This window comes from Paenibacillus sp. oral taxon 786 str. D14, assembly GCF_000159955.1.
GTDB classification, from domain to species: Bacteria; Bacillota; Bacilli; order Paenibacillales; family Paenibacillaceae; genus Fontibacillus; species Fontibacillus phoenicis.
This window is the reverse complement of sequence record NZ_GG695986.1, coordinates 25613-83283: the sequence shown is the minus strand read 5'-3', so window position 1 is coordinate 83283 and position 57671 is coordinate 25613. Positions and strand designations below refer to the sequence as shown.

The following is a 57671-nucleotide window of genomic DNA, read 5'->3' as shown; positions in this document are numbered from 1 at the left end:
GGATCGCTTCGAATGGTCAGCTATTGTAACCTACATCAAAGAACGGTTGCATGAACTTAGCCGTACGAGCGGATTGGATTGGGGATTAAGCGAGGAAGCATGGAACCGTAAAGCGAAAGCGCGTGCGGAGCTTCGTCAAGCGCTTCGTGGCTGCGCGTATGGGGATCCGAAGGACAAGCAATATATTAAGTCGTTTATCCGCGACATGTTGGCAGGAGATTACGGAATCAACGAACACAATATCGACCGGATCTTGCCTTTTCATCGCCAGGAGCTGTTAACAGCCCAAGACCGCTTCGATATCTTGTTGTACCTTTACAAGCAGCAGTATGGTGCCGACGGTCTAGCGCAAATGATCGAAGACTATGCGCTGGATGAAGCGAAACCGCCAAAAACGTCTGAGGGTTCCCCCGTATACGAAATTACCGGTGAGGACATTGACCGTATCTTTTTCTTAGAGTATCGCCCCCTGACGTTTCAGGAGAAGCTGGATCTCGTCGTCCAGCGGGTTTACCAAATGTATAAGGGCTTCTCGGTGGTGGACGAGCTGCGGGAGATGCGGATCGACGGACTGAGCGGCGGTGTAAGCGGGATTCCAAGCGGATATGGGGCGGTTGAGCCTTCCTCTGGCATTGGCCATAGGTACGAGGGGAACGACAGGTTTTTGTTTGCTGTGGATGAGGATGGGGAGCAACTGACCCGTTCTTGGGAGAGCGTCTGGATTTTCTATCGAGGTAAGAGTATCCGCCTGTCATTTCTCTCCTTTGGCAGCGAAGCGGAGTTAAAACGCGTTTGTCAGAACATCTATAAATTTAATCTGCCAGGCCAACTATCAGAGGTTAACGGATATAAGGTGAACGAGATGCAGGACGGTTCGCGGATTGTGGTCGTCCGGCCGCCATTTGCAGAGACGTGGGCTTTTTTCGTGCGGAAATTCGATATGATTGGCACCTCGTTGGAGCACTTGATCCAGGGGGAGAACGCCGAGCTGCCGATCGGGCTGCTGAAATATTTCATGAAGGGCAGCCGGATTACTTCCATTACGGGTTCGCAGGGATCAGGCAAAACAACGCTGTTGATGGCGATGGTCAAGTATATCTATGCCGCATATACGTTGCGTGTGCAGGAAATGTCCTTTGAGCTGCATTTGCGCCGCTTGTACAGCGGACGCAACATTTTAAGCTTTCGGGAGACCGATTACGTGAGCGGGCAAGCAGCATTGGATCTGCAGAAAAAGACAGACGGTACCGTCCACATCCTAGGGGAGGTCGCCACGGACGAGGTTGCCGCCTGGATGGTGCAGATGGCGCAGGTAGCCAGCTTGTTCACTATTTTTACGCACCATGCCAAGACGTTTCGCGATCTAATCGAGTCGCTGCGCAATTCGCTGCTGAAAACCGGTGTGTTTCGCGACGAACGAGTCGCTGAGCTGCAGGTTGCTACCGTTATTGACTTTGACGTGCACCTGCGCCGCGATATGACGGGACGGCGATATATCGAGCGGATCACTGAATGCTGCCGCCGGGAGCCAGAGAACAGGGCGGGGCAGGAAGGGCAGGGTTTCCAACCAGCGGCGGGAGGTCAATTGACTTCAGTTCATCATGCCAATTATGAGGAACGGGTGATCATGGAATACCGAAATGGCCGTTATGTTGCTGTGCAACCGATATCTCGCCAGACCCGAGAGGCTATGGCCCGGGAGATGCTGCCGGAAGACGCCGCGGAATTTGAACGGTTTGTTGGCTCGTATTGGGGGGAGAAGGTTGGAGCTTAAGTCGATCCTGCTGATCGTGTTGGGAGCATCAGTCCTTGGCGGCATCGGATTGTATGCTGTCGGTCAATGGCTCGGAAGAAAGGGAAATCCGTTATGGGTAGATGCTGGGAGTACGGTTGGTGCCTCTCCTAAGCAAACGCTGGGCGGGATTCGGCAATGGTTTACAGCGTTCCTGCTTAAGTCGTATGCCGCTTGGATGAAGGTGCCTCCGTTAAGGTATTATGCTGGAAAAATCCGTATGCGGCTCGCGCTTAGTTATCCCCAGGACGAGCTGAAGCTAAGGCGACAAACGATGAAGCTCGCTTATGGGATCACAGGGTCATTCGCTGGATCGATCGCCATCTTAACTGCGATGCATCCCGACGTGTTGTTTGTTCTGTCGCTGCTGATCACCGCTGTCGTCCTGCAAGACCTGCTGATCGATGGTTACGTCAATCGATTAGAAGTCAAGCTGCTGGAGCAGCTGCTTGATTTCTTCGCTGCCGTTCGGCATGCGTTTCACCGGCATGGCATGGTACCTGATGCGATTGAGGAAGCCGGCGAAGCGACGGGCCGTGAAATCGGGGTTCATGCCCATTGGATTAGCGAGGCGCTGGTTGATGCTGACCCGGACACCGCTTTGGAAAAATATTATGAGAAGGCTCCCAGCCGGTATTTGAAGGCCTTTGCCGGCATTTCCCGGCTGGTATCGGAGTACGGCGACCGGAAACGCGCGGAAGGTTCCATGTACCTGCGCGGCATCAGCCGCCTGACCGGAGAAGTTCAATTGGAGCTCATCCGCAGAAGACGGTTGGATTATTTGCTGAAAGGACTGCATGTCATCGCTTTAGTGCCGGTCTTTTTTACGAAGCCGGTTGAGATGTGGGCCAGGGGACATTTCCCGTTAATGGATGCGTTCTATTTAAGCAAAGCAGGGATGTTAATCAAAGCGGTCCTATTTCTGACCATTCTGCTCAGTTATGTTCTGCTGCAGAAGCTGAAGAATGAAGAAGAAACAGCTTATCGAGCCAAGCCTACAAACCTATCATGGGAAGCCAGGGTCTATGCGCACCGAATCCTTGGCCGTTTTTGCCGCCAGTTCGTTCCGTCGCCCGAATCCGTAGCCTATCATCGAATTTCTCAGCTGCTAAAGGAGACGAATCATCGGCTTCGGATCGAAGCGTTTCAGGTCAGACGAATCAGCATTTTGGGATTAAGCTTCGTCCTTGCACTCGGGGGATTCCTTGTGCTTCATCAGCTTACGAAGCAGCGGATTTTGACGGAGCCTCCAGCCGTATCCACCTTTTTTGGCGCTTTGCCGAAGGACACCGTTGATGCCGGACGACAGGAGGCTGCACGAGATGCTGCGGTCATGCGTCAATTGGGCATGTCAGCAAAGGCTAGCTACGATGAAGTCTTCCGCTCCGTCTCCAAAATGCTGGAGGATGCAGAAGAGGGGAAGGCCCATGAAGAGTTATCAGAAGCTACCCACAGAATCCTAGACAAATTGCAGCGCTGGAATCAGGAATATCTCAAATGGTGGGAGTTTGGTTTGGCCTTACTAGCCGGATTGGCCGGATACTACCTGCCGCTATGGATGCTTTACTTCCAGCGTTGGATGCGATTGATAGACATGCGGCATGAGGTGTATCAGTTTTTGGCGATGATTGCGATCCTGCGGGAACTGGAGCGGATCTCCGTGGAAGAAATCCTAGAATGGCTGGCCTCTTACGCGGTGATCTTTCGGGAGCCATTGCATAAATGCCTCTTGAACTACAGCTTTAGCCCTGAGGAAGCGCTGCTGGAGCTGAAGCGGGAGGTCGTTCTGGAAGAATTCCAACGGCTGGCGGACAAGCTGCTGCTGGCGTCGGAGAAGCTGTTGGTTGCCGATGCCTTTGACGATCTTGACAGCGATCTGTCCTATCAATTTGAGCGGAGACGGTTGGATTACGAGAAATCGCTGGATATCAAAGCGAATTGGGGGCGTATGATTGGCTTTACTCCCATGTATGCTCTGGTCTTCGCTTATTTGGTGATTCCTCTAATTTGGATGAGCTTTGAACAAATGAACTTATATTTTGAACAGCTTCAAAAATTATAAAAAAATTTAAGGAGGCATTTATCCATGAACAACGCTTCATCCGCACTAAAGGTTGCAGCCGGGATCTTTTTGACAATAGCTTTGATTACGATTGTAGTTATCTTGTTTGTTTCTGCTCAGGAAGCGACCAAAACGGCGCAAAACAGCTTCTCCGATATCCAGACGGAGCTGTCCCAAGCCTCGTTTACCGTCTATGACGATACGACCGTCAGCGGTTCGCAGGTTACCAATGCATTACGGAAATTCAAGGATCGCGATCAATTTGGCATCTTGGTGAAAACCGGGAAGAACAGAGGCGGGGAATGGTATGGAGATATCCTGAACGTTAATGAATCTGAGTCTTCGGAATATTACGGTGCGGTGATCAATCATAGCAATGCGCCGATTAGTAATGCCTGGGACGAGCGGCTAAATGAATATGTCAATCCGAGCGGCAAGTTCAAGGCGAAGGTGGTCAAGGACAGCTCGAATGTGGTTCGAGGATTGATATTTACACAGACAACGCTACTTCCGTAATGGGAAAGGCTGGAGGCATCATTTAAGGTGATCAATCATGTAAAAAGTCTGGTATGGCTGCTTTTCTCCGTCAGCTCTTTTTTGGCCGTTGCCATCTATATGCTGGACATCGGAGCGAATCAGAACGCGTCCTATGACGCGCTCGCGGTGCAGCTACACGGCGTTGGACGCAGCGTCTACGCGCTTGAAGGAAGTGTGCTCACAAGCGAAACAGGGGAGAGATCCCGCGATGATGATCCTCTGGGGGACACAAGCGGCGGATTAAGCGGGAATGATCTCCTTCATCGGATTCCGGATTGGATTGAGCTCGGCGTAGAGATCGAGGTGAATGGGGAAGTTTTGAATACCGTCCCATTTGGTCTATTGGAGGATGTGTTGGAGCAAAGCCGTAAACGCGCTCTGGAAGTATTGGATTTACGGGCGAATTACAGCATTGAACATAGGTTTGATTCATCAGGGAAAGAAGTTCGGGTGATTATTCAAAGAAAGTAGGTTGCAGTGAATGGTAAACGCCTTGTCGAAAATAACGGCTGCGCTGCTTGCCGTGCTGCTCCTGTTTCTGTTTCCAGCGTTGCAGGCTGCGCAGCGCCAGGAGGATCTCCGATATTTGGCGGCGTACCATACGTTGGTACAGTTTGCGGATGCCGTGCGGAACAAAGGGTTCGTCACGCCGGACATGTACGAGGATTTTGTCCATGAACTGGAGTTATCCGGAGGATGGTATGAGGTTGAGCTGGAGCATCGTCATAAGATCTATCACCCGGAATACGGCGATCCGGCTGACCCGGGAACTTTCTTAGGTGATTTCAGCGTCGTATACAATGCTTACTATACCTCAGATATTTTAAAGGTCCTGTTTCCATCCGGAACAGGGCAAGAAGGTGTCCCGTACAAGCTAGAGGAAGGGGACTTCTTCACCGTTACAGCCTACGACCGCTCCCGGAGCCCGCTGGATATTCTTTCGGAGTTTCTATATAACAGTGCAGGGAAGAAGGGACCGTCTTTACTCACCTACGGAGGTATGGTGCTCAATGAAGATTACTGACTGGGCCGTGATCTTTGTCATCATTATTGCTCCAGTTGTTTGGCTGGGCGGGCTGCGAGCGGAAAATTTACGGGAGGTTAACCGGCTTGAGACCCGATATACGGCCGCCTTGCGCACGGCGGTTCAGGATGCAGCGGCTTTGTTAAACCGGAACGAGCTGCAGCAATTCGAGAGCGGGTACGGATCCTCGAAATGGATGCGGGCGGATAAAGAGCAAGCCCTTGCCGCACTGCTTCGGAGCTTGTCCTTGAATTTCGGCGTAGCTGACGATCCGGCGGGACAGCAGTCGCTTCTAGCTTATATCCCGGCGATCGTTGTCATGGACTATGACGGCTATTTTCTGTATGCAGCGGACATGGATCTGAGCAGTGATACGTGGACTTACCGGTGGCAGGACAAAAAGCCCTATACATATTTAGACGCAAGCGGGAACAGTATCGCGTTTACGTTGGATAGGAACGTGACGGCTTACGATGCAGCGGCGAACCACTGGGTCAGCGGGCTGCAAACCGAGATTAAGTCCGAGATCTCCATTCCGCTGCTGCAGAATGAGGAAACCTTTGATGCCGTTCGGCGTGCAACGATCGTCCGCCGGATTGAAGAGGATCTGGCCCGGGCGATTCGCGCTCATAATCGGATTGCGGCAAAGCTGGGAGTGGATTATACGTTTACGCTGCCGGTGATCCCGCAGGAGGAGTGGAATAATACGTTAGATGATGTCGGAATCCTGGTGTTTCTGCAAGGCATTCCGGTAGGTGATCGCTACTATAACAACTATGCATTCGGCGGGGGAAGATTAGACCTGGCACCGGCGATCGTTGGAGCAGTTGATCCGACCACGGGGTTAAAATATTACTATCGAATGACCTGTGCTCGTGCCTCGGAGTTAGGTTATCGCGAAGAGGAGATCTTCCCGAATGAACGTGCTGCGGCCGAAAACGGGTATTTTTCGCTGGATTGTAGAGCATTCGAACCTGAAGAGTGAGGGGAACTCCTTTGAATTCTTGCCCTATCTGTACTATGCTTGAAACAAACCATCGAAGCGGTTGTTTCACCGGATTCGATAAGAAGACAAGCATTGGCGAGGGGAGTGCGGAAATTGGAGAGAACGCATACTGAGCAACAACTGCAGCATGAACGCCAGCAACCGGATCGATATTCCCGGCAGCGATTGTTTGCACCGATAGGTCATGCGGGCCAAGACCAGCTTGAACAAGCGAAGGTGTTAGTCGTTGGAGCTGGGGCGCTTGGCACAGGGATCGCTGAAACGCTCGTTCGCGCAGGTGTCGGACATCTGGTGATCGCCGACCGGGATTACGTGGAATGGAGCAATCTGCAGCGACAGCAGCTATTTTCTGAAGCGGATGCGGCCGGACGAGTACCGAAAGCGATCGCGGCCAAGCAACGGTTAAATGCAATCAATAGTCAGGTGCGCATCGATGCCCATGTGATGGATGTTGATCCGGAGGAATTAGAAGACCTCATTCATGGCGTTGACCTCATCATGGATGCTACGGATAATTTCGATACGAGATTGATGATTAACGACATCTCGCAAAAATATCGCATTCCCTGGATCTACGGCGGATGCGTAGGCAGTTACGGAATAACTTACACGATTTTGCCCGGCGAAACGCCTTGCTTGAACTGCTTACTAGGGACTGTACCGCTCGGCGGAGATACTTGCGACACCGTAGGGGTGATCCCGCCGGCCGTACAAATGGTCGTAGCCCATCAAGCAACGGAAGCATTAAAGCTGCTCACCGGAAATACGGAGGCGTTACGGGGCACATTGCTGACCTTTGACCTGTGGCGAAACGAGCAAACCTCAATTAAAGTGGGCACAGCCAAACGGGACGATTGCCTTTCTTGCGGAAGCGAAGCCACCTACCCGTATCTGTCTGCGGCCGGCAACCGAAAGACGGAGGTGCTTTGTGGCAGGGACACGGTGCAGATTCGTCCGGCAACAAAACGGAAGCTTGAACTGCAGGAGATGGCAATGAGGCTGGAACGATTGCAAGAGGGGAAGGTGGAGGTAAATCCGTTCTTGCTCTCTTTTACAATCGATGAAAAGCGGTTGGTCTTGTTTGCGGACGGGAGAGCGTTAATTCACGGTACGCAAGATCCTTCAGAAGCCAAAACCATCTATGATCGCTATATAGGTTAAGGATCAACATGATCCTTTCCGGGTGACCGAATGATTTCCCGGTGGAATGACCATCTTATTAATGGATTGGCAGATGCAGGTAAGGTGGTCGCGCGATGAAAGGTTACATTATGCTTGTTTTAGAGGATCAGGCTCAAGGGGAGCGAATCAAGGCTGGATTAGAGGAAGCCGGCTATCAGGTCGATTGGAAGCAAAGCGGCTCCGGCGTGCTTCGTATAATAGAAGAAGAGCTTCCGGATTTGCTGCTGCTGGGTATGGATTTGCCGGATGATGCTTCCCAGGTCCTTCTGGAGGAAATTGGGCGGTTCGCTCCGTTTCCGCTGATCCTTCTGCTTAAGGAGTGGAACACCGATGACGTTGTCGCCGGCTTTGCCGGGGGAGCCAACGATGTCGTTCCGATCACGATCCCCATGGCTGAGTTGTATGCTCGGGTTGGTCATTTGATTTCACTGTTCAAACGGCTGGGGGATGGCTCCCTAACCGAGTTGACCTTTGAGGATTTACGAGTCGAGCTGCGCAGCCGCAAGGCTTGGAGAAACGGGGAGTCCATTCGATTGACGCCGAAGGAATTCGATCTGCTGCTCTTTTTGATGAAGCGGGCTGGGAAGGTGTGCGGACGGGACTTGATCCTGCAGCAGGTTTGGGGGTATGATTTTTCAACCGGAACCAACGTGGTGGATGTCTATATTCGGCATTTACGCAAAAAAATCGATAAAGGCCATTCGAGAAAGCTGCTCCATACGATTCGCGGCACCGGATATATGTTTGGTTAAACGTAAGCCAGCCGTTTATCCCATGGCAAAGGAAAAAGTCGTTGCGATCAACTGATCTATGCAACGACTTCTTATATCAAGAGAGGGGCTTGTCCGACTAAAGGACGCGACGAGCCTTCAGATATGTTTTTTTCCAGTTACCAGAGTTCAAATTCGAAATCGTTACCCCTGGCTTCCCATAAGTATGAATAATTTTCCCGTTGCCCATATAGATCGCTACATGAGTTACGTTCTTCCCGTTTGCCCGGCTGCCGCTGGAGAAGAAGACCAGATCGCCCGCTTTCAGATTGGATTTCGATACTGCTGAGCCAACTTTAGCTTGAGCAGCGGAAGTACGCGGCAGAGTAACGCCATATTTCTTCATAACATACTTCGTAAAGGAAGAGCAGTCGAATACCTTAGTCGTCGAAGTCGATGCTCCGAATTTATAAGGAGTGCCTATAAACTTCTTCGCGTAGTTTACAACCTGCGTGCCTTTGGATACAGCAGTGCTTGTTGCCGATTGGGCTTGTACTGGTTCAGCCCCGCCTGCAAGCAGCGTACCGAAACCAAGGGCGGACACCAGTCCGACCGTCAATACTTTTTGGAATAGATTGCGTTTCATCATGTTGTAATACCTCCAAGTTCTGATTTGACCGGTTCGTTAGTTGGAGTATAACAGATTTGTAATCTCCTATATTTTGGTATAATTCCCTAAAAACCTTGGGCCGCAACGGTTTGGAGGCGATTATTAAAATAACATTAAAGTTTACATTTTTTTAAGATATAGCGTTTTTTCATCCTCCTTTATCAATGAAAATCCATGAAAAAAACCCTTGAAAAATCAAGGGTTCTGCTTTTCTTTCATCTTTTCATTCCGGGGTCACATAAAGGTTACAAAAATGATACATATTAAAATCAAATCAAATACCTAGTCACGGCTTTGGATAATAAGCAACCAGCCTTCGTTCACATACACCGTTCCGACGGGAGCCGCTAACTGATTGCTCACCGCCAGAGATTGACCTATGCGGAGCGTTGCATCATCTAATGGGTACATGAATCCTTTTAATGTAATGCCGGTTACGACAGGGGTCAGCGGAAGAAGAGAAACATATGTATATCCGCGATCCTCAACTTGGCAGACCGATCCGCACAATGTAATGTAATTATGTTCATCCCATATAGAGCAGGTAATGCCTTGCTCCGCTGCGCGCAGTAACATATGTATATTGGCCAACGAATGATCCAAGCGAGTTCCGATTACTCCGGTTAATACGATTTCTGCAGGGTTACGCTGAACGGCTAGGTCAAAGGCCAGCTCCGTATCCGTCAGATCTTTATCAATCGGATCGCAAATGACCAGCTCTTTGCTGTGTCTGCGAATCCGATCCAGTTCTTCCTCGTTCACGGAATCGAAATCGCCCACCGCCAGATGAGGGGTTATCCCGTGCTCTACCAGAAATAAGGCCCCGCGGTCAGCGCCGATCAAAAAATCATCCGAACGCACCTCACGAAGCATTCCCGGATCTAAACCTCCGCCTGCAAAAATGAGCACCCGGTTCACAGTCATTTCGATTTTCTTCCTTTCCCGAACAATATCTTCTGCTTTCGTTAGTATAATTCAGATTTTAGGGTTGCACAATTTCCACTTGTGGGCCTACAATGGGGATTGATAAATAAAAAGCTGACAATGAAAGGCAGAGAAGGACGGAAGAGATGCACATCTTTGAGATTTTTAGCATCATCGGGACAGTCGCGTTTGCGATGTCCGGCGCGTTCGTAGCGATGGAAGAGGAGTACGATATCCTCGGTGTGCTGGTGTTGGGCCTAGTTACGGCGTTTGGCGGCGGGATCGTCCGCAATGTCTTGATCGGTGTCCCAGTAACGACGTTATGGGGACAAGGGGATTTGATTATGTTGGCCGTAATGTCCGTGTTGGTCGCCTTCGTGCTGCCGATGCCATGGGTTCGTCGTTGGAAACGGACAGAGGTTCTGTTCGACGCGATTGGTTTGTCGGCTTTTGCAATTCAAGGGGCGTTGTATGCCACGGACATGAAGCATCCGATGAGTGCGGTGCTTGTGGCGGCGGTGCTGACTGGCATCGGGGGCGGAATTATTCGCGATTTGCTGGCCGGGCGTAAACCGCTGGTACTGCGCGACGAGATCTATGCGGTTTGGGCGATGCTGGCTGGACTGGCAGTAGGTATGGGGTGGTTCGTTTCAACATGGGAATTGATTTTGTTGTTTGCGGCAGTTGTCTTTTTCCGGATGTTATCCGTCCATTATAAATGGAAACTGCCCAGACGGTCACTGACAACAGGGGATATCTATATTGGAACGGAAGCGAAGCCGAAGACGAAATCCAGTTCAGAGCGGGCTATCGTGCAGGATCAGACTCCTTAACGCGCGTAGGAGACTATGGTGGAAAGACATCAAGAGAGGCTGTCCGAAGTAGATGAAGGTTCTACCTTGGACAGCCTCCCATTTTACTGGATATGAAAGCGTTATTTTAAGAAGTGGACTAGCGCATCGGGGAGCTCTTGCTGCCAAAATCCCCACAAATGTTTCCCGTCCTTCTCCAAATAGGTGACTCTGGCTCCGCGCTCTTCGAGCAAGGCTTTGGCTTTGCGATTTAACTCAACAAAATTATAGGTGCCTGTATCCGTTGTATAATGATCTTCCTGTAATCCCACGATCATAAAGAGCGACAAATAGGAGAGATCGGTCTCCTGAGCGAGGAGGTTAAGGGACGGTTCATAGTAGGCGCCGGACAAGCTAATGATTTTGGAAAACAGTTTTGGATTTTTCATAGCCAGGTGGAGGGAGACCGTTGCTCCTAAAGAGTCACCAGCCAGCACCCTTTCCTCGGGTTCACGGCGAACCGGATAATTGCGCTCGATGAAGGGAATAATTTCTTCCGTGAAACAGCGGGTATAGGCCTCAAACCGGTTTCCGAATGGGGCATATTCCTCTGTGCGCACGGCGGTATTCACCTCAACGCCAACGATGATAAACGGTTCAATCCCTTCATCTAAAATCAGGCGATTGGCATGTGTCGCAATCCGTCCGAAATTGAAGAACTCCTCGCCGTCCTGACAGTAAACGACAGGATAACTGAGGATTTCGTTATACCCAGGAGGCAGATACACACGCAGATAACGTTTCTCACCTAAGAATTGGCTTTGGATTTCCTCTTTGACGACGGTTCGTTTTAAATATTTCGAATCTGTCATAGTTCTACACACTCCGTTGTATAGATTTTTGCTTTTGTAAGTTGAATCAAGTAACATTTACCATGAAGCAGGACAACGATAGGTTACCACAAAATGGATCTGTGTTATACTATTTTCTCTAAACTGTTACATACACAAAGATAAAAATATAACACAACAATCCTTAATTCCTTTGACTTCTAGAATGAAACAGGAGTATAATAATTCTATAACAGAGGAACAAGTTAATCAAATTTTCAGTCGAGGTGAAAAAAATGAGCAAGATTCCTTATGAAGTATACACGGAAGAAGTAGAAGCTTTGTCCGTGCTCTCGCCAGACGGTGAAATCGTTAACAAAGATAAAGTACCGGCTCTGTCCGACGATGAATTAAAAGAATTGATGTATCGAATGGTATTTACCCGTACTTGGGACGAACGTGCGATCAACTTGGGCCGCCAAGGCCGCCTCGGATTTTATGCTCCAGTTTCCGGGCAAGAAGCGACAATGGTAGGTAGTGAATTTGCGCTGGATAAACAGGACTTCATTTGCCCGGGTTACCGCGATATGCCGCAGCTCGTATGGCATGGACTTCCGCTTTATCAAGCTTTCTTGTATTCCCGCGGCCATCAACATGGCGGACAAATTCCAGAAGGCGTTAACGTACTTATGCCGCAAATCATCATCGGCGCACAAGTATTGCATGCAATGGGGATCGCCATGGGCTACAAGCTCAAAAAACAAAAACAAGTCGTTATCACTTACACCGGTGACGGCGGTTCTTCCGAAGGCGATTTCTACGAAGCATTGAACTACGCTGGCGTATTTAAACTGCCGGTTATTTTCTTCGTGCAAAACAACGGTTATGCCATCACGACACCGTTCTCCAAACAAACTGCAGCTTTGTCGATCGCGCACAAAGCAGTTGCTGCTGGGATCCGCGGCGTGAAAATCGACGGGATGGACGTATTTGCAGTTATCAGCGCCGTGCGTGAAGCTGCTGAACGTGCCCGCAACGGGGAAGGCGCTACTTTGATTGAAGCCGTAACTTATCGTTTCCGTCCACACTCCCTGTCTGACGACACTTCGAAATACCGGACGAAGGAAGAAGAAGGTCAATGGAGCGAGAAAGACCCGATCGCTCGTCTGGCTAAATATTTGGAGAAGAAGGGTCTTTGGACCGAAGAAGATACCGCTCGTGTGAAAGAAGAAGCGAAAGCGAAAGTAAACGAGCATATTAAGAAAGCAGAACAAACGGAAAAAATGACAATTCCTGGCCTGATCGACAGCATGTTTGAAGTAACGCCTAAACACCTGGAAGAGCAAAAGGCCGATTTTCAATAAACGTACGTGTAAATTAGTCTGATCGTTCTATAGAGGAGGATACAAGCAATGGCACAAATGAATATGAAAGAAGCGATTCGCGACGCCTTGCGCGTCGAACTGCAACGCGATCCAAATGTTCTGATTTTCGGCGAAGACGTAGGTAATGTCGGCGGGGTGTTCCGTGTAACAGAAGGTCTGCAAAAAGAATTCGGGGAAGAGCGCGTAATGGATACGCCGCTCGCAGAATCCGCTATTGGCGGTTTGGCGGTAGGCTTGGGGATTCAAGGCTTCCGTCCAATTGCGGAAATTCAGTTTGTTGGCTTTATTTTTGAAGCATTGGACCAAATTCTTGTACAAGCGGCCCGGATGCGTTACCGTTCCGGCGGACGTTATCATTCCCCGATCGTGTTCCGTACTCCGTTTGGCGGCGGCGTTAAAGCGGCTGAGTTGCATACCGACGCTTTGGAAGGCCTGATCGCCCAAACTCCGGGGATCAAGCTGGTCGTTCCTTCGAACCCTTATGACGCGAAAGGTCTGTTGATCTCTGCGATCCGCGATAACGATCCTGTATTCTTCATGGAACACTTGAACCTGTACCATGCGTTCCGCGAAGAAGTGCCGGAAGGTGAATATACCGTTGAACTGGGCAAAGCCAAAGTCGTTCGCGAAGGTTCCGATGTAACGATTCTTGCATACGGTCTTATGGTTCATACCGCAGTTAAAGCTGCTGAAGAATTGGAAAAAACCAAAGGCATTAAAGCTGAAGTGATCGACCTGCGCACCCTCGTACCGCTCGACATCGAAACGATTATTGCCTCTGTGAAGAAAACGAATCGCGCTATCATCGTTCAAGAAGCGCAAAAATCGGCCGGTATCGCTGCGGAAGTCATCGCGCAAATTAACGAGAAAGCGATTCTGCACCTGGAAGCTCCTGTACTGCGTATCGCTCCACCGGATACCGTTTATCCGTTCGCGCAAATCGAAGATCAATGGCTGCCGTCTCCGGCTCGCGTGATCGATGGTGTTAACAAAGTGCTGGAATTCTAAATCGAAGAACAAATAGGAGGTCTTTCCTGTGGCGAAGTTTGAATATCGGTTCCCTGAACTAGGCGAAGGCTTGCATGAAGGTGAAATCATCAAAATGCATATCAAGCCAGGGGACAAAGTAACGGATGAAGATATCATCATGGAGGTACAAAACGACAAAGCGATTGTTGAAGTACCATGTCCTGTGAACGGTGTTGTACAAGAAGTGTTTGGTAAAGACGGTGCTGTGTTCCGTGTAGGCGAAGTTGTTGCCGTCATCGAAGCTGAAGGCGATATTCCTGAACAAGAAGGTGCTCCAGCTCCAGCTGCTGAAGCAAGCGCTTCAGCTGCTCCAGCAGCAGCTCCGGCTCCGCAAGCAGCTTCTTCTTCTAAATTCGAGTACCGCTTCCCTGAGCTTGGCGAAGGTTTGCATGAAGGCGAAATTATCAAAATGCATATTAAACCGGGCGACAAGGTAACGGACGAAGACATCATTATGGAAGTCCAAAACGACAAAGCGGTCGTTGAAGTACCATGTCCAGTTAACGGTACGGTTCTTGAAGTGTTCGGCAAAGACGGTGCGATCTTCCGCGTAGGCGAAGTCGTCGCCATCATCGATGCCGAAGGCGATCTGCCTGAACAAGCCGCAGCACCTGCACAAGGTCATGACGCTCCTGCTGCTGCAGCAAGCGCACCGGCCGCAGCCGCAGCTCCTGCAGCTCCAAACCGTGAGATCCTCGCTACGCCTGGCGTACGCAAATATGCTCGCGAGCAAGGCGTTGACTTGTCGCTGGTACCAGGGACAGGGAAAGCCGGTAAAATCACGAAGGAAGACGTTGACAACTTCAAGAAAGGCGGAGCTGCCGCCGCTGCTCCAGCTCAAGCTGCTGCACCTGCACAAGCCGCTGCTCCAGCCCAAACTGCAAAAGCGCCTGCTGCCGCTGCACCAACAGCGATCGCAACAGAGGGCGAAGAAGAACGCGTTCCGTTCAAGGGTATCCGCAAAGCGATTTCCAACGCGATGGTGAAATCGGCTTACACGGCTCCGCATGTTACCATTATGGATGAAGTGGATGTTACGGAACTGGTTGCTTTCCGTACTCGCATGAAACCAATCGCCGAGAAGAAAGGCATTAAAGTCACTTATCTTCCATTCATCGTTAAAGCGCTGGTGGCCGCTTCCCGTCAATTCCCGGCTCTGAACGCTTCGATCGATGAAGCGAACAATGAGATCGTTTATAAGAAATACTACAACATCGGGATCGCAACCGACACCGATAACGGCTTGATCGTTCCGGTCATTAAAGATGCGGATCGGAAGAGCATATGGATGATCGCCGAAGCGATCAAAGACCTGGCATCCCGCGGCCGCGAAGGCAAACTGGCACCTCACGAAATGAAGGGCAGCACGATTTCGATCACGAACATCGGTTCTGCTGGCGGTATGTTCTTTACGCCGATTATCAACTACCCTGAAGTAGCGATCCTTGGTACCGGCCGCATCACCGAAAAACCGGTGGTTAAGAACGGCGAAATCGTTGCTGCACCGGTTATGGCCTTGTCGCTTAGCTTCGACCACCGTCTGATCGATGGTGCAACAGCACAGAACTTTATGAACTATATCAAACAGCTGCTCGCTAACCCAGAGCTGCTCGTTATGGAGGTGTAATCGTCAATGGTAGTAGGAGATGCTTCTATTGATATTGATACATTAGTTGTTGGGGCAGGTCCCGGCGGATATGTGGCGGCCATTCGTGCCGCCCAACTCGGGCAAAAAGTGCTCATCGTCGACAAAGCCGAGCTTGGCGGTGTTTGCTTGAACCGTGGTTGTATCCCGTCCAAAGCGCTGATCGCGGCAGCTCACCAATACGAATCTGCTCAACATGCAGAGGTGTTTGGGGTAAAAGCGGAGAAGGTGACCGTAGACTTCAAGAAAACCCAGGAATTCAAAAGCAGTGTCGTTAAGAAGATGACCCAAGGCGTTACCGGCCTGCTGAAAGGCAACAAGATCGAAGTTTTCAACGGTGAAGTGATGTTCATCAATGAAAACGAAGCTCGCTGCTTCAACGATCATGAATCGCCGCGTTATCGCTTCAAGCATTGCATTTTGGCAACCGGCTCCCGTCCAATCGAGCTGAAAGCCTTCCCGTTTGGCGGACGCATCCTGTCCTCGACGGAAGCGCTGGAGCTGCAAGAAGTTCCAAGCAGCCTCATCGTTATCGGCGGTGGATATATCGGTGCCGAACTCGGCCAAATGTACTCCAAATTCGGCACGAAAGTGACGATCATTGAAGGTATGGATACGGTACTGCCTGGCTTTGATAAAGACATGACTCGTCTGGTTGCCAAGAACATGGCGAAAACCGGCATTGAAATCGTGACGAATGCTAAAGCCGAAAGTGCAGAACAAACCGATAAGAACGTTACGGTGAAATATTCCGTAAACGGCGAAAGCAAAGAAGTTACCGCCGATTACTTGCTGGTAACGGTTGGACGTCGTCCGAACACCGACGGCGATTTGGGTCTGGATCTGGCCGGCGTTGAGTTGACTGACCGCGGTTTGGTGAAAGTTGACCATCAAGGCCGCACCAGCAACCCGAAAATCTTCGCGATTGGCGATATCGTAGCGGGCCCAGCGCTGGCGCACAAAGCTTCCTATGAAGGGAAAGTTGCGGCAGAAGCAATCGCAGGACTTCCTTCCGTGGTCGATTACAAAGCGATCCCAGCGGTCGTATTTACCGATCCAGAATGCGCCAGCGTAGGTCTGACGGAGTCGGAAGCGAAAGAGAAGGGCTACAAAGTCAAAGCCGGCAAGTTCCCGTTTGCGGGCAACGGTCGCGCAACTTCTCTGAATCAGCCTGACGGCTTCATCAAGATCGTTGCTAACGCGGATAACCATGTTGTACTCGGCGCGCAAGTCGTCGGGATCGAAGCATCCAACCTGATCGCTGAGTTGGGTCTTGCGGTTGAAATGGGTGCAACGCTCGAAGATATCTCGCTGACCATCCATGCTCACCCAACCTTGGGCGAAATCGTAATGGAAACTGCAGAGCTGGTCGAAGGTCATCCAATCCACGTCATCTCTCGCTAAGTTTAGCGTACGTCTTTCCCACTTCTTCTAGAAGTGGTTCATCTCCTAAATATTTTGGGCAAGACCGAGGTTACGGTCTTGCCCCTTTTTTTATTGCTTTATTTCACTCCAAGCCGCATCCGATAGCCAAACAGAATCCGTCGACGTTCTCCGCCAAATCCTTGTTTTACACGCTTGCGAAATTGCTCGGCAGCGGTTAGAATCTCGTCCGCGCCTAATTTCAAGGCAGTTTGCACTCCACCTTGACTAAGGGCCAAGTTCGCATACCGATCAGCATCACAGTCCTCCCAATGGTGAAAGACGATCTCACGGGAATATCGGAACAGGCCGCTCTTGCGGATTTGCTGTAAATGCTGATCTTTGGGCCATTTATAAGCTTCTTTCCCGGTCTCACTTAGTTCGCTGACTCGTTGGTCAGCTAGCTTGGTGAGCTCTACGTAAGCTTGCTCAAGCTCGGGCAAGACAACCGGTGGCCAATCGCAATCGTATGCAGCAAAAATGCCTCCAGGACGCAATACCCGGGCGAATTCCTGCAGTGTTGGTTGCGGGTCCATCCAGTGAAAGGATTGTGAGCACGTAACCAGATCAACGGAGGAGGCTTCCAAAGGCAGTTCATACGACAAGCCTTTCACAAATTCAAGCTGCTGTGGCTTGCCGACTTCCTTCCAACGGTTGATCGCTACGGCACGCATATCATCGTTGGGTTCAATCCCTACGATTTGATTCGCACGCTCCAACCAAATAAAAGAGGAGAGACCGGTACCGCAGCCAACATCTGCAACGACCTCGGGGCGGCGTTCTAAATACATCGTGAGGATGTCAATCAAATCAACTGGAGCTTTGGGACGGTTTTGGTCATACAGATCACTGAACCCGGTGAAACGTTCAATATTGTTTTGGCGGATTTGTTCGCTCATTGGGCAACTCTCCTTTTATTCGCAAGACGAAAGTTATTCCCAAATTATACCGCAAAAAAGGTTCTTGGTCGCGTAGACCAAGAACCCTTTACGTTTAAACAAATAAATTAATGCCCGATTGATCAGCCTTACCTAAATAATAGCCAACGCCGCCGATTTTGACCCCGTCGATCAACTCTTCTTGGCGGATGCCCATCAAATCCATGGACATCTGACAGGCTACGATTTCAACCCCTTGCTCCATGGCGGTAGTCATCAATTCCTCCAAGGACGAGACGTTATTCTGTTTCATCACGCCGCGAATCATCTTCGCCCCGAGTCCAAGCATATTCATTCGGGACAGGGACAATTTGCGGCTGCCGCGCGGCATCATCAAGCCAAACATGCGGCCAATGAAGGTTTTGGCGACGGGAACCTTTTCCGATTTGCGCAGAATGTTCAGGCCCCAGAAGGTAAAGAACAACGTAACCTTCTTGCCGCTGGCCGCTGCACCATTGGCGATAATAAACGAAGCAATCGCCTTATCTAAATCGCCGCTGAACACAATCATCGTCGTGCCTTCCGGAGAGGACGCCAACTGCGTGGTTACCGTAGTGTCAGACTGAGCTGGGCTATCCTTCCGCAAGTAGGCTTCGATGATCCCATCCGCACGCTTGGTGACCTGGAGCATCTGATGTTTGGACATGGCGGCCCATGCCTGCACATCCTCATAGAAACCCGGATCCGATGCGGTTACGTGCAGAATTTGTCCGGCTTCCAAACGGTCCATCGCTTGTTTGACCTGAATCAACGGACCCGGACAGCACAACCCGCAGGCGTCGAGCTCCGCATCGGCATGCTGCTTGGCTTGGGCTTCGCTTGGCGCGGCCGAATGCCGCTCAGTCTGTGGTTCGGCCGGGACTGTCTCCGCAGCGGCGACCTCCATTTTTGCCGTATGATCTGCGGGAAGCTCCTGTGAAATTGCCTGACCAGGCTGGTAATTGGCCATTTGATACAGCTTGTAACCGCCGGTTAGGTTGCGTACTTTATAACCTTTTTGCTGCAGAATCCGAGAAGCGGTATATCCGCGCAGCCCTACTTGGCAGTAGACCCAAATTTCCTTGTTCGGGTCCAGCTCATTCAAGCGATCACGTAACTCATCGACCGGGATCAGCAGGGAGCCGGGAATATGTCCGTTGGCATGCTCCAGCTCTGAACGAACATCAACCAACATAGTGGTTTGTTCATCCCGGGTCGCCAAATCCTGAGGCACAAACACGCGAACTCTTTCGTTCAAGATGTTCTCGGCGGTGTACGCCGCCATGTTGACCGGATCCTTTGCCGAGGAGTAGGGAGGGGCATAAGCCAGCTCCAGCTCGGCCAAATCCGCTACCGTTCCGCGGAATCGTATCACCGTGGCGATGTCGTCAATCCGTTTATCTACTCCGTCATACCCAACGGCTTGCGCGCCCAGTACCGTTCCGTCAGGCTGAAACAACAGCTTGATCGAGAGCGGGGTAGCGCCGGGATAATAGGAGGCATGGGAGTTAGGATGAACCACGGTGACATGGTATGGGATGCCCATCCGTTGGAGTGTTTTCTCATTGTTCCCGGTAGCCGCTCCGGTAAGTCCAAATACTTTGATAATGGACGTTCCTTGCGAGCCTTTATAGGTGGTTCCTAGACCGCAGACGTTGTCCGCAGCGATCCGTCCTTGCTTGTTGGCAGGTCCGGCGAGCGGGATCGCTGTTTTCGAGCCATTGACGAAATCAACGACTTCAACAGCGTCCCCCACGGCATAAATGTCAGGAATGCTCGTTTCCAGCTTATCGTTTACGAGAATATGTCCTCTTGGTCCAAGTTCGATGCCGGTATCCTTCAGAAAAGCGGTATCTGGCTTTACGCCAATCGCCAATACAACGAAATCAGCAGTACTTTCGCGCCCGTCCGAAGTGTGCACCGTAATCCGGTTGCCTTGCTCCGTAAACGAGGTGACGGTCTGCGACAATCGCAGCTTCACGCCGTGATTCTCCAGCTCTTTGGCTAGGACTCCCGCCATTTCGGGATCAAACGGTGCCAGAATTTGCGGACCGCCTTCAATTAACGTCACTTCAAGCCCGATTTCTCTTAAATTCTCGGCCATTTCGACGCCGATAAAACCGCCGCCGATCACAATGGCCGAACCTGCGTGCTCATCCACAACCCTTTGTTTCAGGCGGTCGGTGTCCGGTATATTCCGCAGTGTATGAATACGGCTGCTATTGATGCCGGGAAGATTCGGACGGATGGGTTTCGCGCCGGGCGACAAAATCAAGGCATCGTAGCTTTCGCGGTATTCGCCGCGTTCTTTGCTGCGGACCAGCACGGTTTTGGTCGCCGGATCGATCCCGATCACTTCGCTTTCCGTGCGGACATCGATGTTAAAACGGCGCTGCATCGCTTCCGGTGTTTGCACCAACAGCTTCGAGCGTTCCTTGATCGAATCGCCGATGTAGTAGGGGAGCCCGCAGTTCGCGAACGAAATATAGGGGTCCCGTTCAAACATGATGATATGCGCTTCTTCATCCAGACGGCGAAGTCTTGCGGCCGCAGAGGCTCCGCCGGCAACGCCTCCGACAATAATTACCTTTTTACTCATCGGATTATTGTTCCTCCTCGAACAGATGGCGAACCAGTTTAATGACTCGCTCATTCGCCAAATGATAATTGACTTCCAATCCGTTGCGTTCAGCTTCAACGATACCTAAGCTGCGCAGCTTCTGCAGGTGCTGGGATACGGTCGATTGCGGCAGATCCAAGCACTCCTGCATGTACGTCACATTGCATTGCTTCTTATCCAACAAACCGCGGACGATACATAACCGAACCGGATGCGCCAAGGCCTTCAGCATTTCTGCTGTTTCCTGATAGGCTTTGAAATTGTAATCCATGTAGGTTCACCTCATTAATATCCTATCAATCACTATATCGTAATATTACAATATAACAATGCATTTTGCAACTTATAAGTACAACATGCGTTAGATACAGTAGTTAGAGAGTACGTCAAACCCGGAGGTGCCTTTTGCATGCAGAAAGCTGGTAGGTTCTTATTCATGCTATTGACTTTGATTGTGGCTGGTTGTGATCCAGAAGCACAGGACAATGGGGGTTATACAGGCACAGAGATGAAGAAACCGTCCATGACCAAACAAGATCACAATGGGGAAGGTCAATTATCGTCTACTCCGGTGCTTCCTGCTGAAGTAGATCCGGATCAATTGAAGGGGATCTTCGGATTTGCTGACGAAACTGGAAGCCGGATCATCGTGGCCGGGGAGGAAGAGGGGCAGCAGGAGCAGCTGGCTCAAATCACCCATGCAATTGGCGAGAACGGAGTTGTGCTACCCGTCACCTACGATACATGGCAAAGAGGAGACGGCGCAGGTTCAGGAAGAGACACTTCCTACAATTTCGCGCATTTGTCCGGGGATATCTTCACTGTGACCGAAGGTACGGCACAACCGAATGCGACGTATTATCTCTTCCAACCGCAGGACATCCCGCTGGATTCCTTATTGAACGTCGTTACCGATGGACGCTCGGTAATGGATGAACCTCTACGCGAGAAGCTTGAATCCGAGAAGGACAGAACAATTCGGCAACTCTGGAGTCTAGTGGAGGTTGGTTCGGATGCGAAACTGTATTTGGCGTTATTTCAGCCGGACGGGAAGAACCAGTTGTTTAGTTTCGTCCTCGTGCGGGACCATGGAGTTGTCGTCCTAGACTATCCCGCTGTTGCCGAGGATACGAATAGCGTCTGGCGGGTAGATGACCAGGGGGAAGTGACCCCGGAGATGTTTTCCTTTCTGTTTGCGGCCCAAACTACCGGTAAAGGGATATTAATAGGGTTGGAATGGTATGGGGCTGAAGGGATCAATGTGTTATTCCTGCATGGAGAGAAAGATCGGTTAATCGAACTTGAAACCCGATACGGTAGATATACGGCTCCTTTGTAAGCATCTATGAGATAATTCCAAACAAAGTTCCTCCGTCTTCTCCTGTCGGCAAGCTATTGGCTTTGTTAATCGTCAATAGAACCGACAGGAGAAATGAAGGAAAAGTTTGGAGGATTGCCCATGCTCGCTCGAAGCTCGTCTATCTTTTATCTGATCTACCTGCTGTTCAGCCTGTTGATGGGGAACCGGACGCTAGCCCCACACGAGGAAACAGCCCCAGTGTATCCCGAACGGTTGGCCGGACAAATCGAGGACGAGATCCTGAAAGTCACGGCCAACGCAACCCGATCGGAGGACGGGTCGGAATATCGTTTGGAAGTCACCTTAACGAACAAAACGGGAACGATGGTAAATATTATTGCCGACTGTGGAAGCTCCATCACCATTGTTCGTAAGGAGCCGCCTCCCGAGGACCGCATATGTGCCGCCGTATATTCCATGGGAATTTACAAACATTCATCTACGACGGAGCAATATGACGTTCCGGTTACCGATATAATCAATGAAACCTTAATGATCAAAATCCGATACGAAGACGAAGGAGTCCGCGGAACTCTGGAGCTTAGCTTAACTGCTGAATCGTGACCCGCCTCTATTTAGGCAGCTTCGCAGAAGCGTTGGTGATGGTCCGGGAGATTTGTTTTTCCCAATCGTACACTTTCGTTAAAGAGGTGTGAATGGTTTTCGTTTGATCATACACAATCTTGAGCTCCAATGCTGCAACAATGGCGTCGCCTCGCTTGACGCTGGCCTTATATCGTTTATCAGCCGCCGAAAGGTGTTTTCGCGCGGCGGCGACGGATTTGTTTTCGGCGGTGATCTGCTTTTTTAACGTTTGTACGGGGGCGAGCGCGTCTTTAACGACTTTGACTTTGGCGGCTTTCGCTTTCTTCGCAGCGGCCAGCGCATCCTTCTTCGCTTTGATTTCCGCTGAAGCAGCCGTTGCTGCGGGCTTCAACTTGTTGCGCTTCAATTCCAATAAATCAGCGGTTTTCTTATCCTTGCGTTTCTTGGCTGCTGTCACTTGCTTGCCCAATGATTTGTATTCCTCCAACAAGGAGGCATGCTTCCGCTGCAGTGAATCGGATTCCTGTGTCAGGCGAGTGATGGTAGCTTGATCAATGACTTTGAGCTTCGCATTGATGGCAGCCAAAGCGTCGTTATTCTTCTTGCGCAGTGCTAAAATTTCGAGGCTCTCCTGTTTAACCAACGTTTGTACCGCAGTTAACCCATCATACATCGCGTCTATTCCACTCAAGGCAGCATCCCAAGAGCTTGCAGCATACGTCGGTCGATATCCGCCTAACATTAGTGAAATCGTGATGACCGTCAGCAACAGCAGTTTGATCGAACTTCTCCACTTCATAACCGTCAACTCCATCCTATATGAATTTGCCATTCTCATAGAAACGCAAAAAAAGCACCTGCAAGAAAGGCGATATCGCCAGACTTACGAGGTGCTTCACTCGCTTGATTCTATATGATTTTGGTATATTTAACTATAAACTACCAGCTCCCAAAAGTCAATCCTATTTACGAACTTACGTTCTGTAGAGTAGGGTCTGAGGTATTGGCACAAGCGGAATTGGCATACTATGGTTAAACTTTAAAGAGGGTGAACAACATGCGATTCAAGTTCTTGTCGAGGTGGCGAACCTGTTTCTGGTTTCTGATCTTTGTCATATGTCTATTGTTGGGTGGTTGCCGTGCAACATCGAATCCCAAAGAAGCGGATCTACTGCATATCCAATCAACAAACAACACTTTCAACGGAAAAAGAAGGTTATTTTTGTCCTGGTTGACTCCCTTATGGAGCAATTGATTCAACGCGGAATTGAGCATAATGAGCTCCCTGTCTTTCAATATCTCATTCAGCATGGCCAATATTATCCCGATATGATCAGCTCTTTTCCGACCATGTCCATCTCGATTGACAGCACGCTGCTTACCGGGCGTTACCCGGATGCTCATCATGTGCCGGGCTTAACCTGGTATCCGCATCAGGGACAGAAAGTGATAGGTTATGGCTCAGCTCCCGTTGAAATTTTGCGCCGCGGGACGAAGTCCGTTTTGACACATGCGTTAAAAGATTTAAACGATCAGCACTTAAACCCCGATGTGCCAACTATATATGAGGATTTGAAGCAGTTGGGCTTCACCTCCGGATCGGTGAACGGATTGGTTTACGGAGGGATGACCTCACACCAAATCGACTTGCCGCAACCGTTACGCGAGCTTGTTCCGCTGATCTTGCCTCTTCAAGTGAAAGGGCCGGATTTTCTGGCTTTCGGGGCATTGTCGAACCCGCTTGACGGGGTGACGAATTTGCCTGACGGGCCTGCGGACCGGATGGGCTTTAATGATCGATATGCGATTGGAGTGGCAAAATACTTGATCCAAACTGGTCAATTGCCCGATTTTTTGCTGATTTATTTGCCGGACCTGGATGAAAAGTTGCACAAACGCGGCCTTACCGATCGTGAAGGCATCAAGGAGACGGATCGTCGACTAAAAGAGCTGCTGGATGCTTATGAATCTCGAGCACAAGCGTTACACGATACGATTCTGATCGTTGCGGGAGATAGTGGAATGAGCCAAGTATTGCCCAAAGAACAACAGCCTGTAATTGATTTACCCAAGCTGTTACAGCGGTATCACGTATTACCGACTGGCCAAACCATGAACTCATCCACCGAAATTGCCCTCGCTGTTAACGACACGATGGCCTACGTCTACAGTTTGAAACCGGAGAATTCGCTGAAAGAGATCGCCGATGTATTGAGGAACGACCCACGAATCGACCTCATTACCTGGCAAGAAGATGGCTGGATTCATTGTGTAAAAGCGGGGGATCCGGCAGCGATGAGATTCAAAGCAGGTGGGGATTGGATCGATCCTTATAATCAATCCTGGTCCGTTCAAGGGACGGAGCAGATACTTGATTTGAAGCGAGAGAGCATAAGCGAACGCAACCAAACACGCCATATTACGTATGGAAAATATCCTGATCCGCTGCGTCGCCTTCAAGGCGCTTTACAATCCCACGAAGGGCGATTTCTTATCGTCACCGCCAAACCGGGGTATGAGCTCGCGGAAGCTGGAGCCCCCACACATTCCGGTGGCGGAGCACATGGGGGGCTGGATGCGTCTGCATCGCTGGTGCCTCTGATCATCTACGGGACGGAGAAGCGGCCGGATTTTTTACGAATCGTCGATTTGAAGGCTTACTTACTCGATTTGTTAAAGTCGGAAAGTCGCAAATAAATCTGCTATAATAGGATGGATTAGTAGACCAATGTGACGGGGTGTTAGAATCATGAGAAAATATTTGGATTTGCTGGAGGATGTTCTGAAGAACGGAACGCCCAAAGAGGATCGGACCGGTGTCGGGACACGATCGGTCTTCGGCCGGCAGCTGCGGTTTGACTTAAGCGAAGGCTTTCCGCTGGTAACGACCAAACGGATTCATTTGAAATCGGTGATCCACGAGCTGCTGTGGTTTTTGCGCGGCGATACGAATATCGCTTATCTGAAGGAACATGGCGTTCGGATTTGGGACGAGTGGGCGGATGAGAACGGCGACCTCGGCCCGGTGTATGGGTCGCAATGGCGCTCTTGGGAAGCCCCGGACGGCCGGAAAATCGATCAAATCGCAAACGTGGTTGAAGCGATCAAGAAAAATCCGGATTCTCGCCGCCACCTGGTAAGCGCCTGGAACGTAGCTGAGGTAGACCAAATGAAGCTGCCGCCATGCCATTTCGTTTTTCAATTTTATGTTGCAAACGGCAAGCTGTCTTGTATGCTGACGATGCGTTCGGTGGACACTTTCCTTGGCCTGCCGTTTAATATCGCTAGTTACGCGCTGCTCACCCACATGATCGCCCAGCAATGCGACCTTGAGGTTGGCGAGTTCATCTGGTCCGGCGGAGACGTGCATATTTACAACAACCATATCGAGCAGGTAAAAACCCAATTGGAACGCGAGCCTTATCCATTGCCAAAGCTGGTGATTAAACGGAAACCGGACTCGATCTTCGACTATAAATACGAGGATTTCGAATTTATCGATTACCAGTATCACCCGACGATCAAAGCAACGGTTGCTGTATAAAATTTACGGAGGATGGAGGGATCGATCGGGATGATCACGCTAATTTGGGCGATGTCCAGAAATGGGGTCATTGGCCGGAACAATCAGCTGCCCTGGAGACTGCCGGCGGATCTAAAGTTTTTTAAAGCGAATACGACAGGAAAAACGATCGTGATGGGCCGCAAGACTTGGGAATCCATGGGCAGCAAGCCGCTTCCGAACCGGCACAGTGTCGTGATGACCGCGGATCCGTCCTACAAGGCGGAAGGCGCGGATGTCGTCCATTCCGTGGAGGAAGCGTTAACCTACGCGGAGCGGGGAGAACTGATGATTATCGGCGGTGCGGGCGTGTTCAAGCATTTCCTGCCGCTCGCTGATCGGCTGATCGTGACCCGAATCGAAGAGGATATCGAAGGGGACGTATTTTTCCCTGACTTCTCATGGGAAGATTTTGAATTAGTCCATGAGGAGCAGGGAGTACAGGACGAGAAGAATCCCTATGATTACCGCTTTCTCACTTATGAACGCCGCAAATGATGTGATAATAAGTACAAATTATCATATCATTAATCCATTAATAACATTTCCCCCGAATGCTAACATCAAGATACATTGATGACGGCGTATGAAAAGTTTTCGATCGCCCGTATGGGGTGACTCGCCGACTTTTTATATCATGTGACATGATAACGGATGGGGGAACTTGTGATGTCTACACCAACAGGATTTATGGAGTTCAAGCGCGAACTTCCCGGGGACCGGAGCCCGTCCGAACGGGTGAAGGATTGGGAAGAATTTCATAAACATATGTCTGAGGAGGATCTGCGCATCCAAGGCGCACGCTGCATGGACTGCGGCACGCCTTATTGCCACACGGGCATTGATATGGCCGGCGGGACAGCGGGATGCCCAGTACACAACTTGATTCCGGAGTGGAATAACCTGGTTTACCGTAATCTCTGGAAAGAAGCGCTGGACCGTTTGCACAAAACCAACAACTTCCCGGAATTTACGGGACGGGTTTGCCCTGCGCCTTGTGAAGGCTCCTGTACCGTAGGTCTGATCGGTGAGCCAGTCACGATCAAGACGATTGAACAGGCGATTATTGATAAAGGGTTCGAAGAAGGCTGGGTTGTTCCTGAACCTCCGGAGAAGCGGACAGGCCGTAGAGTAGCCATTGTCGGCTCCGGACCAGCCGGTCTTGCTTGCGCCGCCCAATTAAACAAAGCGGGCCATGAAGTGACGGTCTATGAGCGCGCAGACCGAATCGGCGGTCTCCTGGTGTACGGGATTCCGACGATGAAGCTGGATAAAGCGATTGTCCAGCGCCGCGTGGATTTGCTGGCTGCCGAGGGCGTGAAATTCGTTACGAACACGGAAATCGGCAAAGATATCAAAGCTAAGCAGCTTGTCGATGAATACGACGCGGTGGTGCTCTGCGGAGGGGCAACCAAACCACGTGAATTTAATATCGAAGGCAGCGATTTGAACGGGGTACATTATGCGATGCCCTTCTTGAACGGCACGATTAAGAGCTACCTGGATTCCGGATTAACCGACGGGAACTATTTGTCCGCGGAAGGGAAGGATGTTATCGTCATCGGAGGCGGGGACACCGGCTCTGACTGCGTAGCGACGGCGCTGCGCCACGGTTGCCGCAGTGTCACACAATTCGGTACCCACGCGAAAGCTCCGCTGGAACGGGATCCGATCAACAACCCTTGGCCGCAATTCCCGAACGTGTACACGCTCGATTATGCCCAAGAAGAAGCCAAAGCGTTGTTCGGTAAAGATCCACGGGAATTCTCGATCATGACAACGAAATTTGTAGGCGACGAAAACGGCAACCTGAAGGAACTGCACACCGTGCAAATTCAGCGGATTGTCGACGAGACCGGACGCAAAATCTACAAGCCGATTCCGGGAACCGAGCGCGTCTTCCCAGCGCAACTGGCGCTGATTGCTATCGGGTTTGACGGTCCAGAATCGACGCTGGCGGATGAGCTGGGTCTTGAACGAGACCGCCGGACGAATGTGAAAGCGAAATACGGCCAATTCAAAACAAATGTCGATAAAGTGTTTGCCGCAGGCGATATGCGCCGGGGCCAAAGCTTGGTCGTATGGGCGATCAACGAAGGCAGAGCTGCGGCACGCGAAGTCGATAAATATCTGATGGGTTCGACGGTGCTGGTATAATCTCACCAACGAGCCGCAACATTTTGACAGGACGATCCCTGGGTCAATATGCTATAATAGGTACTAGCTTACTAGAGCTGCGCGTAGCGCGGCTCTTTTTTAGATTTGAGAGACAGAGGAAGAGGGGCCCGAAAGCATGAAAACGCTCGTAATTGCCGAAAAACCGGATATGGGACGGACGATCGCCGCTGTAATTGAGCCGAAGGCGAAAAACCACCGATCTTACCTGGAGGGAGAGCGCTACATCATTACTTGGGCGATAGGTCATTTATTAGGTTTGGCCGAACCGGACGCCTATGACGAAAAGTACAAACGCTGGAATTTCAACGACCTGCCGATTCTGCCGGATCGATTCAAGATTGTGCCGAATCCGCGCACAAAAGATCAGTTGAAGACGATCGGCGAGCTCGCAAAACGTTGCGATACGATTGTAAATGCATGCGATGCCGCCCGCGAAGGACAGTACATCTTTGCGTTAATCCAACAGCAGCTCAAGTTAACCCAGCCTGTCAAGCGCTTGTGGATTTCCGACTTGACCAATGAAAGTATTGCCAAAGGGTTTGCCGAGCTGCATGAAGCGTCCGAGTTCGAGAACTTAACGCAGGCCGCGCGGGCGCGCAGTGAAGCAGATTGGCTGATCGGAATGAACGCGACGCGTGCGTTTACGACTAAACATCGGGAGCTGCTGTCCGTCGGCCGGGTCCAAACTCCAGTGCTGGCGCTGATCTATGACCGGCAGAAGGAAATCGAAAACTTTGATTCACTGACTTATTATGAAATCAAAGCGGAATTTAAGCAGGATACCCGTATGTATACCGGAAGCTGGCAAGGGGACCGGTTGACGGATAAGGAGAAGGCGGAGGCCATTGCAAAGAAGGTTCGCGGCAAGGAAGGGCGCATCACCGAATACGAAGTGAAAGACACGAAAGAATATCCGTACAAGCTGTACGATTTGACGTTGCTGCAGCGGGAGGCAAATGCAAAGTTCGGCTATTCTGCCAAGAAGACGCTGGACATTGCCCAGGCGCTCTATGAACGCCATAAGGTGATCTCCTATCCGCGGACAAGCTCCAACTATGTGACCGAGCAAAATATCGATGGGATGCACAAGGTGCTACATATGCTGAAATCGTCGAGCTATAAGGAGCTGGCGGAAGGCGGACGTCCGAACCTGGTGCATGTCGGCAACAAGGCGGTGTGCAATCCGTCTCGGGTAGAGGATCACCATGCGATCCTTCCGACGCTTCGGCGTCCGGGCACGTTAAGCAAAGAGGAGCAGAACATCTACGATCTTGTGATCCGGCGCTTCTTGTCCCATTTCTATCCGGCGGCAGAATATAAACAACACACTGTACTCACTGAGGTGGAAGGCGAAACGTTTAAAACCAACGTGAAGGAGCTGTTGTCGCTGGGGTGGAAGGTATGTCTTCCTGGTGATGACGGAGCGAAAGCCGGAAAAGGACGAGCCAAGAAGAAAGACGAGGAAGAAGAAACCGAAGAGCTGATCAGCGAACCGTTCGAGATCGACCGTAACCGTCCAGTGCAATGTACAGACGCCGAGGCGAAGGAGAAAGCAACTCAGCCGCCAAAGCATTATACCGAAGGCACGCTGCTTAAAGCGATGGAAAGCGCCGGGAAAAATTTGGAGAACGAGGAGCTGCGCGAAGCGATGAAGGATGCGGGTCTCGGTACTCCGGCCACTCGGGCAGCAACGATTGAGCGGTTAAAGAACGTGGGATATATCACGATGCAGGGTAAAAAGATCACAGTGACGCAAAAAGGCCGGACCGCCGTTGAGCTAATTCGGCGCGCTGGTGTCGAGCTGCTGACCTCGCCGGAGATGACGGGGCAATGGGAGCGTCGATTATACCAGATTTCCAAGGGAGAAGCGGCGCGGGAGCAGTTTATGGAGAACGTGCGCCGATTCACCATCTCGATTATCGAGAAGGTGCGAACGCAGCAGAAAGCGGACGCCTCGATGTTCACGTCGGCAGAGACGGAGAAGGGTGGTCGGCGCGGAAGCCGAAGCAGCAGCGGCGGTAAAACGGGACGATCCGCCGCCGCTTCGGGGGCGAGTGAGCGCCGCACAGCCCAAGCCGCCGCGAAGCAGTTGCCGGCAGGCAGCCTGCAACCGCTGGCGCCCTGCCCGCGCGAAGGCTGCGGCGGTCAAATCATCGAAGGCCGCAAGGGCTATGGCTGCACGCATTACAAGCAGGGCTGCGGCTTCGTCATCTGGAAGGAGTTCGGCGGCAAGAAAATCTCGCCGGCCATGTTAAACGCGCTCTTGACGAAAGGCCAAACCCAGCTGTTATCCTTCAAACGCGAGGGGGGCGAGGTAAAAGCCCGCATCTCCTTGGTCGATCGCACGACCGGCAAGCTGGAGCTGATGGAGGCGGAGCCTTCCCGAACTTAAGTGAAACGAACAAAACGGACCTCTATAGGGTCCGTTTTTGCCGTTGGGTTTGATGAATATGGTTAAAGATTACACGGGGAACTTCTACCAACGAAGTGACGGTGTGCATTTCCGAATCCCCGTCATGCTGGAGCTCCACGATATTGTACAGCCACTCATTAGGGATTTTGATGTAAATCGCCTTAATCCCGGCGGAAAGGGCCGGCATGACATCCGTCCGCAGGCTGTTGCCGATCATCCAGGTTCGGGAACGATCAAACCGCCGCGACTGGAGAATCTCCTCTAAAGCTTTCGCATTTTTGTGCTGACGAATGTAGATCCGATCCTGAAAATACTCGGCGAGCCGCATCTGCTCGATTTTACGTTGTTGGATCACAGTGTCGCCGCCGGTGTACAAGTGCAGCTCATGGCCTTGGCTGCGAAGCAGATTTAAGGTTTCGACCATACCGGGATACGGTTCGATGGGCTGCTCATAGACGCTGAGCCCCAGCTTCATCAGACGCTCCTCTTCTTCTGGAAGAGCCTTCCGTCCCGTAACTCTAGCGTAATATCGGTAGGTGTCCACCAACGATTCGGGAAAATGCGAGCTGGCAAACCCGATTTGATGAACCCCGGCAACATCGATTTCCGTTTGTTTCTCCCGGATCTCTTTCGTCGAGATGCCATACGTCTTAAACCAATCGGTCATCAGGTCAGCGAATTGATCCAGGATCAGATCAAAATATTTATTGCAATGGATCAAGGTATCATCTAAATCAAAAATAACTTGTTGAGTCGAGGGTGTTTTCATTTCTCACGGGTCACTCCTTATCCAAGACACGCTTGTCTCTACGTATAGCTCTATCCTAACACAAGCGGAAGCGTCCCGCCAAAGCAGACTGCCCTACGATAAAATCAAACTACAGCCGAATATAGGATTCCAGGAACATTTGGAGCTCCGCCGCCCCGTCCGGACGGATACTGAACTTCTCCGTATCCTGGGCGAGCAGATGGATGCGCAGCAAGCCAGCGACCCGCAGACGCATCAAGTCGTGCATCAACTGATCTTTAGGTTCCCCTAGATCCTTCAGCATATCTTGCATCGATTTAGGTTCATCGGCAACGTAGCGGAGGAGGCGCAACCGCTGCGGTTCGGCCAGGGCCCGGGTCAGACGTTTTAATACCATCGGCGGCTCATCCTCATCGAGCTCTGGAATATCGAGCGGGTATTGGATGAACAGCACGTTTTCGTAGAAGACGTATGTATTAATCGGCCGAAAATGGATCGATGGGGTTAACACGACCAAGGAGATTGGCTTCAAAGGCTCCAACACCAACCCGCCGGAGGCGTATTCGATCAGCGCGTCGGTGTCCATCTTTTGCAGCAGCGTATGCTTCTCGGCTGCATCTTCCTCCAGCAACGGGAGGAATTGATTCTTGATGGAAGCCATATAAAGCCGGTGCCAGCATTTCAGCAACGGGATATAGCTGCTTTGAATCCGTTCGATTGTCTCACTACTCACAGTGGGAATGTAGGATTTAGTACGGTCGTAAAGGGACACGACAGAGCTTTCCGCGATGTCGTTCAGAAATTGCGGGATATCCACCGCACCGTTTCGCTCCAAGGCCCAAACGTACAAGACGTCATAGTCTGTGAACGGGTACTTGGCCGCTTCGGCAAATTGTTGCCGCTCCTCCGGCGCGAGGCGGGCGTCAACCTCGGCAATCCATTCCAGGCCGACATCGAGATTATTCACCCATTTTTGTGTCGTATATATCATAAAGCTGCTGATCAGTTCGTAGACCAAAGAATGGTCCACTTTCACGTCATAGGCCATGATTGAACTAACCTCCCAAAGAACTTTGCATTCAGATTCATTATGGCTTGTTCGGTAGTGGATTGTCTACTATAATGTTAAAGGATTATTCGGAAAATATCATTTGGGGAAAAGTCGTCAACATATTGACGATTTTTCTTTGTTTTTTAAGGAGTGTTTTCATTTTGGAAAGCTCGATCAGAAGGACCCATCGTGTATTTACCCCAACCTTTATTCTGATCTCTGTCATTATTATCGCGGGGCTCAGTCAAGGGCTGCTGCTGCCGGTGTTGTCCATATTTATGGAAGAAAGGGGGATCTCCTCCTCCGTAAATGGGCTGCATGCTGCAGCCCTTTATGTCGGATCGTTTGCCATGTCGCTGGTGGCGGAGAAGCTGCTGCGTCGCACCGGGTTTAAGCTCTTGCTGCTGAGCGGCGTCGTCCTCGTTATGCTCGCTTTGCCGGTGTTTCCGCTGGTATCGGATTTACGGCTGTGGTTCATCCTGAGATTGCTTGTCGGGATCGGGGATAGTGCGATTCATTTTACCTCGCAGCTCTGGATCATTCTTGTATCGCCGCAGGACAAAAGAGGCCGGAACATCTCCTTGTACGGGATGTCATACGGGCTTGGCTTCAGCATTGGACCGCTGGGCATCCGGCTGCTGGAATACGGGCAGGCTGTTCCGTTCGTTTTGCTGGCGATCCTGTTCCTCACCATCGTGATCCTAGCCGCCTTGTATTTGCCGGATCGTGCGCCGGAACCAGTTCGTCAGGAGGAAGCCGGTGCTCCGCGCAAGGTTCCGCAAATCTACCGGCTGGCATGGTTCGCACTGCTGCCTGCCTTGCTTTACGGATATATGGAAGCCTCCATGAACAGCAACTTTCCGATTTACGGCTTACGTTCGGGGCTTAGCGCTGCGGATATCGCGGCATTGCTGCCGTTCTTTGGCATCGGCGGCCTGATTCTTCAGCTCCCGCTTGGCATCCTAAGCGACCGGTTCGGCCGCAAAAAAGTGCTGATGACCGCAGGACTCACCGGTGGACTCCTGTTTCTGGCTGTTCCATTGGCTGGGAGTCATTTTATGGCGTTGCTTCTATTGTTCATGGGCGCAGGCGGCTTGGTGGGTTCGTTCTTCTCGCTGGGCCTGGCGTATGCCGCGGATTTGCTTCCGCGTCATTTGCTTCCGGTCGCTAATGTGATTGCTTCCTTTCATTTTAACTTTGGCAGCATCATCGGCCCGAACCTCGGTGGAGCGGCCATGCAGCTAGGCGCGGCTCCGATGTTATTCATCCTTCTGGGCTCGGCTTATCTGTTGTTTTCCGCATCCGGGCTGGTATTCCGGCCGGAGCTTTACAAAAAAAGCGTAAATATGAACAGGCTGTAATGGATTTTCGTTGATTTTTCCAATACACTAAAGGGTAAGAAAGGGTATTGCAAATTTCATGTTAGTTCAAAAAAGGTGAACAACAACTTTGAGTACCTCTTAATCGTAAAAGGAGAAATCGGACATGATCAGAGTCAACCACTTGCAGAAATCGGTGGATGGAAATAAGAAGAAGGTGCTTCGCGATATTACCGTCCAGTTTGGTGCAGGGGAAATGATTGGCGTTGTCGGGGCAAGCGGCAGCGGCAAAAGCATGCTCCTTCGTTGCTTGGCGCTGCGTGAACGCTGGAATCGGGGCGATTATACATGGAACGGGGACAAAGTGATTGAAGGCGGCGGACGCGGCTCACAGAAATATCGCTCCCAATGCGCTTATCTCGAACAGAACCCCTCCTTGTATCCGGAGAAAACCGCGCTAAAAAATGTCCTGATCGGACAAGTGGGACAAACTCCGCTTCTTCGCCGGCTGACCGGGATGGTACGGTCGGACGATTACATGGGCGCGATGGACGAGCTGGAGAAATACGGCCTGCTGGACAAAGCCCACGTCAAAGCCGGTAAGCTGAGCGGCGGTGAGCGCCAACGTGTGGCCATCTGCCGGGCGCTGGTTCACGGAGCTAGCTTCCTGGCTGCGGACGAGCCGGTAATCGGGCTGGACCCTAAGTCGGCGGAACGCGTGCTGGAAACGTTAAAGGAGCTTTGCACGCAACAAAATAAGATCGTCATTACGGCGTTGCCGCTGGAATTGGCGGAGCGTTACTGCACCCGGATCTGGGGACTTTCTGAAGGAAAGATCAAGCTTGACGTGTCCGGACGGCGGCTCTCGATGGAAGAGAAACGCCTGATTGATCTGGTATGAAACGAGTGATGAGCATGTTGACTAAGAGGGGATTATCCGCTTGGGCTGGAGCTTGCCTGCTTCTGATCCTAAGCGGCTGCAGCGTGATCAGCGATCCGAAATCCTTGATGCAAACGCCGCAGCTCTCCACCGACCGCGCATCGCTAATCAGCGTCATTAAGGCCGAGCTGAAAGGCGGAGAGATCGTCTCGCCGCGGGACGTCCGCAATATCAGCTCTATTCGCACGCCTGACCTGAACAACGACGGGATCAAGGAGGCGGTGGTCTTCTATGAGACGCCGGATGAAGCGGTGCGGATCCACGGGATGATTTTAGAGCATCAGGGGAACTCCTGGGTGCTGAAGGTACGTTTTGATGGCGAAGGTCAGGTCCTTGAAACGTTTGATCTGCTGGACTTAAACGGCGACGGCAATCTGGAGATTATCGCTGGCTTCTCCAGTGGCTCCGATGAGCTGCAAAAAGGATTAACCGTATATACTTATAACGGCAGCGAAGTCGAGAAGGCGATCGCGTTGCCGTACAATTATTTTATGGTGGACGATCTGAATCAGGATAACATTCCGGATATCACGGTTGTGAACTTAAAACGCGAGCAGTATACAACGGTTACAACGTATCAATATGACGGATCTTTTAAGGAATTAAGCCATCTGGAACTCGACGATCCGATCAGCGAGTATTATAATGCGATCAGCGGTAACATTACGCCCAACCTAAAAGGGATTATTCTTGACGCAACGGTGGGAACCCATTCCGCCTTCTCGACGGTGATCGTGATGAAGGATGGGGAGCTCGTCAACCTGCTGCCTTCACAGGATATGACGCTCAAAGGGTATCCGATTCTCAGCGGTGACGTCAATAATGATGGGTTGCTGGAAATCGGTATGCTGGAGAAGCCCAAAGGCTGGGAGTATATTTCATTTGATGAAATTCCATGGCTGTTCTCCTATTACCAGTGGGATGAGAACGAAGGCCTCAAATTCGTCATGCAGCAATACATGGATATGGCTGGACGTTTCTACTTCAACTTCCCGAAAGAATGGCAAGGCAATGTGACGATCGATACGAAATCCGACAAAAATGAGCACCTAATCTTCGTCAAGATCGATACGAATGAGCCTGTGGCGGAAATCCGCTTCTTTACGCTGTCGGAATGGGAGCGCAATAAAGGGGATTGGGAGCTGCTTGCACGGGATGCCGATAAGGTCATCGGGTTCCTCAGCCATACAGATTTAAAAGTCAATAAAGGCGAGACGGAAATTAAACGTTAAGCCGTTTTTGAAAGAGGGGGCAACCAAATTGAGCAAAGTGCTGATTTTGGAGGACGAAGAGTCCATCCGGAGTTTTATCGTCATTAACTTGAAACGAAACGGCTTCGATGTGCTCGAAGCGGCGGACGGCAACGAAGCGTTAAGCAAGCTGCAAAGCGTTCCGGACATTGACATCGCGCTCCTCGACGTGATGGTGCCGGGGATTGACGGCTTTGAGGTGTGCCGGCGGATCCGCGAAACGAATGAACGGATCGGGATTATTTTCCTCACGGCCAAAGTGCAGGAGCAGGATAAGGTCTATGCGTTGTCCGTTGGGGCGGATGATCATGTCAGCAAGCCGTTTAGCCCAACCGAGCTGATCGCCCGCATTCAGTCTCTGCTGCGCCGGGTCAATGTCTACCGCGAGAGCAGTGCGAAGGTGACGTTTACGTCCGGACCGTTTACGCTGGATTTGATCTCCAAGCAATTTAAGAAGAACGGGCGGCTGATTGAGCTGACTCCAACGGAGTTTTCGTTGATTCAGTTCTTCCTGGAGAAGGAGAATACCCCGCTGAGCCGTGATGTACTTTTGGATCACGTCTGGGGTAAGGAATATATGGGCGATCCAAAGATCGTGGATGTGAATATTCGCCGTTTGCGGCAGAAGATTGAAACGAACCCGTCCGAACCGGCTTTCCTGCAAACCGTGTGGGGGCACGGTTATAAGTGGAAAGGCGAGGGACAATGATCAAGAAAGGGATTGGACGGCAAATCGTCTTACACTATTTCATCGTTGTATTCGTAACCTTGTTTATGGTCGAGGTTATTTTCACGTTGGCCATTCGCATGTATTATTACGATACGATCTATAATCACATGTCCAATCACTCGATGTGGGCTTCGGACTACTTCCAGAAATTCGTCCGGTTGAATACGGAGGGGGATCCGGATTATTTTACGGAAATGCTCCGCACCTTTGAGCTGGATAATACCGAGCTGATGATTCTGGATCGCAACGGCGAGGTGAAGGCAAGCACCAATCCGTTTCAAGCCGACAAAGCGATTCAGACCAGCGATGTTCCGCAAGCGTTAGCCGGGAACGTCGGCAAATGGATCGGGCGGCAGCCGGCGACCGGCGAGCTGGTGATGGCTGTTTCAAGGCCGCTTCAGATCCAAGGACATACGCAATACATCGTCCGCTACGTCACCTCGATGGAGTCGGTCAATTCCAAGCTGCTGAACTTGACCTTCATGTCGATTGCGGTTTCGGCGGCTGTACTGGCTATCGTTACGTTGTTTAGCATCGGATTGGCGAACTCGATTGTTAAGCCCATTAATAATATTCGTGCCGTATCGGCGCAAATGGCGCGAGGGAAGTTCGATGCGCGAATCAAGGGCAATTACCGTTATGAGCTTGGTGAACTGGCAGCTACCTTGAATTATATGGCCGAGGAGATCGTCCGCAGCAATCAGATCAAGGACGATTTTATCTCATCAATTTCACACGAGCTGCGCACGCCATTGACGGGGATTAAAGGCTGGAGCGAGACGTTAACCTCCGGCGGCTTCGATCCTGAGGAGACGAAGATTGGGATAGGGATTATCGCGAAAGAAACCGATCGCTTGATTGGACTTGTCGAGGAAATCCTTGATTTCTCGAAGCTGCAATCCAACGAGATGAAGCTGGTGATCGGAGAGGTGAACCTCAAAGAACTGCTTCAGGAGACGATGCTCAACGTCTGGGCAAAGGCGGAACAGAAGCATATTCAGTTGAAGCTCGAGGATAAAACCGACGGCACCGCCATTGTCAGCGGGGACGGCAACCGTCTGAAGCAAGTGTTCTTGAACGTGGTGGACAATGCGATCAAGTTTTCCCATGAACAAAGCTGGATTCATCTGGTCATCGACCGTCTGGATGCGGAACGTGTGAAAGTGGATGTCATCGATTCGGGGATTGGCATTAGCGAGGAGTATTTAAAAAAAGTGAAAGATCGTTTCTTCCAGGTGAATCACCAGGGCGGCGGTACCGGGCTGGGACTCGCAATCAGTCAGCAGTTGGTTGAGCTGCATCATGGGGAAATGGAAATTCAGAGCGAGCTTGGCGTTGGGACGACCGTCTCTGTGATCTTGCCGCTGTTAAGCGACACCCAAAGGGAAGAAGCTGCAGCCGAAACGGAGACAAAGCCTCAATAGAGAGAGAATAAATAGAGATTCATGGAGAGAAGGGAACCTACTTTGGAGCAGCTCATCGATAAACTTGAAACGGCTCAGGAAACGCTTGACGTCTTACTGGCAGGCGAAGATGATTTGGAGACGGTGCGGCAGGTCCTGGTAGAAGCCGCGACTTGGATGCAAGAAAATGGCGTGAATCAGTGGAATCCGCAGCAATTTACACCGGAGCTGATTCGGTCATATTTTGAAGATCGTGAAATTTACCTGCTGCAGGAGTCAGGCGAACCGGTGGCCTTGTTTACGCTGCAGGATTCAGATCCCGATAATTGGGGCGAGCTGAACGTTCCCGGTTACAGTTACCTGCACCGGCTCACGATCCGTTTGGCTTACCGCGGTCGCGGGCTGAGCAGTGAAATTCTACGTTATGCTGCTAAACGTTCCAAGGCGCTGGGACGTCCCGGCATACGGCTTGACTGCTGGAACCAGAACCAGAAGCTTACTCAGTTATACGAGGGCTTAGGGTATCAGCTCCAAGGAACGGGCAGCAATAACGGACGCGAATTCAATTTATATCAGCTGGACGCTGATTTATATGCACAAGTTTAACACCGATTAAAAGCACGTACAGAACCGAAAGGGACCGCCTCGAAAGATCATCCATGGATTCTTTCGAAGCGGCCCCTTTTTGGTTAGGAGAGCAAGCCTTCGGCCCGAAGCCGAGGGGCGTTATCGTACACTTCCTGAAGCAAGCGGGAGGGCTGAGGTCGGCTTACCGGTCTGGCATACACGGTTTCGTAAGGGGCCACAACGCTGATATCTCCAGGCTCCGCTTTGATGACAGTACCGTCTTTGATGATGGCGCCTTCACCGATAATCGCCCGCTCGATCACGACGTTACGGCCGATTTTCGCGCCCGGCATAATGACGCTGTCATTGATTCGGGAGTACCGGCCAATTTCCGTGCCGGCGAAAATAACCGAACGTTCTACATATCCTTCGAGTGAACAGTGATCATGGATGAGGGAGGAAGGGAAGTGGGTGTGACGTTTTTTAACCCATCCTTGCATGAGCGGCCGTTCTCGGGTAAACATCGGCCAATCCTCACGATGAAGCTTCCATTCGGAGGTCTCAACCAGCAAATCCATATGTGCTTCCCATAGACTTTGAACCGTTCCTACGTCCCGCCAATACCCTTTAAATTCATACGCGTGCAGCGGCTCGCTGCCTGCCAACATTTTCGGGATTAAGTCCTTGCCAAAATCATGGCTGGAGTTCGGATTGGCTGCATCTTCCTCGAGCTGTCGCTTTAAGAACTCCCAATCAAACAAATAGATACCCATCGAGGCGAGATTACTAGTGGGCTGCGCCGGCTTCTCCTCGAACTCGGTAATGCGGTTGTGCTCATCCTTCGTCATGATGCCAAAGCGATGGGCTTCTTCCCAGGGTACCGGCATGACCGAAATCGTTGCTTTCGCCTGGTGACTGAGATGGAAATCCAACATGTGACGGTAGTCCATATGGTAAATATGGTCTCCAGAAAGGATCAGGACGTATTTGGGCGAATGACCATCGACAAATGCCATGTTCTTGTATATGGCGTCCGCCGTTCCCGTATATTCCTCAACGCCTTCCCGATACGCTGGCAGCAAAGTGATCCCGCCATTCTCGGAGTGCTTCAGCTTCCATGGTTCTCCTTCGCCAATATGCTCATGGAGCGAAGCCGCTTCATATTGCGTCAAAACCCCAATCGTATCAATTCCGGAGTTGACGCAGTTGCTGAGAGGAAAATCGATGATCCGGTAATGTCCGCCAAAATGCACGGCCGGTTTCGCCTGCTTGGTGGTCAGCGGAGATAATCGTCGCCCCTCTCCGCCGGCAAGAAGCATTGCAATACAGTCCTTTTTCCTCATTTCATTTCCCTCCCGCATGTTTTGGTCTGTGAGGCACATACATTAGGATATAATGTAGATGGAATAAATTATGGAAAATATCTGAAAGTATTACACATTTTTGATGTAAATACTGAAAATTTTTTGAATTTCTTAAAACAGTTGACGTTCTTTCATCCGTTGTAAAGGTGGTGACAGATTTGTTTGATGCCAGGTTCGAATCAGCATGGGCTTCCGCCGTATCCCCCACGGATATTTACTTGTTCCGCGAGGGGACATTGTATCAAAGCTACCGCACGTTTGGCGCCCATCCCGTAACCGAAGGGGGAAGACGTGGAGTTCGCTTTACCGTTTGGGCCCCGAATGCATGCCAAGTCGCCGTTGTCGCCGACTGGAACGGTTGGAAGGGGACACGTGATGTACTATATAAGATACCCGATTCGGGAATTTGGACTCGTTTTTTTCCGGATGTTCCGGTTGGAAGTTTTTACAAGTATGCTTTGACCGGGCCGGATGGGGAGACCCGCTTGAAGGCAGATCCATATGCTTTTTATGCAGAAGTGCGGCCAAAAACAGCTTCCATCATCACTGAATTGGACAACTACGTTTGGGGAGATGAGAAGTGGATCCAGAACCGCAGCGCACCTTACGCACAGCCGCTCAACATTTATGAGCTTCACTTCGGGACCTGGCGGCAACGGCCCGACGGTTCTTTTTACACATACCGAGAGATGGCGGATTTGTTAATCCCCTACGTGAAAGAGATGGGCTACACCCATATCGAAATCATGCCTCTATGTGAGCATCCGTATGATTTATCATGGGGATATCAAGCGACGGGTTATTTTGCCCCTACCAGCCGGTATGGGGAGCCGCAGGACTTAATGTATTTCGTGGATTGCTGTCATCAGGCCGGGATTGGCGTGTTGCTCGACTGGGTGCCGGGCCATTTTACGAAGGATGATCACGGGCTGCGTCTTTTTGACGGAACGCCCCTGTTCGAGTACGCCGATCCGGCCAAAGCGGAGAAACCGGGATGGGGGACGCTCAGCTTTGATTTCAGTAAACCCGAGGTACGTTCTTTTTTGATCTCCAGCGCGATATATTGGCTTGAAAAGTATCATTTCGACGGGCTGAGAGTCGATGCCGTGACCAGCATGATTCGTTACGATTTCGAGAAACCGTCCTGGGCGGCAGCGCGTAACGAAAAGGGCGGCAGCGAAAATCTGGAGGCGATAGAATTCCTGCGGCAGCTCAATACTGCGGTGTTCCGCTACTTCCCGCATGCTTTGATGATGGCGGAAGAGTCCAGCGCATGGCCGTTAGTGACCGCCCCTGCGCATCAGGGTGGACTTGGCTTTAATTACAAGTGGAATATGGGGTGGATGAACGATACGTTGGATTATTTTGAAACTCCGTTCAACGAAAGACCTCACCGTCATCACTTGCTTACGTTCCCGATTTGGTACGCCTATTCGGAGAATTTTACGCTGCCGCTCTCCCATGACGAGGTGGTACACGGCAAAAAATCACTGCTGGACAAAATGCCGGGCAGCTACGAGCAAAAATTCGCCGGACTTCGCCTGTTACTTGGGTATCAGCTGACAACTCCAGGGAAAAAACTGTTATTTATGGGCGGAGAATTTGGCCAATTTATCGAGTGGCGTGATCAAGGGGAGCTGGATTGGTTCCTGCTTGATTACGAGTCACATCGGCAGATTCATGGGTATTGCCAGGCGCTAAATCGCTTTTATCTGCAAGAGCCGGCGCTGTGGGAGCAGGATCATGCGCCTGAGGGGTTTCAGTGGATGATCCCGGACGATGACAAACAAAGTGTGATTGCGTATGTGCGAAAAGGAACGCGGCCGCAGGAGCTGTTGCTAGTGCTGCTGAACTTTCTGCCGGAGGAGCGGAGGGAGTATCGTGTTGGCGTCCCTTTGCCTGGACGGTACGAGCTTGTCTTTAACAGCGATGATGTTCGATTCGGCGGGTTCGGCTGCCCACAGCCCAAGCTGCAATTAAGCGAAAAAACGGCTTGGAACGGCAGGCCCCAAAGCCTGACCGTTACGCTTCCTCCGCTGAGCATGACCGTGTGGAAGCGTCAAGCGCCAAGAAGGAGGGTGAAACGATGAAGATTTTGTTTGCTGCGGCCGAAGTCGCACCGTTTATCAAAACCGGAGGCTTGGCTGACGTGATTGGGGCACTGCCAAAGGCACTGATTGAAGCGGGCCATGATGTGCGGATCATCATGCCAAGATATCGCGAGCTGCCGCAAGTTTACCGTGAGCGTCTGCATCATCTTGGCACGGGTACGGTTCCGGTGGGATGGCGGAAGAAGTATGGCGGCATTTCCCGGCTGGACTGGGAAGGGGTTCCCGTGTACATGATTGATAACGAAGACTATTTTGGCAGAACAGGAATTTATGGGCATTGGGATGACGGCGAGCGGTTCGCGTACTTGGATCGGGCGGTGCTGGAGCTGCTTCCCCTTACCGGGTTTATGCCGGACATTATTCATTGCCATGACTGGCATACGGCGATGGTCCCGCTCTTGTTAAAGGAGCATTACCGAGATCGGCACGAATACCGGAATATTCGAACCGTTTATACCATACATAACTTGTTATATCAGGGGATTTTTCCGAAAGAGATTCTGGGAGATCTGTTGGGGCTCCCTTGGGACTACTTCACGCCGGAAGGGGTAGAGTATTACGATCAAGTCAGCTTTATGAAAGCCGGCTTGGTCTACGCCGATCATGTAACGACGGTCAGCCCAACTTATGCTGAGGAGATCAAGACCGAGCATTACGGTTATGGGCTGGACGGTCTGCTTCGCTCAATCAGCGGCCGATTGTCGGGAATCGTGAACGGGATCGATACCCGACTATATGATCCGGAGACCGATCTGGAGCTATTCGCCCGTTACAGTCGCAATTTGGGACAGAAACGCGCCAATAAACCGGTGCTTCAGCGGGAGCTGGGCCTGCCGGAAGCACAGGATACGCCGCTTATCTCGATGGTTACTCGTCTGGTCGAACCGAAGGGGCTGGATCTGGTCATTCGGGTATTAGATGAATGGCTTAGCACAGACGATGTGCAATTAGTGTTGCTTGGCACGGGGGATCCCGCATATGAAGATTGGTTCCGGGAAGCGGCATGGCGTCATCCCGGGAAGCTGTCGGTCCAAATCAAGTTCAGCGACGCGTTATCTCGGCGCATCTATGCCGGCAGCGACATCTTCCTAATGCCATCGCGTTTTGAGCCTTGCGGCATCAGCCAGCTATTGGCGCTGCGGTACGGCACAATCCCCGTTGTAAGAGAAACCGGCGGTCTCAACGATACCGTGCGTTCCTATAATGAATTTACAAGCGAAGGCAACGGCTTCACCTTCCATAACTATAACGCGCATGATATGTTGTACACGCTTCGCCGGGCGGTGTCGTTCTACCACCAGCCTGAGCATTGGCATCGGATAACAGCAAATGCATTCGCCGGTGATTACGGCTGGGATGCATCGGCAAGACAATATATTCACATTTATGAGAGCCTAAAGAAATAGCGGACGAGTCGCTCGTCCGCTTTTTGTCGTTATTTTTGAATGTGCCGATACAAAATGCGGAAGCCGTAAGGATCCAAGGAAATGCTCATGACCCCGTTCGTTGGCGCGACGGCTTCTTCGGTAAGGGCGTCCCGCCAATCGCTTGTTTGCATCGGATGGGTGAGGGTGACTGGCTTGGGGGTATTGTTCATCCACACGGTAAAATGCATCTTCTCATCCATTCGTTCGTATACGATACACGGATCCCCCGGTTCCGCGTGCAGAAATCGAAAATGACCGTGACGAAGCGCCGGATGCTGCTTCCTCAGCCTAATCATCAGCTTGTAGAAATCATACAACTCACGGTCCTGCTTGCTGCGATCCCACTCCATGCACTTCCGGCAATCTGGATCCCCCTCGCCAGTTAGACCGATCTCATCGCCGTAGAACAAGCAAGGCGTTCCAATATACGTAAACAGAAACACCACGCAGAGCTTGAGCTTGCGCTTGTCGCCGCCGACACGGGTCAGCAGACGGGGGGTATCATGGCTGCCCAGCATGTTGAAGATCACTTCATTCGTTTGATGCGGATATCGCATGATCAGCGCACCCATCTCATCGGAGAAGGCAGCCCCGTCTACACCGCCGTTAAAAAACTCCAGCACTTTATCCGCAAAGGGATAATTCATCACCGAATCAAATTGATCGCCCAGCAGCCAGTTTAGTGAGTCACTCCATACCTCTCCGATCAAATAGGCTTCCGGGTTTGCCTGTTTCACCACCTGCCGGAACTCCCGCCAGAACGAATGATCGATTTCATTAGCGACGTCAAGCCGCCAGCCGTCCAATTTGATTTCCTTAATCCAATATTCGGCGACTTCCAGCAAATACTTCTTAAGTTCCGGGTTCGCTGTATTAAATTTAGGCATGTTGGGGAAGAACCCAAACGTATCATAAGTCGGAATCCCGTTCTCTACTCTGGCAGGGAACTGGTTGACATGAAACCAACCGGCATAAGGGGAGGCTTCTCCATGTTTGAGGACGTCCTGGAACGGAGGGAAATGCTCCCCGCAATGATTAAAGACCGCGTCCAACACCACCCGGATCCCTCGGTTATGACAATGCTCAACCAACTCCCGCAGCAAGTCGTTGTTCCCAAAGTGAGGGTCAACCTGCTTATAATCGACGGTGTCGTATTTATGGTTGGACGGAGCCAAAAATAGAGGCGTGAGATAAATCGCCGTGATACCCAGGTCCGTCAAATCGTCCAGGTGGTCAATGATTCCCTGCAAATCGCCGCCGAAGTAATTTTCACGGGTCGGCTTGCCTCCCCAGGCTTCGACCGGCTTGGGGTCATTGGAAGGGTCTCCATTGGCGAACCGCTCCGGCATAATCTGATAAAAGACCGCTTGCTTCGCCCATTCCGGCACCCGGACTACTTCGTTTTCATGGATATACGGGAATTCAAAGCATTCCCCCGGCGGTTGAGGGGACTCCGATTGAATCCCCGTGTCCAGCAGGTAAACCGTTTCCGTTCCCGCCGTAAGCTTAAAGGCATAGGAAAGGCGCTTGAACTTGGGACGCACAGCGACCTCCCAATAGTCGAACATGCGGTCATGGGCCGTTTTTTCCATCGGCAGCTCCTGGTAGGTTCCCGTCCAATCGTATTTGTCCCCGGTCATCGCAACAACCTGTTCCACATCATCCCGTTTGGTCCGGATGCGAAGATGGATCGTGGTTGAATCATAGGCATACGCCCATTTATCCCGGGGCACATGGTAGAGCGCTTCAAGCAGCACTGATTGGCGCCTCCTCTCGTAAATTCGCTAGGGATGGTGATGATGTTCATTATTCCCCAAGGCAGCAAGGAGCATGAACCCAATGTGAAACATAATTCAGGATTGAATTGACCAAAGTATGATAAATAGGGATTTGCGAGGTTCAATAGGGCAGATCTGTGAAAACTTTTGTATATCATGAAAATTGTTTTGCATATATATGCATTCTGATTTATAATTAGCCCAGTAATCATCATCGAGTGTAATAAGTAAAGCAGAATAGGAGAGAAAAGCATGAAAAAATGGGGCATGTTATTCATAGCGGTCTTGATGGTAACCATGGTGCTGGCCGCTTGTGGTCAGGAAAAAAATAACAGCGGCAACGCGGCAAACAACGCCGGCCAAGCCGCGAACCAAAATGAGACTCAAGCGGGCGGAGACCAAACCGAACCGGCTAAGAAACTGATCGTAGGGATGAGTGCGGACTTCCCGCCGTATGAATTCCACATTAAGAACGACAAAGGCGAAGACGAAATCGTTGGTTTCGACGTAGAAATCGCTAAGGAAATCGCTAAGGATCTGGGCGCTGAGCTGGAGATTAAAGACTTGAAATTCGATACGTTGCTGAACGAGCTGTCGAGCGGACGTGTGGATCTCGTCATTTCTGGACTCAGCCCAACTCCAGAACGTGCTGAACAAATCGACATGTCGCAAATTTACTACAAAGCGGAGCAAGCTGTGGTGACTCGTGAAGCGGACAAAGACAAGTTCAGCACAATGGAATCGCTGGAGGGCGCGAAAATCGGCGTTCAACAAGGTTCCATTCAAGAAGAAATGGCGAAGGAAATTCCGAATGCCAAACTAACCTCGCTGGCTAAAATCAATGACATCATTATGCAGTTGAACTCCAACCGTGTAGATGCTGCTATTTTGGAAGGTCCTGTCGCAGAATCGTTCGTTAAGAACGTTAAAGGCCTGGTCATCACCGATGCCAAGCCGGTAACTGAGGATGAAGGCTACGTGATTGGCATTAAGAAAGGCAACCAAGAGCTGTTGGATCAAGTGAATAAGACGCTCGATCGCTTGATTAGCGCAGGCAGCATCGATCAATTCGTTGCCGAAGCTAGCGAACTGGCCGAAAAATAATCACGATATCCATCCACAGAAAATAGCGAAGCTTTCGCTATTTTCTGTTTTTTTGCTTAAGGGTTTAAGGTAAAGGAGGAGGAAGGAAGGCGTTATGGACTTAATTTCAATGTTTATGGAATACCGCAGTTACTTCTTGGCCGGTGTTCAGTATACCCTACTCTTGGCAGCGATCAGCGTGATATGCGGCTTCTTTCTTGGTTTGTTGATCGCACTATTGCGCATGTCGCCATGGGGGATCCTACGGTTTCTGGGGCATGTGTGGGTTGAATTTCTGCGTGGCACCCCAATGATGGTACAGCTGTTGATTATTCACTACGGGTTCGCATTTATGTTTGATATTAATTTCACCCCGATTCAGTCAGGTGCGATTACATTGTCCATTAACAGTTCGGCTTATTTGGCGGAAATTTTCCGTGCCGGCATTCAAGGTGTCGATCGGGGACAAGGGGAAGCGGCCCGTTCCTTGGGGATGACCAAAGGGATGGCTATGCGCCATATCATCATTCCGCAGGCGATCAAATCGGTGCTTCCCGCGATTGGCAACGAGTTTATTACGATCATTAAAGAATCGTCGATCGTATCGATCATCGGTACGGCCGAGCTGATTTATCAAGCACAGTCCGTCGTGACGATTACGTACGATGGGATGACGCCTTATTTGATCATCGCCATTATGTACTTTATTCTGACATTCACGCTGTCTCGGATTTTGGGCGTGTTCGAAAGGAAGTTGAAGACCAGTGATCACCGTTAAAGGTTTGCATAAAAAATTCGGCCAACTCCATATTTTGCGCGGGATCGATCTGGAAATCTCCAAAGGCGAAGTTGTCGTCGTCATCGGTCCTAGCGGGTCGGGGAAAAGTACGTTTCTCCGCTGCCTGAACCTGTTAGAGGTTCCGACCGAAGGGGAGATCACCTTTGAAGGCGCTTCGATCACCGCCAAGGGACATGACATCAATAAAACCCGCGAGAAAATGGGGATGGTGTTCCAGCACTTTAATCTATTCCCGCACAAGACCGTGATCGACAACATTACGCTCGCGCCGATTCGCGTGAAGAAGCTCGATAAAGGCAAAGCGGAAGCGATCGCCATGGACCTGCTTCGCACGGTTGGACTGGAGGATAAGCGGGACGCCTATCCGGCGCAGCTCTCCGGCGGACAGAAGCAGCGGATTGCGATTGCCCGCGCATTGGCTATGGAGCCGCATGTGATGCTGTTTGATGAACCGACGTCGGCCCTGGACCCGGAAATGGTCGGAGAGGTGCTTGACGTTATGAAGAACCTGGCTGAACGGGGAATGACGATGGTTATCGTTACGCATGAGATGGGATTTGCCCGTGAGGTTGGCGACCGCATCCTGTTTATGGATCAAGGTGTCATTCTGGAGCAAGGTACGCCGCAAGAGGTGTTTGGGGCGCCGAAGCATCAGCGTACGCAGGATTTTTTAAGCAAAGTATTATAAATCTTAAGGACCGTCCGAGCTTCCATTCGGGCGGTTTTTTGTCCTCCGATGGATCGAACGTACGATCTAAATTTACACTCTTTTTACCTTTGAACACAAAAATGTAACCAGTCCAATCAAGCAATTCCGCCGTTTGGTGGGATTTACCTGACCTATTGGTTACAAAATTGTGATATATTAAGTAGGCCGAAACCTGAACTTGAGGTGCGGGGGACGAAAGATGAAAACAGGGGCTGCCTAGCTGACTGTTTTCTTGGGGTGAAGCGTATCGAAGCGATGCGCCGGGAATGATCCTTTTTCCCGAATCCGACAACTAACTCCGCAGGCGCAGTAAAAAGGAGGGCAATTCATTTGAATACTCGTATTTGGTCTAAAATTGCAGCAACGGCGCTGATCGCCGCAAGCCTTACGATTCCGATGCAGACGACTTCCGTCCATGCAGACGCGGTACATAAAGCCGTGGAAGGAGATACTTTTTATCTTCTTGCCAAAAAATATGGCGTAGATATGAATAAGCTCATGGCTGCCAACCCATCCATCAATCCGAAAAATATTTACGCTGGTTTAAAAATCACCATTCCGGGAGTTCAAACCCAAACGACGGGAGTTGCTTCCGCTGCTCCGGCGAAGAAGGAGAGCGCAGCTACGACAACTGCTTCCGCTTCCAAGCTCAAGGTCATGTCTACCGGGAACGTGGTTGAAGCATGGGGGAAAACCTTTACTTACTCGAAAACGATCAATGTGAAAGCATCGGCGTATTCGGCATCAGCTAGTGAGAATGGAAAATGGGGCGCGGTTGACTACTTCGGCAACCCGCTGAAGCTTGGTACCATCGCTGTTGATCCGAATGTCATTCCGATGGGCACAAAGGTGCTGGTGACCGGCCACAACCATGACGGTCTGCCGGATCAGGCTTTTGTAGCTACGGCCACCGATCAGGGGGGCGCAATCAAGGGTAACCGGATTGATATCTTTATTCCCGGCAGCGCAGCAAATGCGAAATCGTTTGGTTTCCAAGATGTGACGCTTTACGTATTAAATTAAACACCTTGTTTAAAAAAGTCGGTCAGAATGTATCCTGGCCGACTTTTTGTGCTTGCTGGCGAAGTGCCTGATTTTCAGATGATTCCCAATACATCAGCGGTATTTGGTCGTATGCAGCAGCTCGGAAAGATCAACGAATTGATACCCCTGTGCCTGCAAGGCGTCGATGATCTTCGGCAAAGCCTGGATGGTGCCGGTTAAGTCGGAGCCAACGCCGCCGCCTGAGTGCTGAAGGATGATCGAGCCGGGCCCCGCCGTGCGCATCACGTTGGAGATCACTTTGTTCTTGTCGATCCCTTTCCAATCCTGTGAATCCACATTCCAATTGACGAGGGTGTAGCCGTTCTTTTTCGCCCATTGAACCTGTTCTTCCTTGATTTCTCCATAAGGCGGCCGAATCAGCTGGGGACGGTATCCAACGACGTTCTGGATAATTTTCTCCGTGCGTAAAATCTCGCTCTGGAACTGCTTAATGGAGCGGTTGCGGAAGTTCGGATGATTAAAGGAGTGATTGCCGATGAGATGGCCTTCGTGATGCATCCGCCGTAACAGGCCGGGAAACTTCTTAGCCCGTGCACCAACAACAAAGAAGGTGGCTTTGACCCCTTTCCGGTGAAGCACGTCCAAAATTTGCGGCGTAAACCGCGGATCCGGACCATCATCGAAGGTCAGTGCAATCTGCTTCACCTCCGGCCCCCGGAAGATGAAGGTTTCTGAATATTTGCGCCGCAGCTCACCAAGATCTGCCGGCTTGGCACCTGCGGGCACGAGTGCCGCCTTCTTGTCCGCCTGGTCCCCCTGAGATTCTGGCCCTCTGTTTTCGAGATCCAGTGCGGCGGCTTTGACGGGATAAAATTCCGTCCCGCCCACCATGATCAGAGAAGCGGTCATGCAGCAGACCAGAGCATTCTTAAGCTGAATAAGCAATTTGAAGTCCCCCTTCAACCCAAAACTGTACATGTCCTCTAGTATCCCCTAACTTTTTCAGATCATGATGGATTGTGAAAAATTGCGCTGATTTCCTCTCATGATTCGCTGTGAGAGATGTCACAGACGATCCCGCTAAAAAATTGCATCCTTTGATGAAGTGTAATCAAATGGGGTGGGGTGAACATATGGCAATCGTAGTGGCTAACGAGGAAATATCACCAGGGGTGTTCAAACTGTCCGTACAAGGGCGATTTACGGGAAAAATGGGGCAATTCTACATGTTGCGTGCAGGAGAACGCTATCCGTTACTGTCCCGACCGATCAGCATCTTTGATCTCGAAGAGGATCGGCTGGATTTCTTGATCCGGGTTGCGGGGGTAGGTACGACCCGGTTATCTGAACTGAAGCAAGGCGACCGATTGACCTTGGACGGGCCGTTTGGTAACGGGTTTCCGCCGCTGGAGGGAAGAACCGCCTTTGTAGGCGGTGGCATCGGCATCGCTCCGTTTTATTATGCGCTTAGGGAAGCACCGCAGGCAGACGTATATCTCGGTTACAGCCGCGAGCCTTATTTGGTAGAGGAGTTCCGTGCGATGTCCCGCGGCAACGTGACGGTGGATGTAGGCGGCTCGATTCTAGAGAAAGTGGATTTTCGGGCGTACGATACGGTAATTGCTTGCGGGCCTCATCCGATGTTGCATGCCGTCCAGCGCAAACAGGCGGAAAGCGGTGGCCAGGCCAAGGTATACGTCTCCCTGGAGAATCGGATGGCATGCGGAATCGGTGCTTGCCTTGTCTGCAGCGTGAAATGCAGAGACGGCCGGAAGAAGGCTTGCGCTGACGGGCCGGTATTTTTGGCGGAAGAGGTGATGTTTGTATGACGGATTTATCGTGTCGCCTCGCTGGAGTCTTTTTTAAAAATCCTATCGTGATGGCCTCTGGAACGTTTGGCTTTGGTCAGGAATATGGTGCGATTTATGATATCAATCAACTAGGCGGGTTGTCCGGCAAAGGGTTAACGCTGCATCCAAAGGCAGGGAACGAAGGCGTTCGCGTAGCTGAGACAGCGTCGGGGATGTTAAACAGCGTTGGATTGGAGAATCCGGGCATCTACGCCTTCCTGCGTGAGGAATGTCCGAGATGGGAGCAGCTGGATCTGGTACGGATCGTGAATTTGGGCGGGAATACGATTGAAGAGTACGTGGAAGGTGCGAGGCTGATCGATGAGGATGCGGCTTGGCGAAGACGGGAAGGCAGAACCGCTGTTGACATGATCGAGCTGAATATTTCCTGCCCGAACGTCAAAGCCGGGGGCATGGCGTACGGGATCAAAACGGAGATCGCCCGGCAGGTCGTTCGCGAGGTTCGGGCTGCGACGACGCTGCCGCTGATCGTCAAGCTGTCGCCCAACGCCGAGGATATCGTGGGCATGGCGGTGATGTGCCAGGAGGAACAAGCGGATGGCGTTTCGCTAATCAATACGTTTTCGGCGATGAAAATCGACATTACCAAGCGTAGGAGCGTGTTCGACAATCTGTATGCCGGTCTGTCCGGTCCGGCAATTAAGCCAATCGCTTTGCGGATGGTGCATCAAGTCTGTCAAGCCGTAACCCTGCCGGTAATGGGGATGGGCGGCATCAGCTGCGCAGAGGACGTCGTTGAGTTTATTATGGCCGGCGCTGCCGTCGTTCAGGTGGGGACGCATAACTTCGTTCATCTTCGAGCGGGAGAGCAACTGGTCGCTGACCTTACGGCCTGGATGGAGGCTGAAGGGGTTCAAACCTTGGACGAAATTCGCGGAATCCTATAAAATAAAGGGCATACTGTTGTGGAAGGAGCTGCGGAAATTGTCATTTGAGGATATTAAGCTGGAAGCGATCCCGGTTGGCCGCGATTTACTGCTGCTGATAACCGGTGGCGTATCACATATCGGAGCGGCGTCCACCGCTTATCAAGCAGGGGGAGACATTGAAGTATTGACCTCCGCCGTACCGGGACATAAAGAACACACCTTAACCGAGGAATATGCCCGTCGCGCATCGGAGGCACTCGGCCGAACCGTCACTGTGGTCATGGGGATTCATTACGACAATTTAAGCAAAGAAGAAATTATGGAGATTGCAAAGAAAACCTCCGAGATGCTGGATCAATATTTACAGGAGCAGCAAGGGAATGGAGTTGACCGGCAATGAAGTCAGCGGACCAGGCGAAGTTTCGTCGCAAAGCGTTGCCGGTACCTGAAGCCCAGGCAATCGTTCTGCCCTACGCTAAGGAGACAGAATCGGAGACCGTTCCGCTGCCGGAAGCGCTAGGTCGAATCTTGGCGGAGCGGGTAACTGCACCGCATGCATACCCGCATTTTCGCCGTTCAGGGATGGATGGGTTCGCCATTCTGAGCCGAGATACGGTGGGCTGTCATTCCGAACATCCGGTCTTCTTGGAAGTCGTAGACGAGATTCCTGCCGGCTCCGTTCCAACCGTGAAATTGAAGCCAGGGCAAGCAGCCCGGATCATGACCGGGGCGAAAGTTCCCGATGAAGCGGACGCTGTGGTGATGTTTGAGATGACCGAGTTCATTATCCGGGAGGGTAAGCCTTATATCCAATTGATTCGTGAAATTGAGTCGGGGAAGAACATCACGCCAGTTGGCCTCGAATTGTCGGAGGGAGACGTGATCCTCGAGCCTGGCCGCAGGCTGTCAGCCGGTGAACTCTCCGTGCTGGCGACGTTTGGCATTCACCGCGTTCCGGTGAAGAAACGGCCGCGAGTTGCCGTCTTCTCCACAGGCTCAGAGCTGCTGCGGATCGATGAACCGCTCCAGGACGGACGTATCCGTAACAGCAATACCTATATGCTGTACAGTCAAATCTTCGAAGCGGGCGGCGAACCGATCCTGTTGGAGGCGATCGAGGACGACTTGGCCCAAGCCAAAGCGCAGGTGGAAGCAGCCATCGCCAATTACGATCTGGTTGTAACCACAGGTGGAGTGTCTGTGGGCAACTACGATATCATGGCCGACCTGTTGTCGAGCGACAGCGTTGAGATGTTGTTTAACAAAGTCACGATGCGGCCAGGCAGCGTCACGTCTGCGGCAGTGAAGGACGGCAAGCTGTTGTTCGCGTTGTCCGGCAATCCCGGGGCTTGCTTTGTTGGCTTCGAGCTGTTTGTCCGCCCGGCAATCGGCCGGATGATGGGGGTTCCGAAGCCGTTCTTGCCTGAGTTAACAGCCGAACTGGCCCGTCCTTACAGAAAAATCAACAATTTTACCCGGTTCGTACGCGGCCGGTTGGAGGTTCGGGAAGGCAAGCTTTACGCGATTCCGGCGGAGCTGGATGAATCGGGCGTGATGATCACCATCAAGGATAGCGATGCATTAATCGTGATTCCTCCTTCTAACACGGGGATGCAAGCGGGCGAACAGGTGACGGTACTGAAGCTGCCAGGCAGCGATTTCTGATGCGGTTTGTTGATAGGCAGGACGAGGGAGGAAACGGGCGTGGTACCGGTAGTACAGATCGTCGGTTATAAAAACAGCGGGAAAACAACGCTCATTACCCGGCTGGTGAAGATATTTAATGGCATGAATCTTCGCGTGGCCGTTATCAAACATGACCTGCACGGATTTGAAGCCGATCGAGAGGGGACCGATTCGTTTCGCTTTCGAGAGGCGGGAGCGGCGGCGGCTGCGATTACTTCGCCATGGCGAACGGCCGTTTTTGAGGAGCAGGAAACACCGCTTGCGAAGCTGATTGAGCATTTTACTGAATATGAATTGATCTTGGTTGAAGGCTTCAAACATGAAACGTATCCGAAAATGGTCCTGCTGCGCTCCGCAGAGGACGAGCCGTTGATCCAGGAACTGCAGCAAGTCATCGCCATTGTCCAGAAGGGGGCGGACTTCCCCGCCAACGAGTCGGGGCCACGCCGGTTTCAACGGGATGAGGTCGAGCATATGGCGGAGTACATACGACAAAACTGGATGTAGGCTAATGCAAAGAGGACTTCCTGCCGTTGAGACGGGAAGTCCTCTTGTTGTATGCAACCTGCTAACCGCTGACCCGGCGCTCAATCGCTTCGGACATCGTCTTGTCCGTAAGATGCGCATACACCTCGGTCGTTTCGGTTGAGGCGTGACCGAGCTGCTCTTTGGTCTTGTAAATATCGTTCTGCAAATAATAGTCGGTGGCGAAGGAATGCCGTAGCTTATGAACCGTCAGGTACGGCTTGCCGAAACGTTTGGCGTACTTGATGATCATCGCTTGGATCGCGCGTTTGGTCATCCGTTTTCCTTCTTTTTGTCCGTTGGGTATGGCCACAAACAGGGCTTTCTCCCGCTTGGGCGTACGGTATCGCGCCTGCCGAAGCGTCAGATAGGCGGCCAAATCGTCCCTGCACTGCTCTCGGAAGTACACCGGCGTTTTGAACGACTCGTCGTTGTTGCCTTTCCGATAAACATAAATCAGCTTATTCGCCAGGTCCAAATCATCGATATTCAGGTTGACGACCTCGGAGACGCGTAATCCGGAATTCAGAATCAAGCTTGCGATGCAGGCATCGCGCTCCTTGTTCAGCTCATACGCATAAAGCGCCTGTTTATTGTCTGCAATATCCCGGCCATATCCTTCGGCGATGTAGGCGATAAATTCGGTTAACTCGTCTTCTTCCAAAATTTTGCCCTTGAGTTTAGCCGCTGTATCCTTCGGTTTATGGATCCGTTTGATTTCCACCTTCGCCATAATGTTTCGTTTTAACAGCGGGTAAAAGTTCTCGTCCTCGGCAATTTGGCTGAGATAGTGGAACAACGAGCGCAAGGAGGACATTTTTCGCGAGACCGTAATTTTGGAGTTGGTGCTTTCGGTTCGTGTGGTTAAGTGAAGCCGATACCCCACAATGCTCTCCATATGCAGAGTCTCCAGATCGTGGAGTGTGACTTGGGCGTTCGTCTGCGCTGCAGTTAAGCCTTCCGCCCGCAGCCAGCTGAAGAACTGTTCGTAATCCCGTACATACTCTAAAAGTGTAGAAGGGGAGAGATCCGGCAGCTTATAATCGATAAACTGCTGCACGAACCAGGGCATATGTACAACCTTCTCATCCAGTTTCTTGCGGTCGATCGCTTTTTGAATTTGCATGGGAGTACCTCCTGAATGGCTGATTATCGATGAGAGCCACGAACGTAGAAAATATAATCTGGTTCCCCGTGCGTTTGCGGTACCTCGCGGATCTCCACGTCTCCGAACGCCTCCCTGAGCCGACGCGCGAAATCCGGAGAAGGAGTAGCGCTCCAGAAGGAGAGGCAGCCGCCGGGCCGCAACCGGCGTTGCAGCGCCGCCAGACCGGCTTCATCGTATAACGAAGCATTGTCGTCAAACACTTTCCAGTCCGGTCCGTTATCGATGTCGAGACAGATTAGATCAAAGGTCTCTGCCGTCTCACGAATCCAGGCGACAAGATCCGCATGAATCAACCTCGTTCTCGCATGCGCTAAGGCATGATCGTTCACATGCGCCAAAACGGTCCGGTTCCATTCAATGACCTTGGCTTCAATCTCCACGACGGTCGCTTCCTTTACGCGGGGATCGAGAAGTGCTTCCTGCAGAGAAAAGCCAACCCCTAAGCCTCCGATCAGAACCTTCTCGGGGGAGGGGACCCGTTCCAGTGCGCGGCGGACCAGCAAGCGTTCAGACTCGCCGTTATACGTCGCCATCAGAAAGGTGCCGTTGCTGATGATTTCGAACTCCTCGCCGCGCCGTTGTAGTTGGATTTCCCCACGGGGTGTTTCGGCGCGTTCGATGATTTCAACAGGCAAATCGATATGATTCATCAGAGTAACCTCCTGTAAGTTGACGAAAGAAAAATTATGTAAACTAACCGACATGCTATTTCGATTTCAATTTCAGCAGGGCGTGATTAAATTTCTGCAGTAAGGCGGCAAACGCTTCCGTGTCTTCCTTCGGCCAATGCTTTGACACCTACCGCGCCATGGGCATTGATCCGATGCAGCAGCAGGTATGCGGCACGGTCTAAATTCCCGTTTTTTCGGGAAGCAGTTACAGTGGTCATCCGCCGATAAAGGACGGCCATCTCCAGCTCAATCGTTTCTAGCGATTTGTCATCCATAATTACGAATACCTCACAGCCAAATAGGATAAGTTTATCGTATCATAGAATGGAGAGGAAATTAAATGAATGCGGGCTTTCACAAGGAGAAAGCGTTTTTACGCATTCCAAGCAATTGACAACAATTTATATAGTTGCATGAGGGGGATAACCATGCAAGCGCATGAGATCATGATCAAACACGTGTACAAAGTCAAAGAGACCGATACGGTACGTTCTGTGATTGAAAGATTCATGGAATACCGGATCAGTGGACTTCCGGTGGTGAATGAACGCAATGAGATCGTGTCCTATATCAGTGACGGCGATATTATGCGTTACATCGGTAAACATCGCGACGTTGTGGTGGATTCGATTTATTACGTTGCTGTGTTTAAAGGGGACCAGGAGGACTTTGAACAGCGTATACGGCGCCTGCTTGACCTCAACGTCATGGAAATCGGGAAGAAGAAAGTATACACCGTGTCGTGGGATGAGGAAATTGAGAACATTGCGGCGATCTTAGGGAAGAAGCAGATTAAGAAACTCCCGGTCGAACGCAACGGGGTGCTGGTCGGAATTATCAGCCGGGGAGATGTGATCAGGCATTCCTTTAAATCATTTTTATAACTCGGGAAAGGAGTCTTTATGTCCCTATCGCGGCAGTCATCGCCGCCGGGGCGGTGCTGGGGAACAACAATAGCATGTAAAGCATGTCGATGAAGTGAAGGCAGGCCATTGATCCATCGATAGAATGCAGCGAAGAAGTGTGGAGTAGAGGCATAAAAGCAAACATTTAACCAAGTGAATTATAATGATTAATAGGATAAAATAAACATAAAAACGTCCGGTACTGCAGATTCGCATTCCGGACGTTTTTTTGCGCATCTTGGGAGTGATTACAGATCAAGTTTGGCGATTTCCGCTTTTAACTTATTCGCTGAAGCATGGAACCGAGTCAGCTCCTCATTGTCCAGCTTCAAATCCAGCACTTCGCGGACGCCAGAGCGGTCAACGATACTCGGTACGCCAAGATAAACATCAGAGACGCCGTTATAATCCGTCAGCAACGTCGAGACGTTCAGAACGGAGCCTTCGTTTTGCAAGATCGAGACGATGATGCGGTCCAACGCCAGCGCGATCGCGTAGTAAGTAGCTCCTTTGGCGTTGATGATCTCGTATGCAGCGTTTTTCGTATTGTTGAAGATCTCTTCACGGTCCTCATCAGAGAACTCCAAGCCGATGCCGGCGACGTTTGCCAAGCTCCAAAGTGGAACCTCGGAATCCCCGTGTTCGCCGATGATATGAGCATGAATGCTACGCGGGTTAATTTTCTTGTTCTGTCCAATTAGGTAACGGAAACGTGCGCTGTCAAGCAGGGTACCGGAACCGATAACGCGATTGGACGGGAATCCGCTTTTCTTCAATGTAACGTAGGACAGGATATCGACCGGGTTCGTTGCTACGAGAATGATGCCGTGATTATTGTATTTCACGATATTTTGAATGATACTGTCGAAGATGACGGCATTCCGTTTGAGCAAATCGATCCGGGTCTCGCCGGGACGTTGAGAAGCGCCTGCCGCGATCACAATGACGTCAGCATCAGCGCAATCGCTGTAATCTCCAGCCCACAGCTTCACACCTCCCGTGAAGGGAAGACCATGGTTCATGTCAAGGGCTTCGCCCAGCGCCTTCTCCTTATTGACGTCAATCAAGACCAGCTCGGACACCCGTT

The 57671-nt window shown here is 51.2% G+C and carries 54 protein-coding genes and 1 riboswitch (1 of these 55 cut by a window edge); of the genes, 38 read left to right on the top strand and 16 right to left on the bottom strand.

Annotated features, from left to right (window positions below; all coding sequences use genetic code 11):
* From POTG_RS17585 to POTG_RS17550, 8 genes are all read left to right on the top strand, one after another.
* Positions 1–1774: the 3' portion of an ATPase, T2SS/T4P/T4SS family gene (locus tag POTG_RS17585; RefSeq protein ID WP_036646067.1), read on the top strand. It extends 104 nt beyond the left edge of the window; only the last 1774 of its 1878 coding nucleotides appear in the window; its start codon lies off the left edge, out of view; the stop codon is at positions 1772–1774.
* Complete coding sequence (locus POTG_RS17580; RefSeq protein WP_009226197.1) at positions 1764–3854, top strand: hypothetical protein; 2091 nt, start codon at positions 1764–1766, stop codon at positions 3852–3854. Before POTG_RS17585 ends, POTG_RS17580 begins: the two co-directional genes overlap by 11 nt.
* 24 nt (positions 3855–3878) lie before the next feature.
* Positions 3879–4370, top strand: coding sequence for a hypothetical protein (locus POTG_RS17575; RefSeq protein WP_009226196.1), 492 nt, complete (start codon positions 3879–3881; stop codon positions 4368–4370).
* Positions 4371–4397: 27 nt separating this feature from the next.
* Entirely contained in the window at positions 4398–4862 is a 465-nt protein-coding gene (locus tag POTG_RS17570; protein WP_009226195.1) for a hypothetical protein, read from the top strand.
* 10 nt (positions 4863–4872) lie between these two features.
* Positions 4873–5415: a hypothetical protein gene (locus tag POTG_RS17565; protein WP_009226194.1), complete on the top strand. Its 543-nt coding sequence runs from the start codon at positions 4873–4875 to the stop codon at positions 5413–5415.
* Positions 5402–6400: a hypothetical protein gene (locus tag POTG_RS17560; protein ID WP_009226193.1), complete on the top strand. Its 999-nt coding sequence runs from the start codon at positions 5402–5404 to the stop codon at positions 6398–6400. The genes POTG_RS17565 and POTG_RS17560 overlap by 14 nt, the downstream gene beginning before the upstream one ends.
* Positions 6401–6514: 114 nt before the next feature.
* Positions 6515–7582 (top strand): thiazole biosynthesis adenylyltransferase ThiF, encoded by a 1068-nt coding sequence (locus tag POTG_RS17555; protein ID WP_009226192.1) that lies wholly within the window; start codon positions 6515–6517, stop codon positions 7580–7582.
* Between the two features lie 95 nt (positions 7583–7677).
* Entirely contained in the window at positions 7678–8355 is a 678-nt protein-coding gene (locus POTG_RS17550) for a response regulator transcription factor (RefSeq protein ID WP_009226191.1), read from the top strand.
* Between the two features lie 97 nt (positions 8356–8452).
* Here POTG_RS17550 and POTG_RS17545 read toward each other — a convergent pair whose 3' ends face one another.
* Positions 8453–8962: a C40 family peptidase gene (locus tag POTG_RS17545; protein ID WP_009226190.1), complete on the bottom strand. Its 510-nt coding sequence runs from the start codon at positions 8960–8962 to the stop codon at positions 8453–8455.
* Positions 8963–9265: 303 nt separating this feature from the next.
* Positions 9266–9907, bottom strand: a complete 642-nt coding sequence (locus POTG_RS17540; protein WP_009226189.1) for a thiamine diphosphokinase — start codon at positions 9905–9907, stop codon at positions 9266–9268.
* Positions 9908–10053: 146 nt separating this feature from the next.
* Here POTG_RS17540 and POTG_RS17535 point away from each other — a divergent pair, with 146 nt between their 5' ends.
* A complete protein-coding gene (locus POTG_RS17535; RefSeq protein ID WP_009226188.1) occupies positions 10054–10740 on the top strand; it encodes a trimeric intracellular cation channel family protein in 687 nt (228 codons plus the stop codon).
* Between the two features lie 101 nt (positions 10741–10841).
* Here POTG_RS17535 and POTG_RS17530 read toward each other — a convergent pair whose 3' ends face one another.
* The gene (locus tag POTG_RS17530; protein ID WP_009226187.1) at positions 10842–11570 is read right to left on the bottom strand and encodes an alpha/beta hydrolase; all 729 of its coding nucleotides are present in this window, start codon (positions 11568–11570) and stop codon (positions 10842–10844) included.
* A 254-nt stretch (positions 11571–11824) separates the two neighbouring features.
* On the opposite strand from POTG_RS17530, the gene pdhA reads away from it, so the two are divergent.
* The 4 genes from pdhA to lpdA are packed head-to-tail and all read left to right on the top strand — an operon-like array spanning position 11825 to position 16991.
* Positions 11825–12892, top strand: coding sequence for a pyruvate dehydrogenase (acetyl-transferring) E1 component subunit alpha (pdhA, locus tag POTG_RS17525; RefSeq protein WP_016312064.1), 1068 nt, complete (start codon positions 11825–11827; stop codon positions 12890–12892).
* Between the two features lie 48 nt (positions 12893–12940).
* A complete protein-coding gene (locus POTG_RS17520) occupies positions 12941–13921 on the top strand; it encodes an alpha-ketoacid dehydrogenase subunit beta (protein WP_009226185.1) in 981 nt (326 codons plus the stop codon).
* Between the two features lie 28 nt (positions 13922–13949).
* The gene (locus tag POTG_RS17515; RefSeq protein ID WP_009226184.1) at positions 13950–15569 is read left to right on the top strand and encodes a 2-oxo acid dehydrogenase subunit E2; all 1620 of its coding nucleotides are present in this window, start codon (positions 13950–13952) and stop codon (positions 15567–15569) included.
* A gap of 6 nt (positions 15570–15575) precedes the next feature.
* Positions 15576–16991 (top strand): dihydrolipoyl dehydrogenase, encoded by a 1416-nt coding sequence (gene lpdA / locus POTG_RS17510; protein ID WP_009226183.1) that lies wholly within the window; start codon positions 15576–15578, stop codon positions 16989–16991.
* A gap of 98 nt (positions 16992–17089) precedes the next feature.
* On the opposite strand, the gene POTG_RS17505 is transcribed toward lpdA, so the two are convergent.
* From POTG_RS17505 to POTG_RS17495, 3 genes are all read right to left on the bottom strand, one after another.
* Positions 17090–17908, bottom strand: a complete 819-nt coding sequence (locus tag POTG_RS17505) for a class I SAM-dependent methyltransferase (protein WP_009226182.1) — start codon at positions 17906–17908, stop codon at positions 17090–17092.
* A gap of 94 nt (positions 17909–18002) precedes the next feature.
* Positions 18003–20525, bottom strand: a complete 2523-nt coding sequence (locus POTG_RS17500) for an FAD-dependent oxidoreductase (protein WP_009226181.1) — start codon at positions 20523–20525, stop codon at positions 18003–18005.
* A 4-nt stretch (positions 20526–20529) separates the two neighbouring features.
* On the bottom strand, positions 20530–20817 hold the full coding sequence (locus tag POTG_RS17495; protein WP_009226180.1) for an ArsR/SmtB family transcription factor: 288 nt from the start codon (positions 20815–20817) through the stop codon (positions 20530–20532).
* A gap of 252 nt (positions 20818–21069) precedes the next feature.
* Between POTG_RS17495 and POTG_RS17490 the strand changes: the two genes are divergently transcribed.
* Positions 21070–21885, top strand: a complete 816-nt coding sequence (locus POTG_RS17490; RefSeq protein WP_232282342.1) for a hypothetical protein — start codon at positions 21070–21072, stop codon at positions 21883–21885.
* A 120-nt stretch (positions 21886–22005) separates the two neighbouring features.
* Complete coding sequence (locus POTG_RS17485) at positions 22006–22470, top strand: hypothetical protein (RefSeq protein WP_036646035.1); 465 nt, start codon at positions 22006–22008, stop codon at positions 22468–22470.
* A 7-nt stretch (positions 22471–22477) separates the two neighbouring features.
* On the opposite strand, the gene POTG_RS17480 is transcribed toward POTG_RS17485, so the two are convergent.
* Positions 22478–23251, bottom strand: coding sequence for a hypothetical protein (locus tag POTG_RS17480; RefSeq protein ID WP_157273492.1), 774 nt, complete (start codon positions 23249–23251; stop codon positions 22478–22480).
* A 443-nt stretch (positions 23252–23694) separates the two neighbouring features.
* Between POTG_RS17480 and POTG_RS17475 the strand changes: the two genes are divergently transcribed.
* The 5 genes from POTG_RS17475 to POTG_RS17455 all read left to right on the top strand — a co-directional run bounded on the left by POTG_RS17475 (position 23695) and on the right by POTG_RS17455 (position 30584).
* Positions 23695–25149, top strand: a complete 1455-nt coding sequence (locus POTG_RS17475) for an alkaline phosphatase family protein (RefSeq protein ID WP_232282341.1) — start codon at positions 23695–23697, stop codon at positions 25147–25149.
* Positions 25150–25201: 52 nt separating this feature from the next.
* Positions 25202–25996, top strand: coding sequence for a thymidylate synthase (thyA, locus tag POTG_RS17470; RefSeq protein WP_009226175.1), 795 nt, complete (start codon positions 25202–25204; stop codon positions 25994–25996).
* A gap of 30 nt (positions 25997–26026) precedes the next feature.
* The gene (locus POTG_RS17465; protein ID WP_009226174.1) at positions 26027–26512 is read left to right on the top strand and encodes a dihydrofolate reductase; all 486 of its coding nucleotides are present in this window, start codon (positions 26027–26029) and stop codon (positions 26510–26512) included.
* A 171-nt stretch (positions 26513–26683) separates the two neighbouring features.
* Entirely contained in the window at positions 26684–28171 is a 1488-nt protein-coding gene (locus tag POTG_RS17460; protein ID WP_009226173.1) for a glutamate synthase subunit beta, read from the top strand.
* A gap of 136 nt (positions 28172–28307) precedes the next feature.
* Positions 28308–30584, top strand: coding sequence for a type IA DNA topoisomerase (locus POTG_RS17455; protein WP_009226172.1), 2277 nt, complete (start codon positions 28308–28310; stop codon positions 30582–30584).
* Between the two features lie 22 nt (positions 30585–30606).
* On the opposite strand, the gene POTG_RS17450 is transcribed toward POTG_RS17455, so the two are convergent.
* Both POTG_RS17450 and POTG_RS17445 read right to left on the bottom strand, forming a co-directional pair.
* On the bottom strand, positions 30607–31374 hold the full coding sequence (locus tag POTG_RS17450; protein ID WP_009226171.1) for an HAD family hydrolase: 768 nt from the start codon (positions 31372–31374) through the stop codon (positions 30607–30609).
* A 109-nt stretch (positions 31375–31483) separates the two neighbouring features.
* Positions 31484–32401 carry a helix-turn-helix domain-containing protein gene (locus POTG_RS17445; RefSeq protein ID WP_009226170.1) on the bottom strand — a complete coding sequence of 306 codons (918 nt, stop codon included), beginning with the start codon at positions 32399–32401 and terminating at the stop codon, positions 31484–31486.
* Between the two features lie 74 nt (positions 32402–32475).
* On the opposite strand from POTG_RS17445, the gene POTG_RS17440 reads away from it, so the two are divergent.
* The 6 genes from POTG_RS17440 to POTG_RS17415 all read left to right on the top strand — a co-directional run bounded on the left by POTG_RS17440 (position 32476) and on the right by POTG_RS17415 (position 38652).
* Entirely contained in the window at positions 32476–33765 is a 1290-nt protein-coding gene (locus POTG_RS17440; protein WP_009226169.1) for an MFS transporter, read from the top strand.
* A gap of 124 nt (positions 33766–33889) precedes the next feature.
* Positions 33890–34624: a phosphonate ABC transporter ATP-binding protein gene (locus POTG_RS17435; protein ID WP_009226168.1), complete on the top strand. Its 735-nt coding sequence runs from the start codon at positions 33890–33892 to the stop codon at positions 34622–34624.
* Positions 34625–34638: 14 nt separating this feature from the next.
* Positions 34639–35895, top strand: a complete 1257-nt coding sequence (locus POTG_RS17430; protein ID WP_232282339.1) for a hypothetical protein — start codon at positions 34639–34641, stop codon at positions 35893–35895.
* A 28-nt stretch (positions 35896–35923) separates the two neighbouring features.
* Complete coding sequence (locus tag POTG_RS17425) at positions 35924–36622, top strand: response regulator transcription factor (RefSeq protein ID WP_009226166.1); 699 nt, start codon at positions 35924–35926, stop codon at positions 36620–36622.
* Entirely contained in the window at positions 36619–38067 is a 1449-nt protein-coding gene (locus POTG_RS17420) for a sensor histidine kinase (protein WP_009226165.1), read from the top strand. The genes POTG_RS17425 and POTG_RS17420 overlap by 4 nt, the downstream gene beginning before the upstream one ends.
* A 42-nt stretch (positions 38068–38109) precedes the next feature.
* Positions 38110–38652, top strand: a complete 543-nt coding sequence (locus tag POTG_RS17415; protein ID WP_050769801.1) for a GNAT family N-acetyltransferase — start codon at positions 38110–38112, stop codon at positions 38650–38652.
* Positions 38653–38735: 83 nt separating this feature from the next.
* Here the strand turns inward: POTG_RS17415 and POTG_RS17410 are convergent, their stop codons facing one another.
* A complete protein-coding gene (locus tag POTG_RS17410) occupies positions 38736–39956 on the bottom strand; it encodes a glucose-1-phosphate adenylyltransferase (RefSeq protein ID WP_009226163.1) in 1221 nt (406 codons plus the stop codon).
* Positions 39957–40135: 179 nt separating this feature from the next.
* Here POTG_RS17410 and glgB point away from each other — a divergent pair, with 179 nt between their 5' ends.
* Together glgB and glgA are read left to right on the top strand one after the other, a co-directional pair.
* Positions 40136–42067, top strand: coding sequence for a 1,4-alpha-glucan branching protein GlgB (glgB, locus tag POTG_RS17405; protein WP_050769800.1), 1932 nt, complete (start codon positions 40136–40138; stop codon positions 42065–42067).
* Positions 42064–43494 (top strand): glycogen synthase GlgA, encoded by a 1431-nt coding sequence (glgA, locus tag POTG_RS17400; protein WP_009226161.1) that lies wholly within the window; start codon positions 42064–42066, stop codon positions 43492–43494. The genes glgB and glgA overlap by 4 nt, the downstream gene beginning before the upstream one ends.
* A gap of 29 nt (positions 43495–43523) precedes the next feature.
* Here glgA and POTG_RS17395 read toward each other — a convergent pair whose 3' ends face one another.
* A complete protein-coding gene (locus POTG_RS17395) occupies positions 43524–45272 on the bottom strand; it encodes an alpha-glycosidase (RefSeq protein WP_009226160.1) in 1749 nt (582 codons plus the stop codon).
* A 273-nt stretch (positions 45273–45545) separates the two neighbouring features.
* Here POTG_RS17395 and POTG_RS17390 point away from each other — a divergent pair, with 273 nt between their 5' ends.
* From POTG_RS17390 to POTG_RS17375, 4 genes are all read left to right on the top strand, one after another.
* Positions 45546–46397 carry a transporter substrate-binding domain-containing protein gene (locus POTG_RS17390; RefSeq protein WP_009226159.1) on the top strand — a complete coding sequence of 284 codons (852 nt, stop codon included), beginning with the start codon at positions 45546–45548 and terminating at the stop codon, positions 46395–46397.
* Positions 46398–46491: 94 nt separating this feature from the next.
* On the top strand, positions 46492–47154 hold the full coding sequence (locus POTG_RS17385; protein ID WP_009226158.1) for an amino acid ABC transporter permease: 663 nt from the start codon (positions 46492–46494) through the stop codon (positions 47152–47154).
* Positions 47141–47863 carry an amino acid ABC transporter ATP-binding protein gene (locus POTG_RS17380; protein WP_009226157.1) on the top strand — a complete coding sequence of 241 codons (723 nt, stop codon included), beginning with the start codon at positions 47141–47143 and terminating at the stop codon, positions 47861–47863. The genes POTG_RS17385 and POTG_RS17380 overlap by 14 nt, the downstream gene beginning before the upstream one ends.
* 174 nt (positions 47864–48037) lie before the next feature.
* A riboswitch (cyclic di-AMP (ydaO/yuaA leader) is annotated at positions 48038–48206 on the top strand.
* A gap of 8 nt (positions 48207–48214) precedes the next feature.
* A complete protein-coding gene (locus POTG_RS17375) occupies positions 48215–48907 on the top strand; it encodes a 3D domain-containing protein (protein WP_009226156.1) in 693 nt (230 codons plus the stop codon).
* Between the two features lie 93 nt (positions 48908–49000).
* Here the strand turns inward: POTG_RS17375 and POTG_RS17370 are convergent, their stop codons facing one another.
* Complete coding sequence (locus POTG_RS17370) at positions 49001–49834, bottom strand: polysaccharide deacetylase family protein (protein WP_232282338.1); 834 nt, start codon at positions 49832–49834, stop codon at positions 49001–49003.
* 188 nt (positions 49835–50022) lie between these two features.
* Here POTG_RS17370 and POTG_RS17365 point away from each other — a divergent pair, with 188 nt between their 5' ends.
* Genes POTG_RS17365 through mobB form a run of 5 tightly spaced genes read left to right on the top strand, consistent with a single transcriptional unit; the run spans position 50023 to position 53822 of the window.
* The gene (locus POTG_RS17365) at positions 50023–50718 is read left to right on the top strand and encodes a dihydroorotate dehydrogenase electron transfer subunit (protein WP_036646031.1); all 696 of its coding nucleotides are present in this window, start codon (positions 50023–50025) and stop codon (positions 50716–50718) included.
* Complete coding sequence (locus POTG_RS17360) at positions 50715–51647, top strand: dihydroorotate dehydrogenase (protein ID WP_009226153.1); 933 nt, start codon at positions 50715–50717, stop codon at positions 51645–51647. The genes POTG_RS17365 and POTG_RS17360 overlap by 4 nt, the downstream gene beginning before the upstream one ends.
* Positions 51648–51684: 37 nt before the next feature.
* Complete coding sequence (locus POTG_RS17355) at positions 51685–52029, top strand: hypothetical protein (RefSeq protein ID WP_009226152.1); 345 nt, start codon at positions 51685–51687, stop codon at positions 52027–52029.
* Complete coding sequence (locus POTG_RS17350) at positions 52026–53294, top strand: molybdopterin molybdotransferase MoeA (protein ID WP_009226151.1); 1269 nt, start codon at positions 52026–52028, stop codon at positions 53292–53294. The genes POTG_RS17355 and POTG_RS17350 overlap by 4 nt, the downstream gene beginning before the upstream one ends.
* A 39-nt stretch (positions 53295–53333) precedes the next feature.
* A complete protein-coding gene (mobB, locus tag POTG_RS17345) occupies positions 53334–53822 on the top strand; it encodes a molybdopterin-guanine dinucleotide biosynthesis protein B (protein WP_009226150.1) in 489 nt (162 codons plus the stop codon).
* Between the two features lie 61 nt (positions 53823–53883).
* On the opposite strand, the gene xerS is transcribed toward mobB, so the two are convergent.
* The 3 genes from xerS to POTG_RS17330 form a co-directional block, all read right to left on the bottom strand.
* Positions 53884–54966 (bottom strand): tyrosine recombinase XerS, encoded by a 1083-nt coding sequence (gene xerS / locus POTG_RS17340; protein ID WP_009226149.1) that lies wholly within the window; start codon positions 54964–54966, stop codon positions 53884–53886.
* 23 nt (positions 54967–54989) lie between these two features.
* Positions 54990–55658: a spermine/spermidine synthase gene (locus POTG_RS17335; RefSeq protein WP_036646029.1), complete on the bottom strand. Its 669-nt coding sequence runs from the start codon at positions 55656–55658 to the stop codon at positions 54990–54992.
* An 86-nt stretch (positions 55659–55744) separates the two neighbouring features.
* A complete protein-coding gene (locus tag POTG_RS17330; RefSeq protein ID WP_009226147.1) occupies positions 55745–55954 on the bottom strand; it encodes a hypothetical protein in 210 nt (69 codons plus the stop codon).
* Positions 55955–56107: 153 nt separating this feature from the next.
* Between POTG_RS17330 and POTG_RS17325 the strand changes: the two genes are divergently transcribed.
* The gene (locus tag POTG_RS17325; RefSeq protein WP_009226146.1) at positions 56108–56563 is read left to right on the top strand and encodes a CBS domain-containing protein; all 456 of its coding nucleotides are present in this window, start codon (positions 56108–56110) and stop codon (positions 56561–56563) included.
* Positions 56564–56832: 269 nt separating this feature from the next.
* Here POTG_RS17325 and POTG_RS17320 read toward each other — a convergent pair.
* On the bottom strand, positions 56833–57671 hold an 839-nt coding region (locus POTG_RS17320; protein ID WP_083791523.1), incomplete at its 5' end, for an L-lactate dehydrogenase.

What these genes read in the sequence shown, in the direction of transcription:
- POTG_RS17575 (WP_009226196.1), top strand. Translation starts at nt 3,879, where the DNA reads ATGAACAACGCTTCATCCGCACTAAAGGTTGCAGCCGGGATCTTTTTG.
- POTG_RS17565 (WP_009226194.1), top strand. Translation starts at nt 4,873, where the DNA reads ATGGTAAACGCCTTGTCGAAAATAACGGCTGCGCTGCTTGCCGTGCTG.
- POTG_RS17560 (WP_009226193.1), top strand. Translation starts at nt 5,402, where the DNA reads ATGAAGATTACTGACTGGGCCGTGATCTTTGTCATCATTATTGCTCCA.
- POTG_RS17550 (WP_009226191.1), top strand. Translation starts at nt 7,678, where the DNA reads ATGAAAGGTTACATTATGCTTGTTTTAGAGGATCAGGCTCAAGGGGAG.
- POTG_RS17545 (WP_009226190.1), bottom strand. Translation starts at nt 8,962, where the DNA reads ATGATGAAACGCAATCTATTCCAAAAAGTATTGACGGTCGGACTGGTG.
- POTG_RS17540 (WP_009226189.1), bottom strand. Translation starts at nt 9,907, where the DNA reads ATGACTGTGAACCGGGTGCTCATTTTTGCAGGCGGAGGTTTAGATCCG.
- POTG_RS17535 (WP_009226188.1), top strand. Translation starts at nt 10,054, where the DNA reads ATGCACATCTTTGAGATTTTTAGCATCATCGGGACAGTCGCGTTTGCG.
- POTG_RS17530 (WP_009226187.1), bottom strand. Translation starts at nt 11,570, where the DNA reads ATGACAGATTCGAAATATTTAAAACGAACCGTCGTCAAAGAGGAAATC.
- pdhA (WP_016312064.1), top strand. Translation starts at nt 11,825, where the DNA reads ATGAGCAAGATTCCTTATGAAGTATACACGGAAGAAGTAGAAGCTTTG.
- POTG_RS17520 (WP_009226185.1), top strand. Translation starts at nt 12,941, where the DNA reads ATGGCACAAATGAATATGAAAGAAGCGATTCGCGACGCCTTGCGCGTC.
- lpdA (WP_009226183.1), top strand. Translation starts at nt 15,576, where the DNA reads ATGGTAGTAGGAGATGCTTCTATTGATATTGATACATTAGTTGTTGGG.
- POTG_RS17505 (WP_009226182.1), bottom strand. Translation starts at nt 17,908, where the DNA reads ATGAGCGAACAAATCCGCCAAAACAATATTGAACGTTTCACCGGGTTC.
- POTG_RS17500 (WP_009226181.1), bottom strand. Translation starts at nt 20,525, where the DNA reads ATGAGTAAAAAGGTAATTATTGTCGGAGGCGTTGCCGGCGGAGCCTCT.
- POTG_RS17495 (WP_009226180.1), bottom strand. Translation starts at nt 20,817, where the DNA reads ATGGATTACAATTTCAAAGCCTATCAGGAAACAGCAGAAATGCTGAAG.
- POTG_RS17490 (WP_232282342.1), top strand. Translation starts at nt 21,070, where the DNA reads ATGACCAAACAAGATCACAATGGGGAAGGTCAATTATCGTCTACTCCG.
- POTG_RS17485 (WP_036646035.1), top strand. Translation starts at nt 22,006, where the DNA reads ATGCTCGCTCGAAGCTCGTCTATCTTTTATCTGATCTACCTGCTGTTC.
- POTG_RS17480 (WP_157273492.1), bottom strand. Translation starts at nt 23,251, where the DNA reads ATGAAGTGGAGAAGTTCGATCAAACTGCTGTTGCTGACGGTCATCACG.
- POTG_RS17475 (WP_232282341.1), top strand. Translation starts at nt 23,695, where the DNA reads ATGGAGCAATTGATTCAACGCGGAATTGAGCATAATGAGCTCCCTGTC.
- thyA (WP_009226175.1), top strand. Translation starts at nt 25,202, where the DNA reads ATGAGAAAATATTTGGATTTGCTGGAGGATGTTCTGAAGAACGGAACG.
- POTG_RS17465 (WP_009226174.1), top strand. Translation starts at nt 26,027, where the DNA reads ATGATCACGCTAATTTGGGCGATGTCCAGAAATGGGGTCATTGGCCGG.
- POTG_RS17460 (WP_009226173.1), top strand. Translation starts at nt 26,684, where the DNA reads ATGTCTACACCAACAGGATTTATGGAGTTCAAGCGCGAACTTCCCGGG.
- POTG_RS17455 (WP_009226172.1), top strand. Translation starts at nt 28,308, where the DNA reads ATGAAAACGCTCGTAATTGCCGAAAAACCGGATATGGGACGGACGATC.
- POTG_RS17450 (WP_009226171.1), bottom strand. Translation starts at nt 31,374, where the DNA reads ATGAAAACACCCTCGACTCAACAAGTTATTTTTGATTTAGATGATACC.
- POTG_RS17445 (WP_009226170.1), bottom strand. Translation starts at nt 32,401, where the DNA reads ATGGCCTATGACGTGAAAGTGGACCATTCTTTGGTCTACGAACTGATC.
- POTG_RS17440 (WP_009226169.1), top strand. Translation starts at nt 32,476, where the DNA reads ATGTTAAAGGATTATTCGGAAAATATCATTTGGGGAAAAGTCGTCAAC.
- POTG_RS17435 (WP_009226168.1), top strand. Translation starts at nt 33,890, where the DNA reads ATGATCAGAGTCAACCACTTGCAGAAATCGGTGGATGGAAATAAGAAG.
- POTG_RS17430 (WP_232282339.1), top strand. Translation starts at nt 34,639, where the DNA reads ATGTTGACTAAGAGGGGATTATCCGCTTGGGCTGGAGCTTGCCTGCTT.
- POTG_RS17420 (WP_009226165.1), top strand. Translation starts at nt 36,619, where the DNA reads ATGATCAAGAAAGGGATTGGACGGCAAATCGTCTTACACTATTTCATC.
- POTG_RS17410 (WP_009226163.1), bottom strand. Translation starts at nt 39,956, where the DNA reads ATGAGGAAAAAGGACTGTATTGCAATGCTTCTTGCCGGCGGAGAGGGG.
- glgA (WP_009226161.1), top strand. Translation starts at nt 42,064, where the DNA reads ATGAAGATTTTGTTTGCTGCGGCCGAAGTCGCACCGTTTATCAAAACC.
- POTG_RS17390 (WP_009226159.1), top strand. Translation starts at nt 45,546, where the DNA reads ATGAAAAAATGGGGCATGTTATTCATAGCGGTCTTGATGGTAACCATG.
- POTG_RS17385 (WP_009226158.1), top strand. Translation starts at nt 46,492, where the DNA reads ATGGACTTAATTTCAATGTTTATGGAATACCGCAGTTACTTCTTGGCC.
- POTG_RS17365 (WP_036646031.1), top strand. Translation starts at nt 50,023, where the DNA reads ATGGCAATCGTAGTGGCTAACGAGGAAATATCACCAGGGGTGTTCAAA.
- POTG_RS17360 (WP_009226153.1), top strand. Translation starts at nt 50,715, where the DNA reads ATGACGGATTTATCGTGTCGCCTCGCTGGAGTCTTTTTTAAAAATCCT.
- POTG_RS17350 (WP_009226151.1), top strand. Translation starts at nt 52,026, where the DNA reads ATGAAGTCAGCGGACCAGGCGAAGTTTCGTCGCAAAGCGTTGCCGGTA.
- xerS (WP_009226149.1), bottom strand. Translation starts at nt 54,966, where the DNA reads ATGCAAATTCAAAAAGCGATCGACCGCAAGAAACTGGATGAGAAGGTT.
- POTG_RS17335 (WP_036646029.1), bottom strand. Translation starts at nt 55,658, where the DNA reads ATGAATCATATCGATTTGCCTGTTGAAATCATCGAACGCGCCGAAACA.
- POTG_RS17330 (WP_009226147.1), bottom strand. Translation starts at nt 55,954, where the DNA reads ATGGATGACAAATCGCTAGAAACGATTGAGCTGGAGATGGCCGTCCTT.
- POTG_RS17325 (WP_009226146.1), top strand. Translation starts at nt 56,108, where the DNA reads ATGCAAGCGCATGAGATCATGATCAAACACGTGTACAAAGTCAAAGAG.